The sequence below is a fragment of the Paracoccus sp. (in: a-proteobacteria) genome (assembly GCF_047973135.1).
In the GTDB taxonomy this organism is placed as follows: Bacteria; Pseudomonadota; Alphaproteobacteria; order Rhodobacterales; family Rhodobacteraceae; genus Paracoccus.
This window is the reverse complement of the sequence record NZ_JBKEBL010000092.1, coordinates 1-46,614: the sequence shown is the minus strand read 5'-3', so window position 1 is coordinate 46,614 and position 46,614 is coordinate 1. Positions and strand designations below refer to the sequence as shown.

The following is a 46,614-nucleotide window of genomic DNA, read 5'->3' as shown; positions in this document are numbered from 1 at the left end:
GAAACATCCATGGTGAGGCTCGGCATCCTGAAGAACTGCGGCTTTGGGTGTAGGAACCATAAAACTACAGCTCTTCAAGTAGTTAAGCCAGTCTCACCAACTCCTCATGCATAATTCGGGTTAGCGTTTGCGCGAACCAGTCCAGCCCGACCCTCCAGTCGGTCAGCAGATGCTTGGTCAGATAGCTGGCGGCGATCATCCGCACACGGTTGTGCATCCGGCCCGTCACGAACAATTCGCGCAGCCCTGCATCGACGATGGGAATGCCGGTCCGGGCGCGCCTCCAGTTTTCAGCCTGATCGTTGCCGGGTTTCCACGGAAAGCCGTTCCATTCCCGCCGCCAGCAATCGCGGTCCATCCGGGGATCGTCATGGAACAGGTCACGGGCAAATTCGCGCCAGCCCAGTTCGCGCAGAAAATCCTCGGTGCCCTGACGGCCTTCGTGCCATGCCGCCTGGCACAGGTGCCAGATGCGGCGGGCGCTGATCTCGCCCACCGCCAGCGCATCCGACAGGCCCGACGTCCCCGCGCGCCAGGGCAGGTCGCGCTGCTCGCGATAGGTTCCGACCGGGCCATCCAGAAAGGCCCGCAGCCGGTCACGGGCCGCATCCTCGCCCGCCTCGACATGCCGGGCCACAACGTCCCATCCGTGGCGCATGGCCAGCCGCGCCTCGGGCCAGTCGGCGCCGTCGCTGGCGGGCCATGTCGCGGGCGGCGTCAGGCGCGGGGCGTCCAGCGGCGGGGCGACGGGATGGGCGCGCAGCGCCCGCCAGAAGGGCGTAAAGACCTTGTAGGCCCCGTCCTGCCCCGTCCGCACCGCGCCGCGCGGCACCAGATCGGCCTGATGATGCATCACCAGCCGCGCTCCGCCCCGTTCCGCCGCCTGCACCAGCCCAGCATCGCTGGCAAAGGGGAAGCCTGCGGTCGCGTCGATCCGCCTTGCACCGGTCTCGCGCACGATGGCCTCGATCACCGCCGCCGGATCACCCCTGCGCACAATCAGCCGGCTGCCCTGCCGTCGCAGGCTGGCATCCAGCAACGGCAGGGACATCGCCTGACGCTGCGCGCTGGCCGGGTGGGCACGCGCCTCGGCCGGATCGAGGATCACCAGCGGGATCACAGCCCCCACCCCTTCCGACGCGACCAGCGCCGGATGATCGTCCAGCCGCAGGACGCGCCGGAACCAGCAGATGACGGTCATCGGCGTCTCCTATCCGATGGAGGGCAGGGCATTGTCACCCCGCACGCGGGTGATATAGCTGGTTTTCGTCCCGTTGAAACGTCAAGGCCCGCCAAAATGTCCGATCCAGCCCGCCCTGCCGGTTTCGTCTCGCTGGTATCCGCCGGACCCGGCGATCCCGAATTGCTGACCCTGAAAGCCGCGAAGCGCCTGCAACAGGCGCAGGTGGTGCTGTATGACGATCTGGCCTCGGGGCCGGTTCTGGACCATGCCGGACCTGAAGCCGAACTGATCCCCGTGGGCAAACGCGCGGGCCGCCCTTCGGCCCGGCAGGAACATGTGAACGAATTGCTGGTCAGCCACGCACAGGCAGGCCGCCGCGTCGTGCGGCTGAAATCCGGCGATGCGGGCATCTTCGGCCGCCTGGAAGAGGAACTGACCGCCCTGACCGCCGCAGGCATCCCGTTCGAGATCGTGCCCGGCGTCACCTCGGCCAGCGCGGCGGCGGCGGCGGCGGGCATTCCGCTGACGCGTCGCCTGACCTCGCGCCGGGTACAGTTCATCACCGGGGCCGATGTGACCGGCCGCCTGCCCGAAGATCTGAACTGGTCGGCTATCGCCGATCCGGCGGTCACGACGGTGGTGTTCATGGGCCAGCGCAGCTTTCCCGCGCTGGCGGAACGGTTGCAGGAACATGGGCTTCCCGGCTCCACCCCCGCCCTTTTCGCCGAGGCCGTGGGCCATCCGCATCAGCGCCTGCTGCACAGCACCGTGGCACAACTGGCGCGTGTTCTGCGGCAGGCCAAGGTCATGCAGCCGGGGCTGATCCTTTACGGTCCGCTGGCCTTCCACGACCGGCAGGGCACCTGAAATTCTGGTTAACAAAGTGTATTTACATAAAATACTGCCGACATAAAGGCTGAAATCCGGCCCTGTTGAACACATCCTAACCTTCGTCGCCAATATAGGGCGGCAGTGGCGATTCCCGCCTTCCGGGTGAAAAATGCTGACCTGCCGGCACGTGGCCACCTATGGGGCCACGGATCAGACATGGCTGTCTGGTTTGTCAGATTTGACAAGCGCGCAGATCCGCGGGCAGAACCTGCTGATCGCGACGACGCAATTGCGCGGCGGCGGGGTCAGCTCCTACAGCTTCAGCGACCCCGATACGCCGCTGAAGCGGATCGACACGCAGCCCTTTCGCGGCGGGCTTGTCTATCAGGGCGATCTGCATCTGACCCCGCTAAGCCTTGACGGTGGTAATTTCGTTCATCTGTCGGGTGCCGGAAAGGCAGATCATCTGGGCATCGGCCTTTCCCCGTCTGGCGCGCTGACGGGCTTTGCCACGTTGTTCGCCTCTGGCAGCCTGGGGACGGCGATCACCGCCATGGGACAGACGGGCAGCGGCGCGGGCAGCCTGATCCATGCCGCCGGAAAGGGCGATCAGGGTTTCACAGTCTACAGGATCGGGGCGAATGGCGTCCCGGTCAAGACCTCGGAAATCGCGATCACCGCCAGCGGCACGGCCAGCGGCGCCTCGGTCGATCAGATCGTCCAGACCGAGGCCGGGGGAAAACGCTTTCTGGTCGCGGTTTCAGGCCTTGGCGATTTCATCTCGACGCATCCGCTGTCCGATACCGGCCAGTTGGGCACCAGCATCGTGCATCTGGGCGCAATGGGGGCCGGTTATGGAACACCCACGGCGGTCGAGGCCGTCCAGACCGGCGGCCGCAGCTTTGTCATTGTCGCGGCGGCGGGCACATCCTCGCTGACAGTGTTCCGGCTGTCCACGGATGGCACGCTGACCCCGACCGACCACATCCTCGACGAGCTGACCACCCGCTTTCAGAACATCCGCGCGCTGGAAACCGTCCAGATCGGCAACCGCGTGCTTGTCTTTGCCGGGGGCACGGATGACGGCATCAGCATCTTTGCCCTGCAACCGGACGGGCGGCTGCTGCATCTGCAAACCATCGCCGACAACAACGCGATGACGCTGGCCGATGTGACCGATATCGAGGCGCAGGTCGTCGGCGGCAGGATCGCGCTGTTCGTGGCCTCGGGGCGCGAAACGGGGATCACCCAGCTTTCCCTTGATCCCGGCCATCCGGGCCTGACCGGAATGGCCGCAATCCGCACCGCCACGGGCAGCGGCGATGACGATCTGCTGCTGGCACAGGCGGGCACGTCGCGGCTGATCGGCGGCGCGGGCGACGACATCCTGATCGCCACCAACCGCGCCATCACCATGGAGGGCGGGCCGGGCGCGGACACATTTGTGCCTTCGAATTTCAACGGCAAGATCACCATCGCCGATTTCGAGCCCGGTTACGACCGGCTGGACCTGTCGCAACTGGGCATGATCCGCAGTACCTGGCAACTGAAATATTCGGTGCTCGCTGGCGGCATTCGCATCCGCTATCAGGATACGACCCTTGACATCCTGATCAGGGATGGCCGCAGCCTGAGCGCCGGTTACTTCTCGAACGAGATGTTCCCGATCGCGCATTACAAGGTCGCGGCGGTAGATCCGACCCGGATCAGCCCGATCCCCTCGACCATCGGGAAATACCTGTTCGGTTCCGCGAACGCCGACACGCTGCTTGGCGGCAGCGGCAGCGACTCGATCCATGCGGGGGGCGGGAACGATGTCGTCGCGGGGCAATATGGCGATGACACGATCCACGGCGAGGCCGGGCACGATACCCTGCGCGGCCAGACCGGCAACGATCTTATCTATGCCGGTGCGGGGAATGACAACCTGTTCGGCGACGCGGGCGCGGATCGCCTGTCAGGACAGGACGGGAACGATTCCCTGTGGGGGGATACGGGGCACGATCAGCTTGACGGGGGCGCGGGGAACGACCGCATCTGGGGCGGAAGCGACAATGACCGGCTGACGGGCGGGGCCGAAAACGACACGCTCAGCGGCGATGGCGGGCATGACCTGCTGACCGACGACCGCGGCGACAACCTGCTGATCGGCGGAACCGGAAATGACACGCTGATCTCGGGGATGGGGCAGGACCAGTTGCGCGGCGATGACGGGGCCGACCTGATGCGCGCGGGCGACGGGTCCGACAGCCTGTGGGGCCATGCCGGGAACGACCGCCTGTCCGGCGAGGGCGGCAACGATTTTTTGTTCGGCGGCGAAGGCAATGACTGGCTGTCCGGCGATAACGGCAACGACCTGCTTGACGACCGAAGCGGGCACAACACGCTAAGCGGCGGGGCTGGCGACGATGTCCTGACGACGGGCGCGGGCAATGACCTGCTGTATGGCGGCGAAGGCCATGACCGGCTGAATGCCGGGGATGGCAACGACCGGCTGTTCGGCGACAATGGTCATGACACGATGATCGGCGGGCGCGGGAACGATTATCTGGCGGACAGCGCGGGCTTTAACCGGTTCGAGGGGCAGGATGGCGACGACACTGTCACGGGCGGATCCGGCCGTGACAGCATCCGGGGCGGCGCAGGCCGCGATTTTCTGGCTGGCGGGGCCGACTACGACCGCCTGTCGGGCGATGCGGGCAATGACCGGATTCTGGCCGGGGCCGGGGCCGATACCGTCTATGGCGGCGACGGGCGCGACGCCATCCACGGCGACGGAGGCAATGACCGGCTGTTCGGAAACACGGGAAACGACTGGATTTTCGGCGATCAGGGCAATGACCTGATCCGCAGCGGCAAGGGTAATGACAACCTGCGCGGCCATGCCGGGCGGGACCGGATTTTCGGCGATCAGGGCAATGACCGGATCTGGGGAGGAATCGGGGCCGACCGGATCTGGGGAGGTGCGGGCAAGGATCGGCTGTTTGGCAACGGCCAGAACGACCGGCTGGACGGCGGGGCGGGAAATGACCGCCTGTCGGGCGGGGCGGGCACGGATGTGCTGTTCGGCGGGCACGGGGCCGACATTCTGACAGGGGGGCCGGGGCGCGACACATTCGTCTTTCGCCACAGATCCGACAGCCCGGATCACGGTGGCGACCTGATCACCGATTTCCGCCACGGCATCGACCGGATCAATCTGGCCGCGCTGGACCTGAGCCATATCGGCAATGTGGGGCTCAGCGGCGACGATCAGTTGCGATGGGATCATGCCGGCGGGCAGACCCATATCTATATCGACATCTCTCCGGGGCAAGGCCATGACATGCTGATCCGTGTTGCCGGATATGTCGATCTGGACCGGGACGATTTCCTGCTTTAGCCCGTCAGCCGCGCCACTGCCCAACGCGCCGCCTCGGCCACTACCGGATCAGGATCGCCGGTCAGCCTCTGCGCCACCCCTCGCAATCCCGGATCGCCCGAATTTCCGATGGCATACAGCACGTTGCGCACCAGCCGGTCGCGCCCGATCCGCTTGACCGGACTGCCTGCGAAACGCTGCCGAAAGCCTGCATCGTCCAACCCCGCCAGTTCCGCCAGCGCCGGGGCCGAGACAACCCCGCGATAGCGCATCTCGGTCCCCGCCTGCGCGAACTTGTTCCAGGGACAGACCGCAAGGCAATCGTCACAGCCATAAACCCGATTACCCAGCAACGGGCGCAGATCGGGATCGACAGGCCCCTTATGTTCAATCGTCAGATAGGAAATGCAACGCCGCGCGTCCAGCCGATATGGCGCTGGAAAGGCCCCGGTGGGGCAGATGTCCAGACAGGCGCGGCATGTCCCGCAATGCGAGACCTCTGGCGCGTCAGGGGGCAGCGCGATGGTGGTGAAGATCGCGCCCAGAAAGAACCAGCTTCCCAGATCGCGCGACAGAAGGTTGGTATGCTTGCCCTGCCAGCCCAGGCCAGCCGCCTGCGCCAGCGGCTTTTCCATCACCGGAGCGGTATCGACAAAGACCTTGATCGCCTCGCCCGGCACCTGTTCCAGCAACCAGCGGCCGACGCGCTTGAGCCGTTTCTTGACCAGGTCATGATAGTCGCGCCCCTGCGCATAGACGCTGATCGCCGCCCGGTCGCGTGCCTTCAGCACCGCCAGCGGGTCGTGATCGGGGGTGTACAGTTCGGCCAGCATGATCACCGATTTCGCCTCGGGCCACAGGGCCGCCGGATCGCCGCGCCATGCTGTCCGCTCGGCCATCCAGCCCATCTGGCCGTGATGCCCCGCCGCCAGAAACGCCTGCAAGCGCGCCGCGATCTCGGGCACCGCCTCGGGCCGGGTCACGCGCATCTGCGCAAAACCCGCCTCGGTCGCCATGGCCCCAAGCGCGGCTTTCAGTCCGGCCCCCGGCCTATCCGAAGTCAAGCTCGGCATAATGCGGGGCCGGATGGATGCCCGGCACCTGATCGGCCAGCACGCCGCGAAAGGCCGGACGCGACTTGATCGTCGCATACCAGTCGCGCAGCGCCTCGGACCGGTCCCAGTCCACGTCGGAAATATAGTCCAGGCAGGAAAAATGCGCCGCCGCCGTAAAATCGGCCAAAGACAGCGTGTTTCCGGCCAGCCAGCGGCGTTCCTCAAGCAGGGTCGTCAGATAGTCGATATGTTCCTTGATCGCGCGCAGCCCGTCCTTGACCGCCCGGCTGTCAGGATAGCCCGAGCGCATGATTTTTTTCCACACCCTCTCGCCCATGATCGGCTGCGTCACCTCGGCGTTGAACTTGTCGTCGAACCAGGCGCACAGCCGCCGGACCTCGTGCCGTTCCAGCGGGTTGTGCGGCATCAGGCGCGGATCGGGCGCGATCTCGTCCAGATATTCGACAATGGCCTGACTTTCTGCCAGCGTGTGACCATTCAGTCGAAGAACCGGCAGCTTGCCGGCCGGGTTGCGACGTCGCAGGTCAGGTGGGCTTTCCCAATAGCGCTCCTCGACCAGTTCGACCTCGATCTTCTTTTCGGCCAGCACCAGCCGCACCTTGCGGCAAAAGGGCGACAGCATCGAATGATACAGCCGCGTGGTCTGCGTGTTGGTATTCATGGACTGATCGAGACCCCGATATTGCGCAACGGCACCTTGATAAGACCGCCGCCCGCGCGATTCAACCGGTGCGGCGGTTCAGAAACAATCCGCCCGCCCATCCTGCGCAATGGTCGCCGCGCCATCGGCAATCGCCCGCGACCGGTCCGAGCCGCGCGCGGGGCTGCGCGACAGGGGCGCGGGCAGGACTGCGGCCAGCCGCGCCGCCTGCACCCCGGTCAGCCGGTCCGGCGTGGTGCCGAAATATTCGCGCGCGGCCGCGCCTACGCCGAAAATCCCCGGCCCGAATTCCGCCACGTTCAGATAAATCTCAAGGATCCGCCGCTTGGACCACAACGCCTCGATCATCGGGGTATAAAGGGTTTCCAGCACCTTGCGCGGCCAGCTTCGCCCCTGCCACAGGAACACGTTCTTCGCCGTCTGTTGCGAAATGGTCGAGGCCCCCCGACCCGACCCCGAACGGATCACCTTGCGGATTTCGGTCATGTCGAACCCCCAGTGCCGACAAAAATTCGCATCCTCGGCCGCCACGACCGAGCGGCGCAGCACCGGCGCGATCTTCTCAATTTCCACCCAGTCGCGCGGCTTTTGCGGATGTTCGCGTGCGGCGGCAAGCATGGTCAGCGTGGTGGGCGGATTGATCAGCCCGTAAATCCCGACCTGAACCGCCATCAGCAACAGCAACCGCAGCGCCAGCCACCGCCCCCAGATCACCACCCGCCGCAAAGGCCGCCAGCGCGCGCGCCCCGGCTGCGCGGCGTCGTCATGCACCGTTTCAGGCGAGGGAGAGCGGAAAAGAGCGCGCAGGAACATGGGCCGAACTCGCACGCAAGCCGGGTCGGCGTCAAGCCGGGTCAGAGCTTTTACAGGGCACAATGCGACCGGAAAGCCTGCCAGATCGAACTCGTATGACAACAGGTTCATGACACCCGGTAATATGATAAATTTCAACAAAAGCCTGTTTATTTGTATGATCTTTTTTTCCTCGAAATCTCCTTAGGAATGAATCTGCCCCCGATGCTTCTCGTATCCGGCGACCCGCCGTTCAGGCCTAAACCGGTCCCCGCTCATTGTTTCGAGCCTGTTTTTGAAGAATTGGCCGTTGTCGCGGCACAAACCTATTGTAATCCGCCCACCAATCTTTATAGTAGAAAGCGCCACTTTTTAAATTGATAAATTACATATCCCAATGTCTTAAGGAGTTGCGATTATGCATACAAGACTCGCCCTGGCCGCCACGGCCCTTGGTGCCTTTGCCTTGTCCGCTGCGCCCTCGCAGGCCGTCACCTATGGCGATACTATCACCTTCACCGCTGAGCTTGTGGAAAAGAATTTCACATGCTATCCACCTGATCCGGCTGCTGCCGCGCCTTGTGTCGACACCGATCCCCACTACAACGCCGTGACAAACTCGTTTCCGTCCTATGGCCTGAAGGTCGGCGACGTTGTTGACGGAGAAATTCGGCTCGACACCACGCAGATAGTCTGTACCTTGGGCGGAAAAAACTGCTTCTTTGGCGATGGCTTTCTGTTCATGTATGGCGGTCCATCGCTTTTGGATTTCGGCATAAACAGCGAAGTTTCGTCCTCATTTAATATTTCCACCGGACGTTATTTTCTCATGACAGATTATTTAATTCACCCAGTGAATGGTGAAAGATCTAATTATGGCCCGGTGAGCTTCGCCCTTTCGGACATCGTCATTAACGGCGTCCCCGTGCCTGCGGTCCCGCTTCCGGGTGGATTACCCCTGTTGCTTGGGGCGGTGTCGGTTCTTGGGCTTGGGCGTCGCTTTATGCGAAAAGCCTGACGCCATTTCGGTGATCATCGCAAAAACAAAATAGTCATGGGTCGATGGACAACGCGCCATCGGCCCCCCACGTTATTTCGTTGGCCCTTTACTTTTGCCTTGCGGCCCGCCCCATGCACCAAGCGCGTTGTTCGGGCGAATAAATTTCGTATCGCTTTAACGGGTTGGCGATTTTTCAGGCAGACCCTGTCGGAAAAAGTTGAATTGTTCCCCGATCCCCGGTATGATCTTATATACACTCATTATAAATTGATTAATATCAAATGCAAAATTAACTGTATTAAAAATAGGGAATTTGTGAGATGTCTATCAAATCAAGCATGGCCGTTCTGGCCCTTGGCTGGGCGGTGCTGCCCGCCACCCCCGTGCAGGCCGCCACCTATAGCGAAAGCTACACCTTCAACGCCGAACTTGTAACCAAAGAGTTCACTTGCCAGCCTGATATCGCCACTGGTGACTACGAACTTTGCAACGATGCCGATCCCCAGTACGCCGACGCGACACGTTCCCTCTTGCCCTTTGACATGGCTGTTGGCGCGGTCTTTACGGGCGCAATCAATATTGACATTGACGATGTGAATGACCGCATTGTCGGGATCACCTGTGATCTGGGCGGGAAAAACTGCCTGTTCAATACTGATTTGCTGAACAGTGCCCCTTTTGGCCCGCGCCCCGTGCTGGATTTCAGCGAGAACTCTGTGGTCAGCTCGGTTTTCAATTTCCAGACTGGAACCTATGGCTACGTTACCGACTATCTGTCCCTTCCCAGTGGCAATTCTGTCGGTCACTTCTATTACAGCAACGTACGTTTCAACCTGTCCGACGTCGCTTATAATGGTAAACCTTCGATCATCCCCCTGCCTGGCGGTTTGCCTTTGTTGCTTGGCGCGATGGGCGTTCTGGGGCTTGGGCGCAAGCTGAGGAAAAAGGCGTAAGCTCCGGCGCTAGAGAAAGCTCTGCGGATCTATGTCTACCGCAAGCCGCAGGTTCACCGGCGGTTTGTGCGGGGCCAGCCAGTCCGTGATGGCCACTTGCAGCGGGGCCTGACGGGGGGCATGGATCAGCATGCGCATGCGGTGACGCCCCCTTATGCGGGCAATCGGGGCGGGAGCCGGGCCCCAGAGTTCGGCCCCCGCCTCGCGCAGGGGCGCGGCATGTGCCGCAAGGTGGCGGGCGAAATCCGCGACCACGGCCAGATCGGGATGTGACAGGATGATGCCCGCCAGCCGTCCAAAGGGCGGCATCGCGGCGGCCTGCCGGGCCGCCGCCTCGGCGTTCCAGAACGCCTCGTCCTCGCCGGACAGGATGGCGCGGATCACCGCATGGTCGGGCTGATGGGTTTGCAGCAGCGCCACGCCCGGCGCATCCCCCGGCAGCCGCCCGGCCCGGCCCGCGACCTGCCGCATCAGTTGGAACGACCGCTCCGCCGCGCGCAGATCCGCCCCTTGCAGGCCCAGATCGGCGTCGATCACCCCCACCAGCGTCAGGCGCGGGAAATTGTGGCCCTTGGCGACAATCTGGGTGCCAATGATGATGTCGGTATCGCCCGAGGCGATTTCGGCGATGGTTTCCTTCAGCGCGCGGGCCGAATGGAACAGATCCGAGGACAGTACCGTCGCCTTCGCATCCGGGAATCGCGCCGCGACCTCTTCGGCGATCCGTTCGACACCGGGTCCGATGGGGGCCAGCTTGCCCTCGGCCCCGCAAGAGGGGCAGGCCGTGGGGATGGGGCGCGTCTCGCCGCATTGGTGACAGACGAGGCGGTTCTGGAACCGGTGTTCGACCATCCGCGCATCGCATTGGTGGCAGCCGATCTGTTCGCCGCAGGCGCGGCAGACCGTGACCGGCGCAAAGCCCCGGCGGTTCAGGAACAGCAGCGATTGCTGGCCCTGCGCCAATCTCGCCTCGACCGCGCGGGCCAGAGTGGGGGAAATCCAGCGCCCCGAGGGCATATCCTCGGCGCGCAGGTCAATGGCGGACATGTCGGGCAGTTCCGCCTCGCCATAGCGGGCGCGCAGATCCAGCCGCCTGTATTTGCCCCCCGCCGCGTTCACCCAGCTTTCCAGCGATGGCGTGGCCGAGGCCAGCACCACCTGCGCCCCACAGATCGAAGCGCGCAGCACCGCCATGTCGCGGGCGTTATAGTAAACCACGTCCTCTTGCTTGTAACTGCTGTCATGTTCCTCATCGACGACGATCAGGCCCAGATCGCTGAAGGGCAGGAACAGCGCTGATCGCGCGCCGACCACCAGCCCGACCTCGCCGCGGCCCGTCATGTGCCACAGGCGGCGGCGCTCGGTCCGGGTGATGCCGCTGTGCCATTCGCCGGGGCGCGCACCGAACCGTGCCTCGACCCGGTCCAGAAACTCTGCCGACAGGGCGATTTCGGGCAGCAGCACCAGCGCCTGCCGTCCCCGCGCCAGACATTCCGCAACCGCCTCAAGATAAACCTCGGTCTTGCCCGATCCGGTGACGCCGCGCAGCAGCGTGGTGCCATAGCCGCCTGCCCGGATCGCCGCGCGCAGGGTATCGGCAGCCGCCTGCTGATCCTGGGCCAGCGGCTTGCCGGGCAGCGCCGGGTCCAGCCGGGGATAGGGCAGATCGCGCGGTGCCTGAATCTCGGCCAACGAGCCCTGCGCGACCAGCCCCTTGACGACCGATGCCCCCACCCCCGCCAGATGCGCCAGCTCGGACGGCGCAAGGCTGGCCCCGCCATGATCGGCCATGACGTCCAGCACGCGCTGCCGCGCCTCGGTCATGCGGTCGGGGGGATTGCCTGCGGGCACGATCACCCGGCGCGCGGCGGGCGGCTTGTCCAGATCGGGGGCGCGGGTTGCCATGCGCAGCATCAATGGCAGAGACGTCAGGGTATAATCGGCAGCGCGGGTCAGAAAATCGATGAAACCGGGCGTGAAGGGCTGCGCCTCCAGCACCCGCGCGACAGGGCGCAGCTTGGCAAGGTCAAAGTCGCCGCACCCCGCGCCCTGGACCAGCCCCGGCACCCGGCGCGGTCCCAGAGGCACCAGCACAAGCTGTCCCTGCCGGACTCCGCCCTCGGGGGCCAGATAGTCCAGCACGCCCACAATCTCGGTCGTCAGAACCGCGATCCGGGAACGGGCGGGAAAGAAGGTTGGCAAGGTGTCACGCATCACCCGCGATAAAGCCGATCCTTGCGACGGGTTGCAAGCCCGGCGATGCGCCCTTTCCGCGCCCCCCCTTTTGCGCTATCACCGCCCGCAAAACCGTGCAGAGGAACCCGGCCATGAAATTCTTTGTCGATACCGCTGATGTCGATGCCATCCGCGAACTGAACGATCTGGGCATGGTGGACGGCGTGACCACCAATCCCTCGCTGATCCTGAAATCGGGCCGCGACATCACCGAAGTCACGCGCGAGATCTGCGGCATCGTCGCAGGCCCGGTCAGCGCCGAGGTGGTGGCCGAAAAGGCCGATGACATGGTCCGCGAGGGCAAGATTCTGGCACGGATCGCCGATAACATTGCCGTCAAGGTGCCGCTGACATGGGACGGGCTGAAAGCCTGCCGCGCGCTGTCGGATGACGGGCACATGGTCAATGTGACCCTGTGCTTTTCGCCGGCGCAGGCCATTCTGGCGGCCAAGGCCGGAGCGACCTTCATCAGCCCCTTTATCGGGCGTCTGGACGATATTCATCTGGACGGCTGCGACCTGATTGCCGACATTCGCGAAATCTATGACAATTACGGGTATGAGACGCAGATCCTCGCGGCCTCGATCCGTTCGGTCAACCATATCATCGAGGTGGGCAAAATCGGCACCGATGTGATCACCGCACCGCCCTCGGTCATCAAATCCATGGCGAACCACGTCCTGACCGACAAGGGTCTGGCGCAGTTCAATACCGACTGGGCAAAGACCGGTCAGAAAATCGGCTGAAAAGGGGGCGGGCATGACCTCGGCACTGGATCAGAAAACACGCGAGAAATTGCTGGCCGATCCCGGCGTCATTCTGGCTGACCGCGATCTGATGCGCGCGCTGGTCGAGGCGCGGGATGCGGAAATCGGCGATAATGTGATCGACATCCGCGGTCGTGCGATGGAGGTTCTGGAATACCGTCTGGACCGTCTTGAGGCACAGCATGAAAGCGTGATCGCCGCCGCCTTTGACAACCAGTCGGGCACGGCGGTGGTGCATCGCGCGGTAATCGGGCTGCTGGAATCGGCGGATCTGGCCGATTTCATCGACAGCCTTCAGGCCGAGATCGCGCCGCTGTTGCGGATCGAGACGATGCGCCTGCTGATCGAGGCCGATCCGGTCATTCCCAACCTGCCCGAGGATGTGGTGGTTGCCCCGGAAGGTGCCATTGCCCGCATCGTCAGCGCGGGTCGGCGCGCACCGCGCGGCGACGACATCGTGCTGCGCCCGGCCTCACCTGTCACCCGGCCGATCCATGGCCGCGCCGTCGGCTCCGAGGCGCTGCTGCCGCTGGATCTGGGCGCGAAACGGCCACGCGCGCTGTTGCTGATCGGCAGTGCCGATCCGCAGCGATTCGCCCCCGCGCATGGCACCGACCTGCTGCGCTTTTTCGGTCAGGTTTTCCGGCTGGTACTGCTGGCGCGGCTGCGCACATGACCGCCGCGCCCGGCCCGCTGGCCCTTGCACCCGCCACGGCGGATGCGCTGGCCCGCTGGCTGGAGGTAGAGGCCGCCACACGCGACCGGTCCCGCCACACGATCACCGCCTATCGCGCCGATCTGTTGGCCTTTCTGGGGTTTCTGGGGGGGCATCACGGCGCGCCCGCGACGCCTGCATCGCTGGCCCTGCTGAAACAATCCGACATGCGCGCCTTTGCGGCGGCGGAACGGGCGCGGGGTCTGGGCGCGCGTTCGCTGGCACGGCGGCAATCGGCGGTACGCAGCTTTCTGCGCTGGATGTCAGATCGCGACGGGTTCGACCTGTCGGCGGCCCTGTCCACGCGCAGCCCAAAATACGCCCGGTCCCTGCCCCGCCCGCTGTCACCCGATCAGGCGAGGGATGCGCTGGACATGGTGGCCATCGGCCATGACAAGCCATGGGTCGCGGCGCGCGATGTGGCGGTGATGACGCTGCTGTGGGGCTGCGGGTTACGCATCTCCGAGGCGATGGGGCTGAACGGCACGGACTGGCCCTTTCGCGACAGCCTGACCATTCGCGGCAAGGGCGGCAAGGAACGTCATGTCCCCGTCCTGCCCGTCGCGCGTGCGGCGGTGGCCGAATATCTGCGGCTTTGCCCCTGGCGGCTGGTGCCGGAGGAAGGGCTGTTCCGGGGGATGCGCGGCGGGCGGCTGGACGGAGGACAGATTGCTGCGGCGCTGCGCAAGGCCCGCGCCGCCCTCGGCCTGCCGCCCACGGCCACGCCTCACGCGCTGCGCCATTCCTTCGCCACGCATCTTCTGGCCGCCGGAGGCGATCTGCGCACCATTCAGAAACTTCTGGGCCATGCCAGCCTGTCCACCACGCAGGTCTATACCGGCGTGGACGACGCGCATCTGATCGACGTCTATCGCGCCGCCCATCCGCGCCGCTAAGCAGATACAGCCTGACAGAAGCAAATTTGATCATCAGATTGGCCCGGCGAGGTGCCATACTTCCGGGTCGGGTCAGAAACGGGCATCGGCAAGCGAGGATGATGGATGTTGCGGGTCGGGCGGGGGCGGGTTACAGCAGGCATTCCCAACCCGGATGCAGCCCGATGCCCACATTCACCGCCCTGACCCATCTTGTCGGACGCGCCCCCGCCGAGGCCCTGGCCGAAGCCTGCGAGGATCTGACCCCCGAACCCGTCGGCAGCGGCGTGTTCGAGATCGAGGACGGGTCCGACCGGTGGGAGGTGGGGATCTATTTTCTGGAGCAGCCCGATGAGGTCGCGCTGGCATTGCTGGCCGCCGCCTTCGGTGCCCAGCCTTTCGCGATTTCCGAACTGCCCGAGGTGGATTGGGTCGCTCATGTCCGCCGCGAACTGACCCCGGTTGTGGCCGGGCGGTTCTTTGTCCATGGCAGCCACGACGCCGACCGTATCCCCGAGGGGGCCGAGGCGCTGTGCATTGAGGCGGCGATGGCCTTTGGCACCGGGCATCACGGCACCACCAAGGGCTGTCTGGAGGCCGTAGACCGGCTGGCCAATGACGGCTTTCAGCCGCGCCGCATCGCCGATATCGGCTGCGGTACGGCGGTTCTGGCGATGGGGGCGGCACGGGTCTGGCCGGTGACGGTGCTGGCCAGCGACATCGACCCGGTCGCGGTGGACACGGCGGCGGCGAATGTCATCGCGAACGGTCTGGATGGCCGTGTCATCTGTATCGAGGCCATGGGGTTCGATCACCCGATGCTGGACGAAGCCGCGCCCTTCGATCTGGTGCTGGCCAATATCCTGAAGCAGCCGCTGATCGACCTGTCCCCGGACATGGCCCGCCATGTCGGCGCGGGCGGCAGGATCGTACTGTCAGGCATCCTGACCGATCAGGGCACCGAGGTGATCGCGGCCTATCAGCGCGCAGGCTTTACGCTGGACCGCCGCGACGATCTGGGTGAATGGGTCACGCTGACCATGACCCGGCAAGGCTAGTCGTCAGCTATATCGGCACCAACCCATCAAATCTCGGATCTTCAGGGACTCCGGGTATAAAATTTAAAAAATGTCTGAATAGACACCGTTAAGATTACCCTACGTCCTCAATCTGGCAAGCGGGGCGCGCATGTCCTGACGGGAACCGGCGGGAAATTGCATTTCTGCCGCGCCCGAATCGGCCTTGTTCCGCCGAGGGTCCGTTTACCTGACCGCGCCCATCGCCCCGACCCACGCATCAAGGGCGGCAAGGCTTTCGGTCTCGTCCAGCCAGGGGACATGGGCGCGTCCGGGGACGCTGGCGAAGATGGTATCAGGGCAGAGGCGGCGCATTTCGGTGGCGGTTTCCGCTGACAGCAGGTCGGAATTCGCGCCACGGATCAGGGCGACGGGCAGGCCCGCCGTCGCCTGCCACAGCGGCCAGAGGTCGGGCTGATCACCCTCGAACGCGGCAAGGAACGCGTCGCGCAGGGCGGGATCGTATCTGACGCTCAGCCCCTCGGGCGTCTGGTCATAGTGCTTTTGCGCGTCGGCCAGCCAGCGACCCTCGGGCACATCCGAAAAACCCGGATTGAAGGCGGGCATTTTCGCCGCGACCTCGGCCCAGGTTTTCGCATTCGGGTTGCGGCCGACGTAATCGAAGATGCGCTCCAGCCCGGCGCGCTCGATCACCGGGCCGACATCGTTCAGGCACAGGCCCAACAGCCGGTCACGGGCCATCGCCGCCAGCAGCATCGCGATCAGCCCCCCGCGCGAGGTGCCCAGAACCGCCGCCTTGTCGATGCCCAGATGGTTCAGCAGGGCCAGCGCGTCCTTACCTTCTTGCGGGACGGTATAGGTCGCGGCACCGGTATGCTGCGACTGACCACGGCCGCGGTAATCCATGCGGATCAGTCTGACACCGGACAGATGCGGCGCGACATAGTCGAAATCGGCCATGTTGCGGGTCAGCCCGGCAAGGCAAAGGACCGGCAGGCCGGTGCCGCTGTCGGAATAGGCAAGGCGCGCGCCGTCATCGGTGGTGAAAAATGCGGTGTCCATCTGCCCCTCCGGTCCTACAGGTTCTCGGATTGTGGCATGCCCAGAACGTGATAGCCACCGTCAACCATGACGATCTCGCCCGTGGTGCAGGCCCCCCAGTCCGACAAAAGCCAGACCGCCGTGCCGCCGATTGCCTCAAGCGTAGCATTGGCGCGCATCGGGGCGTTGGCTTCGGTGTGGCGAAAGGTCTTGCGCGCGCCGCCGATGGCCGCACCGGCCAGCGTTTTCATCGGGCCGGGCGAGATGGCGTTGACGCGGATGCCGTCGGGTCCAAGATCGTTGGCCAGATACCTGACCGAGGATTCCAGCGCCGCCTTGGCCACGCCCATGACGTTATAGAAAGGCGTCACCCGATTCGATCCACCATAGGTCAGCGTAATGATCGACCCGCCCGCCGACATCAGCGGATGGGCGCGACGGGCGGTCTCGATCAGGGAATAGCACGAAATTTCAAGGCTGTGCTTGAAATTCGCGCGACTTGTGTCAAGAAAGCGGCCGGTCAGCTCGTCCTTGTTGGAAAAGGCGATGGCGTGGATCAGGAAATCCAGCCTGCCCCACCGATCCGCCAACGTGCCAAAGGCCGCGTCAAGCGAGGCATCGTCGGTCACATCCACATCCAGCAGAAGGTCTGACCCGACCGAGGCGGCCAGCGGTTGAACCCGCCTGCCGAATGCTTCGCCCTGATAACTGAAGGCAAGTTCCGCACCCTCGGCCGCCGCTGCGCGCGCAATACCCCAGGCGATCGACCGGTCGTTCGCCACCCCCATCACAAGCCCGCGCTTGCCCTTAAGAAGCTCGCCCATGCGTTACCTCAGAATTCGTCTCTGTCAATCGTGAAAGCGGGACAGCATCAGTGTGGCATTGGTACCGCCAAAGCCGAAACTGTTCGACATCACCGAGTCCAGCCCCGCATGATCCACACGGTTTGTTGCAATCTCGCCCGGATTCAGCTCCGGGTCCAGAGTTGTAACATTTGCAGATGCTGCAATGAAGTCATTTTGCAACATCAGGATCGAATAGATCGCCTCGTGTACGCCGGTGGCGCCAAGGCTGTGGCCGGTCAGGGATTTGGTCGAGCTGACGGGCGGGGTGCTGCCCTCGCCAAAGATGCGGCGGATCGCCTTGATCTCGCCCAGATCGCCCACCGGGGTCGAGGTACCATGCGCGTTGATATAGCTGACCTTGCGGCCTTCGGGCAGGGTCGCCAGCGCCAGACGCATCGACCTTTCGCCGCCCTCGCCCGAGGGGGCCACCATGTCATAGCCGTCGCTGGTCGCGCCATAGCCGGTCACTTCGGCATAGATTTTCGCGCCGCGCGCACGGGCATGTTCCAGTTCTTCCAGCACAACCACGCCGCCGCCGCCCGCGATGACAAAGCCGTCACGGGTGGCGTCATAGGGGCGCGAGGCAGTTTCGGGCGTGTCGTTGTATTTCGACGACATGGCCCCCATCGCGTCGAACAGGCAGGACAGCGTCCAGTCCAGTTCCTCGCCCCCGCCGGCAAAGACGATGTCCTGCTTGCCAAGCTGGATCTGTTCCACGCCGTTGCCGATGCAATGCGCGGATGTCGAACAGGCCGAGGTGATCGAATAGTTGACGCCCTTGATCCTGAACGGCGTCGCCAGACAGGCCGAGTTGGTCGAGGACATGCAGCGCGTCACCATGAACGGGCACATCCGCTTGGGTGCGCCCTTTTCGATAACGGTCCGGTGCGCCTCGAAGAAATTAGAGGTGGACGGCCCGCCGGACCCCATGATCAGACCGGTGCGCGGGTTCGAGACATCGCCTTCCTCAAGCCCGCTGTCGGCGATGGCCTGTTCCATGGCAAGAAAGTTGTAGGCCGCGCCCGGACCCATGAAGCGCAGGTTGCGCTTGTCGATATGATCCTCAAGCACGATCTGCGGCATGCCGTGAACCTGGCTGCGGAACCCGTGTTCGGCATATTCGGGCGCAAAGACGATACCCGAACGCCCTGCGCGCAGGCTTTCCGTCACCTCGGCGGCATTGTTGCCGATGGGGGACACGATCCCAAGCCCGGTGATTACAACGCGGCGCATCACGCCCTCCTTCGAATCTGGTTCAGTTTGCCGACAGGGCGACCTTCATGTCCCTGACCTGATAGATCAGCTCTCCGTCGGCCTCGACGCGGCCATCGGCCACGCCCATGGTCAAGCGCCGGGTTTGCACGGCCTTTGTAAAATCCACGTGGTAACGCAACATCCTGCGGTCGGGGCGGACCATGCCGGTCAGCTTGACCTCGCCCACACCCAGAGCATAACCGCGACCTTGCCATCCGCGCCACCCCAGATTGAACCCTGTCAATTGCCACAACCCGTCAAGCCCCAGACAACCGGGCATGATCGGGTTGCCCGGAAAGTGGCAGGAAAAGAACCACAGATCGGGTTTGATGTCGAATTCGGCGATCACATGGCCCTTGCCATGCGCGCCACCATCGGCCGAGATTTCGCTGATCCGGTCCATCATCAGCATCGGCGGTTCGGGCAGTTGCGCATTGCCGGGGCCGAAAAGCTCGCCCCTTGCGCAGGCCAGAAGCTCGTCGCGGTCAAAGCTGGTTTGCGTCATTGCCATGCGGTCTTGCCTTCTGTCTTGCCGCGCTGCCGCGCAGTGCCGAAGTTGAAATTGACGTTCCGTCTAGCATCCACAGCAAAGCACACGCAAGCGCAAGCCGCGCGGCGGGATGTATTGGGACAGAAAGGGTTATCGCAGTCAGAACCACTGTCCGGGTTCCATTAACCCGTGGTCCATGAATTGCTGTGCCCTCCAGGTGAACGGGCAGGAGTTGTGCCAGATAAAGCCGTGAACGGAATCGCGCGAACCGGGGTTGGTCGCCAGCGCCTTCGCGACCCGGAACGAGGCGATCGCGGCGGTCAGATTATGGTGCCAAGGGCATGAATATGTGTTGTATTCCTGAATGTTGAACAGATGATCCCCGCCGATTTTCAGCCCCTGCGTCGCACGAAACAGCGCAATCCGGTCGATGCGAACACGGTCGGCGGGCAAATGTTCCTCGAAACGCCAGCGCAGCCCGCCATGAAAATTCAGTTGCCGTTCCTCAAACCCCCCTTTCGCGTCCTTCCGGGCCAGCGCATAATATCCGATCCGGTCGAACATCGCTTCGTCCAGGCTGACGGCATTCGGAAAGCGTTTCAGGTCAGCGGCATAGATGTCGATGACATAGCTCAGCATGGCATTGCGGCGTTCTTCCAGGTGAAAGGCCAGCATCTCGCCCACGCTGCGGCTTTCAGAAAACGGATAGAATAAAAACTCTGCATTGAAACAATAATATAACCAAGTTCCTTCAGGAACCGCCTGAATAACCGTATTGACCGCATCGACATGGGCGGCGGGCCGGCGGGTCTGCCAGATCAGGTTGCTGATCCGTCCGCCGTGATCCTCGGGCAGGGGAACGGGTTCGGGTGACAGGGCCAGAATGTGCCGGAACCCCAGCCGCAAATGGTGGCGCAGTGTCTCGGGGATGGCGGCACCATCCTCGATCAGGATGATGGCGATGGGGCCTTTGGCAAGCGCGCGGGGGCGCGTCTGGATGAACTGACCCAAAGTCGGAACGACGCCGTTCATTCCATCACCGATTCGGCATGGGCCAGCGCCGCGCGCAGCAGATCGGGATTGTCGCCCGCCGTTTCGACCAGCCGCCGCAGCACCGCCTTTTGCAGGTCCGGGATCGTGGCGGCGTCGATCAGGGCATTGGCACGATTCCGGTCCAGACCGTTCGGTGTCAGTTCGTCCGAGATTGCCCCGGCCAGCACCGCCGCTGTCTGCGGGGCGGGCGCAGCCCTGCCTTGCCCGACCGAAAACGTGGTTCCGCCGCGCCGCATCGCCGCCAGCGCAGATTCGGCCGCCGCCTCGGCCTCGGTCGCGGCATCACCCGCCAGCATCGTCCGGGCGGCATCCGACAGCCGGTCAGACCACTGCCATCCCACCGCCGCGACGGCGAGAATCACGATCAGGGGCAACAGTCTGCGCATCTTGGGCCCTTGGGCTTTGGCTTCGGCAGTTTCTCTATGCCACATGGCTTGCCGCGCGAAAAGCCGCTGGTAGCGCGGCAAGTCTGTTGCAACTGCGGAAAAACCGGCCCAAAGCAGCCGGTGGGGCGGCAAATCCGGTTGAACAGACACGCGTGCGGCCTTATTTCTGTCTCACGTTCCGTCGTGGCCATATAAGGAGTAACGCCATAGCCCGTCGACCGCATAACGCACCGCCCACCCGCGACACCGGCCCCCGCGTCAATGAACGCATTCGCGTGTCCGAAATCCGCCTGATCGGCCCTGAAGGAGAAAATGTCGGCGTCGTGCCGCCTTCGGTTGGCCTTGACATGGCAAGGGATGCCGGGCTGGATCTGGTCGAGATTTCGCCGAACGCGACCCCTCCGGTCTGCAAGGTCATGGACCTCGGCAAATACAAGTACGAACAGCAGAAACGCGAGGCCGAGGCCCGCAAGAAGCAGAAGGTCATCGACATCAAGGAAGTCAAGTTCCGTCCGGGAACCGACACCCATGATTACGATGTCAAGATGCGCAACGTGATGAAATTTCTTGAATCGGGCGACAAGGTCAAGATCACCCTGCGCTTTCGCGGTCGCGAAATGGCGCATCAGGAACTGGGTCTGGACCTGCTGAACCGCGTCAGGGACGATGTCGGCGAGATGGGCAAGATCGAGGCCATGCCCAAGCTGGAAGGCCGGCAGATGGTGATGATGATCTCGCCCCGCTGACCGGGCGCGCGATCACGGATGACAGGCCGCGCAGGCATCGCCGCGCGGCCTTTGCTTTGGGGGACGCGATGGCACAGGCACCGATGGCACAGGCACCACAGATCGGAATCAAGCGGACCGGGACGGCGGATCCGGCGCTGCCCCTGCCCTCTTACGAGACGGCGGGCGCGGCGGGTGCCGACCTGCGAGCGAATTTCCCCGAGAATGAGCGCAGTGGAATCGAGCTGCTGCCCGGTCAGCGCGCACTGGTGCCGACCGGGCTGATCCTCGATATTCCCGCCGGGTGGGAGGTACAGATCCGCCCGCGTTCCGGTCTGGCCCTGAAATACGGGCTGACACTGGCCAACGCACCGGGCACCATCGACAGCGACTATCGCGGCCCGCTTGGGGTGATCCTGGTCAATCTGGGGCAGGAACCGCATCGCATCGCCCATGGCGACCGCATCGCCCAGATGGTCGTTGCCCCGGCCCCGCAGGCCCGGTTCGTTTCCGTCGATTCCGTCACCGATACCGCCCGCGGAACCGGAGGCTTTGGGTCCACGGGGGCGGGCTGATGTGGTGGCGCGCGGCGCAAGCGGCCTGTGCGGGCCTGTGGCTTGCCGTGGTGCTGCTGAAGGCGCTGGTTCCCGACAGCGGCCCTGCCCGCGCCCTTGGCGGCACGGTGCATCACTGGCTGCTGGGCGGCGGCATCGTTGCGCTGATCCTTGGCTATGCAGCGCTGCTGTCACGGCTGCGCGCTCGCGCGATCCGGCCCCCCGCCGCCCCTGACGATGGCGCTATCACAGATGCCGAACTGGACCGCTATGCCCGCCATCTGGTCCTGCGCGAGATCGGCGGCCCGGGCCAGATGCGCCTGCGCGAGGCGCGGGTGCTGGTGATCGGTGCAGGGGGGCTGGGGGCACCGCTGTGCCTGTATCTGGCGGCGGCCGGAGTCGGGCGTATCACGGTTGCCGATGACGACACGGTCAACCTGTCGAACCTGCAACGGCAGGTGATCTTTCGCAGCGATCAGCGGGGCGAGGCCAAGACGCACGCCGCCGCCGCCGCCATGACCGCGCTGAACCCGCATGTCACGGTGACGCCCCTTCCCCGCCGAATCTCTGATGCCGATACCGGGCTGATCGCGGGCTTTGATCTGGTGCTGGACGGGACCGACAGTTTTCCGGGCCGCGAGGCGATCAATCGCGCCTGTGTGGCCGCCGGGGTGCCGCTGATCGCCGGGGCGATCGGCCAGTGGGAGGGGCAGGTGACGCTTTACGACCCCTCCCGCGGCGGCCCCTGCCTTGCCTGCCTGTTCCCGACGGCCCCCAAGCCGGGCCTTGCCCCGTCCTGCGCCGAGGCAGGCGTGGTCGGCGCGCTGCCAGGCGTGATTGGCAGCCTGATGGCGCTGGAGGCGATCAAGCTGCTGACCGGCGCGGGACAAGGGCTGCGGGGCCGGATGCTGATCTTTGACGGGCTTTATGGTGAAACCCGGATGATCACCACCTCACGCCGTCCGGATTGTGCCGTATGCTGCCTGTCGGCAGGGACGGCATCGTAACGACCGAAAATCGCAGGCCTTGGCCGGGATGGCAACAAGGCCGGACTGGTTCTTCCCGACAATCGGACAACCGCCCCGGAATCACGACGCATCACGCCGCCGCATGGACCGGCGAAACACGGACTGGCGAAATTCGGACTGGCGAAATTCGGCCACCCCATCTGCCGCCGGGTCGCGGACTTCCGCTAGGGCAGAATCCGCCCGCTTGCCAGACGCAGGATTTGCCGTCATCGTAAACCTATTGAAGTTAAGTTTTTCAATTGAAGTTAAGTTTTTCAAAAGTTTTTTTAACGAGGTTTTATTATGGCTTCCGTTAATGCCACAAATAATGCTGCCAAGAAATCAGCAGCAGAATCCGCAGCAAAGTTGATTTCCAAGACCGCCGCGCAGGCGCTGGCGGCCAAACCCAAACCCAAACCCAAGCCTGTCGCAACCCAATCGGCGCAATCTACAGCAACCCAGGCGCCAGCGGCCAAGGCTTCTGCTGCAAAGGCTTCCACCGCGCAAGCCTCCGCAGCCAAGGCATCGCAAAGCAAGCCAGCCAAGAACACCGCGACCGAAGCCCTCAACAAAAGTCAAGAGGCGTTGCGCAATTTCGGTCAGGCGGCCAGAGACCGTGTGGTCAATCAGGTGTCAACCGCGAAGGCATCGGGTGTCGGTGCTGCGGTCGGCAACAAGGTCCAGGAAGGTGCCAACAAGGCCAAAGATGCCGTTCGCGACACGGCCGGCAAGGCCAAAGACATTGCCGGAAAGGCCGGGGACGTTGCCGGAAAGGCCAAAGACGTTGCCGGCAAGGCCAAAGACATTGCCGGAAAGGCCGGGGACGTTGCTGACAAGGTCCAGGACGGTGCCAAGTCTCTTGTTGATCGTCAGGTAAAACGCAACACCGAGATGTTGGAGAACGCCAAGGACACCGCTGGAGGGCTTTTCAAGACTGGCGCCAAGCTGTTTGGCAAGGCGAAGGAAGGCGCAGAAGCCTTGGCACGCGATCCCGGCGGCACCTTGAAGAAAGCCGGAAGCGCAGTTGCCGACGGCGCGGGTGATTTGGCCAAGGCAGCCGTGGAAACCGGGAACGTGATCAAGGACGATCCCGTCTCTGCTTTGAAGGGCCTTGGAAAGGGCATGGTCAACGGGACAACCGATATGATTGATATGGCCGCAGAATTCGCGGTCAAATCCAGCCCTATCGGCATGGTGGCTACTGGTCTGGGCCTTGCTCCGGAGAACATGATCCCGGACATACCAAAGTTCGAGGTCGATAAGAATAATCGTGCCGAAGCCATTGGTTCGGCCGTCGGCGAGGTCGTGGGTATCCCCGTCCCCGGCGCGGGCGCGGTCTTGGGTGTCGCCAAAGGGGTCGCCAAGGGGGGCAAAGCGCTGGCGGGCACTGCAAAGGGCGCTGGGAAGGCCGATGACGTTGCCGATCTGGGGAAAGCTGGCGGTCGGGCACTGGGCACAGCAGGTGATGCCAAGTCAGCCGGTGCCGGAAACGGCACGGGTCAGGTGGCCGGCGCGGCAGGCGATGGCAAGCGGCCTGGCAGCGGAAACGGCGCGGGCCAGGCGGCCGGGGCGGCAGGCGATGGCAAGTCAGCCGGTGCCGGAAACGGCACGGGTCAGGTGGCCGGCGCGGCAGGCGATGGCAAGCGGCCTGGCAGCGGAAACGGCGCGGGCCAGGCGGCCGGGGCGGCAGGTGATGGCAAGTCAGCCGGTGCCGGAAGCGGCACGGGTCAGGTGGCCGGGGCGGCAGGTGATCCCAAGCGGCCTGGCAGCGGAAACGGCACGGGTCAGGCGGCCGGGGCGGCAGGTGATCCCAAGCGGCCTGGCAGCGGAAACGGCGCGGGCCAGGCGACCGGGGCGGCAGGCGATGGCAAGCGCCCTGGCAGCGGAAACGGCGCGGGCCAGGCGGCAGGTGATGGCAAGTCAGCCGATGCCGCGAGAAACAACGGTGTTGCCAATGACGCAGGCGAGCCAAATAACTTTGTTGTCCCCGATGATATATCGAGTATTACAGACTTGGATAAAATTGTTGTCCCCGATGATATATCGAGCATTGATCAGTGGGCACTTTCTGGAACCGGCAGCAATGCGGCTGATCAGCGCGAATTGGTGATGAGCAATGCTGGCGGGGTGAGTAATGCTGGCGGGGTGAGTAATAATGCTAATGCCTTTGGCGCGAACGGCGGTGGCAGCGCGTCATCTGGTTCCGGAAGCAACAGTATCCCGGGTTCCGGCGGAAACGGCGGTGTCGGCGGGTCATCTGGTTCCGGCGGAAACGGTATCCCGGGTTCCGGCGGAAACGGCGGTGTCGGCGGGTCACCTGGTTCCGGCGGAAACGGTACCCCGAAAAACTTCGGTGATTCGGTAAGGCTGGCGAATGGCCAGATCGGGCACGTGGGCGACCCGCCTACTGTCAAGACCGGGCCAAATGGTAAGCCTGTAGTGGTGAGGCCGGATGGCTCGACAGTGACAATCCCCAAAGTGAGAAATCATGATAATGAGGTTGTAAACCAGGATGGCACCGTGACCTATCAGAAGGGCAAGTATGAGGTCACTTATGATTCCAATGGCTTCCCGATCCTTGATTCCAAGGCAGATGTTTATCTGAATGCCAAGCACATCGGTTCAGGAAAAGATTCGGAGCACTTTAGAGCCGCCAACGAGGCTGTTCGCGAGCAGCTTAAGAACAACCCTGGCCTCAAAGATAAAATGGGGCTGACGGATAAGCAATTTAATTTCCTGATGAAAGAGCCGTCGTCACCTGTTTCCCCGCCGGACCTTACTTGGCACCATCATCAGGACTTGGGTAGGATGCAGCTTGTCGATCAAATCGGCGCTCATGAACTTACTCACCTTGGAGGAATGTCGATCTGGGGCGGCGGTTATCCTACTAGCAAGAAGTCACCTCAGATCCCCGATGTTTTTGGGCAACCGCTGGATAATAATCGGGACCGTGCCTACGACATATTATTTGGTCTAGAGTAAGGTGAAGCCAAGAGATGACATTTGAATGGGAAAAATATCAAACCGATTTGCCATCTGTTTCAGATGCTGATCTGGATTTCGTTGAAGCGAAGCGCAGGGTAAATCTACCAAAGGGTTATCGCGAAACCGTCAAGCAGCATTGTGGCGACATACCTGTGCTTGGAGTTGCAAGGGTCGGCATAGGCAGTACGCCAGTCTCTGCCCTGTTTTTTGTGAGATATGATTATCAGGGTCCGCGACCCATTTTGAACATGTGGTACTGGATCAAAGAAATAGAGGGGTATAAAGAAACAGAGGGGTATAAAGAAACAGAGGGGTATTATGACAGCGATACGGCAGGAAAGTTTGTGCCCTTTGCCTCGAATAGTTCTCATGGAATATACGCCTTCGACTATCGAAAAGGCTCGAACCCCGCAGTCGCGTTCCTTGATCTCGAAACTGCACTCTATGACGTAGAAAATTCAATCTTTCCCGTTGCCGAAAGCTGGGAGGATTTTCTGGCCTCATTGACGGACGGCGACGACGACTGAACGGGGCGGCATCTGCGTTGGTGAATCAGTACCGCGTCCAGCGGCGATCAACCGCCTGAGCACGAGGTTCATGCCAGTCTGACGCAGATGGTGCCAGACTGGCGAAGGCGGCTCTGGCCCGGTAATGTATCCCGTGCCATTGGTCCTGTTCGCCGAGGGCGAAGGCCAATTGCCTGCGCTTACCCTGGTCTTCTGCGCCCCGCAGCCGGTTGTTCTGCTGATCCGGTCCGGGCGGCGAAGTGGCAAATCCTGCCACAATTCGACATGCCGCCCGCTCAACCATGGCCAGCAACCATACGGATCGCCGCCGCAGGCTCTTGCAGGGGTCCGGGGCGACTGTGGACGGATGCAGAGAGGGTCCGCATCGTCGAAGAGAGCTATCGGGGGCTGCCGACGGTTCTGAGGCGCGTATTGAAGCTGATCAGGTTGTGCCGGTGGACATGCGCCCCTGGCGGAATCGCCATGATCGCCCGACCGATGGGCATGCCGTATTTCCGCACGGTGTCACCGACGGCCAGCCGGCGCAGCGAAACCTTGTGGCCAAAAGGCACATCGGTTGCCAGATCCAGCATGACGGTACCTCCATCCGCCCTTTCGATCCGGCAATCCGTGCCCGAGATCCCCGGCGCGACCATCACGGCCACATCGTCGTCATCATGCAGGATGACGGCTGCGCAGCCCCTGTCGCGTGCTGACATCAGAAAACTTCCCCACTTATTCACCCCAGTTCCAACGGCAGCGCCGCCAGTCTGTCACACATTCGTTACATCACCGGAACCAAAATTAATAGTGAACTTATCAGTTTTTTCAAAAGCCCCGTCTCTGGCTATTCGCCGGCTCTTGAGAAAAAGGTGTCAAAGCGTTCTGATAGCTGCGATTCTTGCGCAAATCCAGACCGGCGCAAAAAAGGAGACAGTGATGGACAACATCCGGCGCGTGCCCCATTGCAGCCATTGGGGGGCCTATACCTTGCTGGTGCAAGGCGACCGAATCGTTGGCGTCGAACCCTTCGCCGACGACCCCGCGCCCTCGCCGATCATTCACTCGGTCCGGGAATGGGCCAATCCCGAACGCCGCGTCCTGCAACCGCTGGTCCGCGAAGGCTGGCTGCGGGCGCGCGAAGGCAGCGACAGGACGGCGCGCGGGTCCGATAAATTCGTGGCAATCGGCTGGGACGAGGTTAACGCGCTGGTCGCGGGCGAAATCACCCGCGTGGCGCGGGATCACGGCAATGCCTCGATCTTCGCGGGTTCCTATGGCTGGACAAGCTGCGGCCGCTTTCATCACGCGCCCTCGCAACTGAAGCGGCTGCTGAATCTGATCGGCGGCTATACCGGGCATGTCGATACCTATTCCACGGCGGCCGGGCCGGTGATTCTGCGCCACACGCTTGGCGATGACGGCGCCTGTGGCGGCGATGTAAACTCGTTGGACACGATCGCCGGGCACACGGAAACGCTGGTCGTGTTCGGTGCCATGTCGCCGCGCACCGAACAGAACGAGGCGGGCGGCATCGCCCGTCACCGGCTGGCGCAGCACCTGCGCAGGCTGGCGGATCGCGGGGTGCGGGTGGTGCTGGTTTCGCCCCTGCGCGACGATCTGCCCGACTGGCTGGGGGCAGAATGGTGGCCGATCCGGCCCAATACCGACACCGCGCTGATGCTGGGCCTTGCAGGCGAGATCGCGAAAGCAGGGCGTCAGGCACGCGATTTCCTGACGCGCTGCACCAGCGGCGCGGATGGCTTTCTGGCCTATCTGGGCGGCGCGACGGACGGCGTGACCAAGGACGCGGCCTGGGCTGCCGGAATCACCGGGCTGGATGCCGGGCAGATTGCGGCGCTGGCGCGGCGGATGGTCGAAACGCGGTCGATGATGACGGTAAGCTGGTCGCTGCAACGCGCCCATCACGGCGAACAGCCCTATTGGGCAGCGCTGGCGCTGGCCTGCGTGATCGGCCAGATCGGCCTGCCGGGGGGCGGGGTCGGTTTCGGCTATGCCTCTCTGGGGGGCGTGGGCGCGCCGCTGAACCGGGGGCGCAGCGTGGGGCTTTCGCAATTCGCAAGGCAGACGCGGCCGATCCGCAGCTTTATCCCCGTGGCCCGCATCTCGGATCTGCTGCTGAACCCTGGCGGCAGCTTCACCTATGAAGGGCACGAACACCGCTATCCCGACACGCGGCTGGTGTATTGGGCAGGCGGGAATCCGTTCCACCACCATCAGGATCTGAACCGACTGGCGCGGGCCTGGACCCGGCCCGAAACGATCATCGTTCAGGATCCGGTCTTTACCGCCACCGCTCAGCGCGCCGACATCATCCTGCCCGCGAATACCTCGATCGAGCGGAACGACATCGCCGGAAACAAGCGCAGCGATGCGATCCTGGCCATGCACCGGGCGATTGCACCGCTGGGGCAGTCGCGGTCGGATTTCGACATCATGAATGATCTGGCCGCGCATCTGGGCGTGGCCGAAGCATTCAACGAGGGCCGGAACGAGATGGGCTGGCTACGCCATCTGTACAACATCAGCCGCATGGACGCGGAAACGCGGCTTGGCCACCGGATGCCGGAATTTGACCAGTTCTGGGCACGTGGCCATGCCGACATGCCGGTTCAGGAAAATTACGTTCATCTGCGCAAGTTCCGCAATGACCCGGAGGGACATCGCCTGGCCACCGAAAGCGGCCGGATCGTGCTGTACAGCCAGAAGCTTGCCCTGCTTGATTATGGCGACTGCAAGGCCCATCCTGCCTGGATCGAACCGGCCGAATGGCTGGGCAAGGCGGGGGGCGACGGGCGGTTCCACCTGATCTCGCATCAGCCGCAGGGGCGCCTGCACAGCCAGCTTGAAACCGGCAAGGCCAGCGTGGCGGAACGTCGCAATGGCCGTGAACAGGCCCGGATGCATCCCGAGGATGCAAGGGCCCATGGCATCGCCGATGGCCAGACCATCCGCCTGTCGAACAGCCGCGGGCAGTGCCGGGCGACGGCGACCCTGTGCGACGGGGTCAGGCGCGGCGTGATCGTGCTGCCGACGGGCGGGCGCTTTCTGCCTGACGACATGGGCTGCGACATATCCGGAAATCCGAACGTATTGACCCCCGATATCGGCAGTTCCGCCTTCGGTCAGGGCTGCTCGGCCCATACCTGCCTCGTCTCGGTCACATCCGACAACCGCCCGCCCGAGGACGCGCTGAAGGCCGGTCTGAGGCTGACGCGGGAATTGCTGCCCGATTTTTCCGGCTGAACAGGGCACCCGGACATAAGCGCCATATAGCCATTTGATTTTGCGCTGATGCTGCGCCAATTTGATGATCAAATTGGCTTCCGTCAGCCATACCAGCCGGCAGGCCGCCGCCAGTCCCGCAGGATTCGCTTCCCGGAGGCTTCGCTGCGTAACGGCATCGCCGCCAGATTTGCGTCCCGCGACAGCCGGGGGCGCTGCGCCCCCCGGACCCCCCGCTGCCCGCAAGCGAGGCCGCTTTGGCAAATTGCTGCTTGCCGTTGTTGGCGCATCCGCCGCCGGGTCAGGCCAGCCACGGCACGAATCATGCGGTTCCCGTTGCTGCGCCGCGTCCGGTCAGGCGGTTGCCGGTGTCAGGACGGCGCGACCGACAATGCCGCCTGCCTCCAGCCGGTCCATCACCGCATTTGCCTGCGTCAGCGGATGGCAGCTTGTCGGGATCGGCCGGATCGCCCCCTTGCGCGCAAGCTGCATGAGTTCCCCGAATTCGCTCAGCGAGCCGACATAGCTGCCCTGAATCCGCACCGATTTCATGGCAATCAGCGGCAATGACCATGGGGTCGCGCCGCCGAACAGGCCAACAGTGACCAATGTGCCGCCCTTGCCCACCGCGTCGAAACCAAGTGCGGCGGTGGTCTCGGCCCCGACGAAATCCAGGACCGCAAGGGGCGCGCCCCCGCAGGCGCTGGCGATAGACCCATGCGCGTCCGGGGCCTGTGGGTCGATGGCGGCACAGGCCCCGGCCTGCAAGGCTGCGGCCCGCTTGGCCGGGTCGATATCGGCGACAACGGGCGGCTGCATGTCAAGGGCCTGCATCAACCCGATACACATCAGCCCCAGTCCGCCCGCGCCAATCAGCAGGGCCGGGCGCTGCCGGGGCAGATCGCCCAACTTGCGCAGCGCCGACCAGGTGGTCAGCCCCGAGCATGCCAGCGGTGCCGCGACCTCGGGGGCAAGCGTGCCGATATCGAACAGATAGCGCGGATGGGCGACACGCAGCCGGGTGGCATAGCCACCATCGGCATAAACCCCCAGATAGCGCGGCGCGGCGCATTGATGTTCGTTCCCGGCCAGACAAGCCGGGCAGGTGCCGCAGCCGCACCAGGGATAGACGACATGCAGCAGGTCACGATCCACCGGGCCCGCGTCAGGGCCCGCCGCGATCACGCGGCCGACGACCTCGTGGCCGGGCGTCAGCGGCAACCCGATCCCCCGCGCGGCATATTCCAGCCGCTGCCCCCGGCCCAGATCAACACCACCTTCGCGCAGGTGCAGGTCGGTGTGGCAAACCCCGGCGGCGATAACCTCAAGGATCACTTCGCTGCCGGTGGGTGTCATGCCGGGACGTTCCTCGGCGCGAAGCGCCGTTCCGAATTTGCGGATACACTGACATTGCATGATCTGCCGTCCTTTCATTGTTGCGCCTCTGACGCGCTCAGGCATTCCGTTCTCTGCCCCGCGCTGCCATCATCCGCCACAGGCCCGCACCCACCGCCCAAAGCAGGATCGCGGCGGTGATCGACATGATCGCGCCGGCGATGGGGCGCTCGAAGAACGTCCCAAGCTCGCCCCCCGAGACCAGCAGAGAGCGGCGGAAATATTCCTCGATCATCGGCCCGAGGACAAAGCCCAGCAAAAGCGGCGCGACTTCGAAGTTCAGCGCCCTCATGCCAAGTCCCAGGAACCCGAAAACCAGCAGCACGACGATATCGGCGATCTGGTAATTGACGCTATAGATGCCGATACAGGTAAAGGCGACGATCACCGGAAACAGCAGATTATACGGTATTTGCAGCAGCTTGACCCACATGCCCACCAGTGGAAGGTTCAGCACCAGCAGCATGATATTGCCGATGACAAAGCTGACGATCAGCCCCCAGAACAGGTCGGGCGAGGATTCGATGACATTCGGGCCGGGCAGGATGCCATGTACCATCATCACGCCCAGCATGATCGCCATGACCGGATCGCCCGGAATGCCCAGGCTCAGCGTGGGGATGAAGGCCGATTGCACCGCAGCGTTATTCGCGGCCTCGGGCGCGGCGACGCCCTCGATCGCTCCCTTGCCGAACTGTTCGGGATGCCGGCTCAACTTGCGTTCAAGCGCATAGGACACAAAGGTCGCGACCAGTCCGCCCGTTCCCGGCAGCGCACCGAAGAACCCGCCGATCCCCGAACCTCGCAACATCGGCATGGCCGAGCGGCGCCAGTCCTTTCCCGTGGGCAGCATGTCGCGCAGGCGGATGCGGGCTGTATTGACCCTTGGCATGGTCGTGCGACCGGCATTGGCGATGATCTCGGGCAGGCCGAACAGGCCGATGGCGACCGCAACCAGCGGCAGCCCGTCATACAGCACCGTCTGCCCGAAGGTGAAACGCGCCACGCCACTGTTCAGATCCAGCCCGATCAGCCCAAGCGCCAGCCCCAGCGAGACCGAGGCAAGCGAGCGTGCCGCCCGCCCCGTCCCGATGACCGACGCGGCGATCAGCCCCAGCGCCATCAGCGCCACATATTCCTGCGGCCCGAATTGCAGCGCCACCCGCGCCAACGGCACCGAAAAGCCGACCAGCAGGACCACTCCGAACAGGCTGCCCACGAATGAGGCAATGGCAGTCATGAACAGCGCCTGCCCGCCCCGCCCCTGCCGAGCCATCGGGTATCCGTCCAGCCCCGTCACGGCGCTGGTCGCGGTTCCGGGCAGGTTCATCAGGATGGCGGCGGTCGAGCCTCCGTAGGATGCACCGTAATAGATACCGCCCAGCATGATCAGCGCGAAATTCGGGTCCAGATGATATGTGACCGGCAGCAGCATCGCCAGCGTGGCCATGATGCCGATGCCGGGCAGGACGCCAATGAATGTGCCCAGAAAGACCCCAAGGAAACAATACAGCAGCCCGCCCCAGGAGGCGGCGACGCTGAGACCCAAGGCAATATCGGAAATCAGGCCCGGCATCTCAGAACGCCTTCATTTGCAGGCCCAGCCCGACACGGAAGATCAGCGCCGAGATCGCGGCGGTAGCCAGCGCCAGCACCAGCGCGGCAAGCACGGGGGTCCGGCGGTTCGCCAGCGCCGACAGGAACACTGCCAGCGACACCGCAACGACGATCCCCCGGCTTTCGATGGTCAGGGCAAAGGCGCCGAAGGCTGCCGTCAGAAAGGCGATGCCGCGAAGCTGGCCCTTTTCGGGGGCAAGCCGCGCATCGCCCGGCTGCGCGGTCGCCAGCATGAACAGCGCCAGCACCAGCATGATCGTACCCAGCATGACCGGAAAATAGCCCGGTCCCATGCTGTGCAGGCTGCCCATGTCATAGCGGCGCGCCTCGACGATGATGAAAAGGCCAATGCCGCCGGTCACAAGACCTGCAACGATGTCCCCCAGCCTGTCCGTGATATATCGCATGTCATCCCCTCCCCAAGATGTGATGCGCCGGTCGTTCAGGACGGATGCCCCCGGTTTGACGGGCTGACCGTGACCGTCTGGCCGGTGACAAGGCCCGCCTCCGGGCCGGTCAGAAAATCGCAAAGCCCGCGCGGCAGGGCCGTATCGCCCGCGATCAGCGTATTGACGCGCATCCCCGCCCCGGCCCATTCCAGCGCAAGCGTGCGCGCAAACATTGCCAGGGCCGCGCTTGCGACGGCATCCCCGGCAGGTGCCACATAGAGCAGCGCGAAATCCCGGCAGCGCCGGGGATGCGAGACGATGGCCTGCGCGGTCAGGCGCGCCATGGCCAGGGTTCCGGCCGGGCTGCGGGGGGCCTGCCGGTACTGATCGGCGATCACGGCGGACAGCGCCGCGTCCGTGGGCAGCATTGCGGTCGGACCCACGGGCCCCAGCACGACACAGTGGCCCGTGGCGGCCTGCCCGGCGGAAGGCGGGGCCAGACCCTTGGGCAGAGGCCCGGCCAGGCCACCGCCATCAACCGTCAGCGTCTGCCCGTTCAGCGCCCCGCCATCCGGCCCGGCGCAGAACGCGACCGCCGCAGCGATATCACCGGGCAGGGCCAGCCGCCCCAACGGAATGCCGCGCGCCACCGCCTCAAGGTCGATACGACCCTGCCGCTGCAATTCCTCGACCAGCGGCGTCAACGTATAGCCCGGCGCGACGGCACTGACAGCGATACCGTGCGGCGCAAGCTGTTCCGCCAGCACCCCGGTCAGCGCCACGACCCCGGCCTTGGTCGCGCTATAGGGACCGCGCAGAACCAGGGGCCGAAAAGCCGCGCCCGAGGCAAGGTTCACGATCCGCCCACCATCGGGCAGCAAAGGGCTGGCCGCGGCGCAGATCCGCTGTACAGCGGTCAGGTTCAGCGCCACCAGCCGGTCGAACGAGTCCTGCGGCAGATCGGTCAGCGACCGGCCGGAACTGTCCGTGATACCTGCGTTGTTGATCACAGCGTCCAGCCCGCCAAGGGCCTTGGCGGCGCGGGCGGGCAAAGCGGATGCGGCCTGCGCATCGGTCAGATCGGCGGCCAGCGCCACATGACCGGGGCCAGGCATCGCAGCAAGGGCGGCAACCGCCGCCTGATCAATGTCAGCCAGCGCCACGCGCCAGCCGTCCCCGGCAAGCCGCCGACAGATGGCCCGGCCGATCCCTCCGGCGGCCCCGGTGACAAGCGCGCGGGATGTCGCCCCGCCCGCCATCAGGTGATCGCAATGCCGATGCCGCCATCGGCGGACAGTACCTGACCGGTAACAAAATCGCTTTCATCATCCAGCAGATAGCCGATGGCGCGGGCGATGTCCTCGACCGTGCCCAGCCGTCCCAGCGGCGTCGCCGCAATGCGCCTTGCGTCACGTTCGGCCGAACGGTGCCTTGCGGTGCCCTCGGTCGGAACGGCCGAGGGCGCGACGGCATTGACCCGGATTCCGCGCGGACCCAGCTCGACCGCGGCGGCGCGGGTCATGCCCATCACGCCTGCCTTGATGCCGCTATAGACCAGCGAATTCGGGGCCGAACGGAACCCAGCCGCCGAAGCCACATTGACAATGGTGCCGCCCCGGACCGGATCCATCGCGGCGGCTGCGGCCTGAATCGCCCAGACGATCCCGGTAAAGCCGATATCGACCATGCGCGCCACCGTTTCCGGCGCGATCTCGGGGATGGGCTGATAGCGGACCCAGGCGGCGTTGTTCACCATCGCATCCAGCCGCCCTGTCCGTTCGGTCACGGCGGCAACGGCGGACCCGACCCCCTCGCGGGTGGACACGTTCATCACCACCGGAAAGGCCTGCCCCCCCGCGTCGCGGATCAAACTGACGGTTTCGGCGGCGAATTCCTCTTTCAGGTCGTTGACCCCGACAGCCCATTCCCGCGATGCCATCAGCCGCGCCGTGGCGCGCCCGATGCCGTGGCCCGCACCGGTGATCAGGACGGATTTGCGGTCAGCCGACATGAGCAATCTCTTCGTACCAGTGATTTTGCGTTCCGCGCAGCAGCTCTGCCCCCAGCATGTCCAGCCTTTCGGCAGCCCCGCCCTGAGCCGCCATTGCCCGCATACGCCGCAAATGGCGGTGCAGCGGCACCTCCCATGTGAAGCCCATGCCCCCAAAAACCTGAATGGCGCTTTCGGCGACCAGCGGGCCGTGTTCGGCGGCATAGAGCCAGACCGCCTGACGCGCGAAGGCAGACCCCTCGGCGGGTTCGGCCAGCGCGCGGGCCAGCCCGGCGCGCATCGTCTCGATTGTCAGGGCATCGCGGGACAACCGGTGACGCAACACCTGATTGGCCGACAGGGGTTTGCCGAACTGCTCGCGGTCCTGCGCGTAGTTCGCTGCCATGGTCAGACATTCCCGCGCGGCGCCCAGCATAAATGCCGCCCGCAGCACCTGCGCCGTCTCGCGCAGCCCGGACACGCACGCCGCATCCAGAACGATCCCCCCGGCTTCCGGCGAGGGGCGGATCAGCGCCTCGGGCGTGTCCAGATCCAGCGTGGGCGCGGTCTCGGCATCGGGGTTGGCCAGCAGGACCGCAGCGCCATCCTGCCGAAAGACCAGCACATGCCCGGCATCGCCCGCCAGAGGCGCGCCGCCCGCAACCCCGGCCTCGGTCGTGCCCGTCCAGGCAATCGTGGCCAGTGCCCTGCCCGCACAGATCGCCCGCGCCATTTCCGGGGCGGGACCGGCCAGCGCATCGGCCAGCAGCAACGATTCGATCAGTGGAAAGGCCAGCAGACCCGCGCCCGCCGCCGTGGCGACGGGCACAGCAAAGCGCACCGGCAGGGCCAGCCCCCCGACCGCCTCGGGCGCAAGAACGCCGATCACCCCGGCCCCGGCCAAAAGCCGTGCCCTTTCGCCGGTATCTGCCGCCCCGGCACAGGTGGCGATCACCGCCGCAGCGGTATCCTCGAATTCCCCCGGATCGAGATCGTCGAACATGGATCAGGCCGCCTTTTTCAGGTTGAGAATACGCTTGGCGATGATATCAAGCTGGATTTCTGTCGTACCGGCATAGATCGTCTCGGCCCGGCTGCTCAGATAAACCTGTTCCATCCGCTGCCGCAGATCGCGCAGCGGACCATCCGCACCGGGCGGAAAGCGCGACACGATCTCCCACGCGATGGCGGCAAAGTACTGATGCGCCTCGGACCAGTAAAGCTTGGGGAAACTGCCGCGCGGACCGATTTCGGCACCCTGCACCAGTTCCGAAACCAGCGTCTCGACATGGGCCTTCAGCATTTCGATCCAGACCCGGATACGCGCCAGTTCGCGGGCATGGGGCACCAACAGCGCATGGGCGCGCGGATCGCTGCGACAGGCGGCGATCAGGTGATCCAGCTCGCTTTGAAAGCGCCAGGCGCGATACATGCGGTTGGTCGCGCGTTCGATGGACAGAACCCGCGTCGCGGCCTGCCAGCCCTGATCGGGCGCGCCCAGCATGTCGGACTCGTCCACGATCACATCCTTGAAGAACACCTCGCAAAAGGACCGATGCCCGTCGATGGACCGAATCTCGCGCGTCTCGATGCCGGGCAGATCCATCGGCACGGCGAACAGGACCAGCCCCTTGTTCCGGTCCTGCGGGCTGCCGGTGCGGGCCAGCAGCAGACAGAACTGCGATTTCGACGCGCCCGAGGTCCAGATTTTCTGGCCGTTCACGCGCCAGCCATCGGCGGTCCGCTCTGCCGTTGTGCGCAGCGCCGCCAGATCCGAGCCCGCGCCAGGTTCCGAAAACCCCTGACACCATATCGCCCGCATGGTCAGGATCGGGGGCAGATAGCGGATTTTTTGATCCTCGCGGCCCACCGTCAGGATGATCGGCCCGGCAAGCTCTTTTCCGATGGAATTGGCCGCGTTCGGGACCGGTGCCAAACCTATTTCTCTGTTGATTTCAAGATGCTCACGCAGGCTGAGGCCATGCCCCGCATAGGCAGTGGGCCAGGTGATCCCGGCCAGCCCGGCGCGGTGCATCGCCGCCTCGAAGGCGATCAGCTCGTCCAGGGTGGCGGGGCTGTCATGGCTGCGATCGGTGCGCAGCCTGTCGGTCAGGTTCTGTTCCAGCCAGAGACGCGCCCGCGTGCCATGGCTATGGTGGGAACTGGCCGCTTGGCCGGTTTGCGATGTCATTCAGCAGCCTCCTGCCGGTTTTTTCGCCGTGGCACGATCAGCGCATCCAGTGCCGTGACACCCTGTCCAGCGGCGCGGACGATCAGCGGGTTAATGTCGATTTCGGTCAGGTCGTCAGCGTGCCGCGCAGCAAAACGGGACAACGCCGCGATGGCCTTGCACAACGCGCCCAGATCGGCCGGAGGACGACCGCGCGCGCCGGTCAACAGGGGCCAGGCGCGAAGATCGCGCAGCATCCCTGCGGCCCCGGCTTCGGTGACGGGGGCAAGGCACAGCGCAGTATCCTGCAAAACCTCGGCAAAGATACCGCCAAGCCCGACCATGACTGCCGGTCCGAACATGTCGTCTGTGACGGCACCCAGAATCATCTCGGTTCCGCCCGTCACCATCGGGGCGACCAGTACCCCGTCGATCCGGGCTTCGGGCGCATGGCGCGCGGCGGCGGCGGTGATACGATCAAAGGCAGCGCGGGCAGCATCCGGATCGGGAACATCCAGCTCTACCCCGCCCATATCGCTTTTATGCGCGATGTCGGGCGACAGGATTTTCATGGCAACCGGCGCCCCGATTCGTCGCGTCGCCCCGGCGGCCTCAACCGCGCTGGTCACGACAATTTCAGGCGCGAAGGGCAGACCAGCAGCGGCCAGCGCGGCCCTTGCGGTGGCCTCGTTCCGCGCGGCTTTGGCGGGCAGCGGCTGGCGGACCACCGGCACTGGCAAAGCTACAGGCGCTTCGCGCTGCGCCTCCAGCCGGGCAAGGGCGGCAATGCCGGCCATGGTCGCGTCAATGGTCGGGAAACAGGCGATGCCAAGGGCATGCAGTTCGGCGATGGCGTCCGCAGGGCCGGGGACACAGACGACCAGCGCCTTGTCGGGATGCCCTCGGGCAGCGGCGGCCAGCGCCTGTGTAAAGACCTGGCGCAGGCGCGGAATCTCCATCCCCAAAGCCAGCATCAGGCAGGCGGTACCGTTCGCGTCATCGGACAGCACGGCGTCCAGCAACGTTTCCAGAAGCTTGGGACTGGACGAGATCTGTGCGGTCGCGTCAACCGGGTTCGCCGTCGCTGCCAGCGGCAGGGCCGCACGGATGCGCCGCTGCGCGGTCTCGCCCAGAGGGTTGACCGCAATCCCCTGCCGGGATGCCGCATCGGCCATCATCACCCCGAACCCGCCCGACGCCGCGATTATCGCCACCGAAGCGGGAAAACCAACGCGGCGCGGGCCAATTGCCTCGGCGGCGGCTCCGACCTGCACCAGTTCCTCAAGCGAATGCACCCGGATCGCCCCGTAGCGGCGAAACACCGCGTCGAACACCCGGTCGCTGCCCGCCAGCCCTCCGGTATGCGACTGTGCCGCCTTCCGCCCGGCTTCGGAGGTGCCGATCTTCAGCGCGATCACCGGCTTGCCCGCCGCGCGCGCACGGGCCAGCGCCGCCGTCAGCCGCGGCCCATCGCGGCAGGTTTCCAGACAGGTCAGGATAACGCGGGTTTCGGGATCGCCTGCCAGCCAGTCGATCAGATCGGCGGCCTGAATGTCAGCCTCGTTCCCGGTGGCAACGAACCGCGCCACCCCCGCACCGCAATCGCCCAGCATGCGCAGCGCCGCGCTGCCGATATTGCCGCTTTGCGATACGATGGACAGGCCGCCGTGGCGCGGCAGATTGCTTTCCAAAGCAACCGAGAATGTACCGATGGCGCGTTCGCGCAGGCTGACCGCGCCCAGACAGTTCGGCCCCAGAATACGCATGCCGCCCTGTCGCGCAGCCTGCACCAGTTCAGCCTGCATGACAGCGCCCTCTGGGCCGATTTCGGCGAAACCTGCGCTGAGGATGATCGCGGCAGGGCTGCCGCGCGCGGCAGCAGCCCTGACAGCGGCAAGGGCGGCGGCACCGGGCACCGCGATCAGGACCAGGTCCGGCACACCGGGCAGCGCCTCGACCGAGGGAAAGGCCCGCAGCCCCTGAATTTCGTCCGCTTTCAGATTGACCGGCCAGATTGCACCGCCAAAGCCGTGGCGCAGCAACAGATGCACGGGCCGCCCGCCGGTCTTGGCCGGATCCGACGAGGCCCCGACCACCGCAATCGAGCGCGGCATGAAGATCGCGTCAAACGGCCCGCACATCGCTCAGGTTCCCGTGAATACCGGGGCGCGCTTTTCCAGAAAGGCGCGCCGCGCCTCTTGCGCGTCATGGGTCCGGGCCAGCGCCATGGTGTAATTCTGTTCCAGTCGATAGGCATCCCGCTGGGGCATGTTCTCGACCATCGTTGCGGCCTGCTTGGCATAGGCGATGGCCAGCGGTGCCTTTTGCGCGATCTCTTGCGCGATCTCCATCGTGGTCGGGATCAGCGCTTCGGGCGTGGTCACGGCCTCGATCACATTACGCTCTTTCAATTCTGTCGCAGTCAGCCGCACCCCGGTAAAGAACATTCGCCGCGTCGTCGAACGACCGAACAGCGAATGCAGCATCGAGGCGCCGCCCGCCAGCCCGACATTGATTTCGGGCATGCCGAAGACGGCGTTATCCGAGGCATAGAAGATGTCGCAGGCTGCCATCAGCCCCAGCCCGGCACCCAAAGCCGCGCCATTCACCGCCGCGATCACCGGCTTGGCGCATTCCTTGATCGCATTGCCGGTTTCGCGGGTCGCGCGGTTATGTTCCAGAAAATCGCCGGCCCTGCCGGGATCGGGACGGTCCTTCAGATCGGCCCCCGCGCAAAAGACCTTGCCCGCGCCGGTCAGAACCGCCGCACGGACATCATCGCGCTGCGAAATCTCGTCAAAAACCTCGATCATCTCGTATCGTGTCCGGCGATCCAGCGCATTCACCGGAGGGCGGTCCAGCGTGACCAAAGCCACCATTCCGTGCATCTCTACCCGCAGATTCTGCTTGTCGAACATGGCGCGCTCCTCTCGCTCCGGCGACTGACCGGACGGTCAGTCACGATCCTGAATACCAAGCCTGCCACGGTTTCGCAACTGAATTTTGCCGGATTGCGGCCTTGACTGACCGTCCGGTCAGTGCTTAGCCTGAATCTGGGGAACGGGCGCAAGGCCCGCGCCTCGCCATTCTGGGGAGGAAAAATCATGACGACGTTCAATCGCCGGACCATCCTGGCGGCAGCCGCCATCGCCGCAGCCGCCACGCTGCCGTCACCGGGTGCAGATGCGAAATCCAGTGACCCGATCAGCCTGATCGTTCCATATGGCGGCGGGGGCCTGATCGACGGGCTGGTCCGCCAGATCGCCGACACGATGTCGCAGGAACTGGACCAGCCGGTAATCGTGGAAAACAAGCCCGGATCGAACGGCATCATCGGCGCGACCTATGCCGCCGCCGCCAAGCCCGATGGGCTGACCTATTTCGTCGGCGCGACCGGCCCCTTGTCGCTGAACGTGCTGCTGCGCGACAACCTGACTTATGATCTGGACAGCTTCGTTCCCGTCGGCACGATGATGAGCGGGCCGCTGACCATCACCGTGCCGGGCAAGATGGGCGTCAACAATCTGGACGAACTGAAGGCCCATGCCGAAAAGACCGGCAAGCCGCTGCGCTATGCGACGCTTGGGCCAGGCAGCGTGACGCATCTGTTCGGCATCGTATTGCAGGACCAGATCGGCGTGCCGATGGTGGACATCGCCTATCGCAACAACCCCTCGCAGATCGTCGATCTGATCGCGGGACAGAACGACCTTAACTTTGCCACGCCCATTTCTCTGGTCGAACACGCCAAAGCCGGAGATGTAAAGATGCTGGCGGTCTCGACCAGGGAACGGATGCCGCAGTTCCCCGACCTGCCAACGACTGCGGAACTTGGCTATCCCGAACTTGAATCCTCGTTCTGGTTTGGTCTGCTTGCGCCAAAAGGCACCGCGCCCGAAGAAATCGATCGGGTCAGCGCCGCGCTGCAAAAGGCAGTCAGCGACCCGGATCTTCAGAAAACCATGCTGAATGCCGGGATGCAGCCCGATGTCGGCGGCCCCGAAGCGATGCAGGCCCAGCTTGACTGGGACAAAGAGTTCTGGGGCGGCGTGATCGAACGGAACAATATCTCGCTGAAGTGATCCGCCGTCACGGGTGCCCGGGCGATGCGGTGTAGGGCACCTGATCCGCAGGCTGACCGCGCGCGAAGCGCGCCTCCGGCCGGGCGGCAGCGTCCGGGTCGGGCTTTGCCCGACCCGCGCCCCCTTTCCGCCATGTGCAACATCTGCCCGCACCCGACCATCGCGCGCCGACCCGGAATCTGCGTCACCTTCCGCTTGCCGCCTTCAGCGCCTGCCAGGGCTTGCCGGATGCCAGTTCCGCAGACAGGTGGTCGATCAGCAGGCGCAGTTTGGCGGGCAAGGGGCTGACGGGGGGCCAGACGACCATGATCGGCAGGTTGCGGGTTTCCACCTCGGGCATGACCTGCCGCAGGTCTCCGTCGGTCAGGGACTGCGCGACGATAAAGCCGGGCAACATCGCCAGCCCCAGCCCTGCAACGGCCATGTCGCGCATCGCCTCGCCATTGTTCAGCACCAGCCGACCACCGACACGGGGCGAAACAAACCGGCCGCCCAGCCGGAACTGCCACAGCCGCGAATCCGGCAGATGCGCATAGCCGATGGTCTGGTGATCGGCCAGATCGGCGGGTGACGTCGGCGTTCCGGCACGGGCAAGATAATCAGGGCTGGCGACCACATATTGCCGGTCGTCGCACAGCTTTTTCGCGATCAGGGCGCTGTCGCGGGCCTCACCGATGCGGATGCCCAGATCGAACCCCTCGCGCGCAAGATCATGGGCGTAATCGTCGAAATCCACGCGCAGGCTCAGCCCCGGATGCGCCGCAGCAAAGCGCGCAAGGATCGGGGCCAGATGCATGGTGCCAAAGCTCATCGGGGCGGCGATGGCCAGCGTTCCGGTCAGCGGCGCGCGACCATCCATGCCCCAGGCGGCGCTTTCGGCAGCGGCGACAAGCTCGGCCAGGGCGGGGCGCAGACGCTCGGCCAGGCGCAGGGCTGCCTCGGTCGGGATGATGCGCCCGGCATTGCGGCGAAACAAGGCCGCCCCGATACCCAGCTCGAAATCGGCGATCCGCTTGGAGATCACCGATTTCGACAGATTCTGCCGCGCGGCGGCAGCCGAGACGGTGCCAAGCTCCATCACGGTCAGAAATGTCTCGATCTCATCCAGCTTATAGCGCATGGTCTTGCCCCGCTCTGCCCGGCGTTCGGTATTTTCGAACGCGGGATTTGCTACAGGGGTACTGACATTGGACAGGTACGCAACCGATATTTGCCTGTGTTTTGAGCAAAGGACAGGAAAATGCAGCTTACCGGCATTCACCACCTGACGGCGATCACTGCCGACGCGCCCGGCAATAACCGCTTCTACACCGAGGTGATGGGGCTGCGGCGGGTGAAAAAGACCGTGAATCAGGATGATACGTCGGCCTATCACCTGTACTTCGCGGATGGTGCGGGAAGCGCGGGCAGCGATCTGACGTTTTTCGACTGGCCGGTCGCCCGCGAACAGCGCGGCACCCGTTCGATCAGCCGGACCGGCTTGCGTATCGCCGGGGACAGCGTGGATTTCTGGGCGGCACGGTTGCGCGATCACGGTCTGACGATGGGGGAAATCCGGGAAATCGCCGGGCGCGCCAGTCTGGATTTTCTGGACCCCGAGGGGCAGCGGTTCCGGCTGACGGTGGATCAGCAGCCCGACGAAAGCCATCCTTGGGACCACAGCCCCATTGAGGCCGCGCATCAGATTCGCGGGCTGGGGCCGATCACCATCTCGGTTCCCGATCTGGCCGCCACCGGGGCGCTGCTGACCGGCGTGCTGAACATGCGCCGCATCGGCGAATATGGATCGCCCGATGGTCAGGGGCGCGTGCATGTGTTCGAAATGGGGGCGGGCGGGCCAGCGGCAGAACTGCATGTTGCGATTCAGCCCGGCCTTCCGGTGGCCCGGCAGGGCGCGGGCGGGGTGCATCACGTCGCCTTCCGCACGCCCGGACCGGAAACGATCAGCGCATGGGCCGCGCGGCTTGGGGAACTGGGCATCCCCAATTCCGGCGAGGTCGAACGGTATTATTTCCGCTCGCTCTATTTCCGCGAACCGGGCGGCAATCTGTTCGAGATCGCGACCGACGGGCCGGGCTTTGCGGTGGACGAACCCTTCGATACCATGGGCCAGCGCCTGTCGCTGCCGCCCTTTCTTGAACCGCGTCGCGCACAAATCGAGGCCGGGCTGCTGCCGCTGGCCTGATGCGCCACTGCCTGCGGCGCGTCAGGGATCCTCGCCGGGGGCGATGGTGAACAGGTCTGCCCATTCGGGATGCCGGGCATATTGCTTGCGGATAAAGGGGCAGACCGGCACGATGCGAAAGCCGGTCTGACGCGCATCCTGTAGCATGAAATCCAGCAGCGCCTTCGCCACGCCCTTGCCCCCCATCGAATCCGGCACGCCGGTATGGTCGGCGCTGATCACATTGGGACCGCGCCGCGTATAGGTGATTTCACCCTCATCCGCGATGCCGTCGATCCGCGCGACATAGCGGCCCCGGCGCGTCCCGTCCTCTTTGGTGATGTGGATATTCTCGCTCATTTCGAAACACCCTCCTGATCACGTCACGATAGGGCGGGAACGCGACTTGCGCCACTCAGGACTGCGCGCGCGCGGCTTTGGTCGCGTTCGCCCACCAGACCAGTTCATCCAGCATGCCATTCAGCGAGGGCAACAGGGTCTGTTCGACCTCGGCCATGTCGCCATTCTGGCCAAGAGGCGAGACCTTGAAAAATTCGCCCCCGCCCAGATGGACGGCATTGCGCAGCGGCACCATCTGCAATTCGACTCCGATATTGCGCAGATGTTCGATCGCACGCGCCGCACCCACGCCGCCATAGCCCATGGCCGCCATCGGCTTGCGGTTCCATTCCTTATAGGCCTGATCCAGCGCGTTTTTCAGCGATCCGGTGACAGAGTGATTATATTCGCCGGTCACGAAGATATAGCCGTCAAACTCTCCGATCTTGTTCTGCCAGGCGGTCGCGCGGGAATCCTCGCTTGGCATCCATGCGTTCGAAGCCTTTTCGTCGAAAAGCGGCAGGTCGAAATCGCGCAGATCGACCAGTTCGAAATCCATGTCGTCGCGCCCGGCCAGCTTTTGCATCAGCCACGTCGCGGGCTTGTCGGCAAAGCGCGCCTTGCGGGTCGAGCCGATGATGACGGCGATTTTCGGTTTGCTCATGATCTTCCTCGCTTCCTGTGCGGCACGGCCGCAGTTGGGTCTGTACGAATTATGTGCACCTGCCGCTGCCGTCTCCAGATCGGACGGGACGAAAGCCAAGTTCGAAAATTTGGAACGCTGCTGTTCCTTTCGTCAGGCGAGGCCGGTCGTCGCGGCGAAAGATCGGGGGTCGCCAATTTCTGAAAATGGGGCTTTGGCAGCCAAATTCAAGGCACCCGCCGCCGGTTGACCCGCTGGCCGGCCTGTGTCACGGTTTGCCCATGCGACAGGGGCGTCCGGGCAACCGGGCTGAGAAGCACCCTTTGAACCTGACCCGGATCATGCCGGCGGAGGAAGGCGCGACCCCTGCCCGGTCACGGGCACCCGCCCTCTCTTCCGCCCGAAAAGGAGAGTGCGATGACAGCCCCCGGAACCCTGCTGGCCCAGATGCGACAGACCGCGCCGCTGGTGCAGAACATCACGAATTTCGTGGCGATGAACATCATGGCGAATGTCATGCTGGCGGCGGGGGCATCGCCCGCGATGGTGCATGGCCACGAGGAAGCCGCCGAATTCGCGGGCCTTGCCGATGCGCTGAGCGTGAATATCGGCACCGCATCGGGCGACTGGGTGGATGCCATGGAGGGCGCGGCGCGGGCGGCGCGCGGGCATGGCAAGCCCTGGGTTCTGGATCCGGTGGCGGCGGGGGCAACCGGCTTTCGCCGCCAGCTTTGTGCAAGACTGATGCAGCAATCGCCGACGATCCTGCGCGGCAATGCCTCGGAAATTCTGGCGGTTGCGGGTGAGGCGGCCAGCGGCAGGGGGGCCGACACCTCGGATCCCGTGGCTGCGGCCGAGGATGCGGCGCTGCGCATCGCCCGCGAACACGGCATGGTCGTCGCAGTCACCGGACCGGTCGATTACGTGACCGATGGCAGGCGGATCGCGAGAGTGGCCAATGGCGATGCGATGATGCCAAGGGTCACGGCATTGGGCTGTTCGCTGACCGGGCTGGTGGCGGCCTTCGCTGTCGGACAGGATCCCTTTGATGCGACTGTCGCCGCGCTGGTCTGTTTCGGCGTCGCGGGCGAGGTCGCGGCGGAAACCGCGCGGGGGCCGGGGTCGTTTCAGGTGGCCTTTCTGGATGCGCTGCACGCGTTGCAACCCGATCAACTGGCAGCACGCGCAAGGGTTCGGGCGTCATGATCCCGCCGCTGTGTTTCGTCACCGATGCCGACGCGCCGCGTTCGATCCTGGATCAGGCCACCGCTGCCGCGTCGGGCGGTGCCGAATGGGTCCAGTTGCGACACAAGACCCTGCCGGATCGCGATTTTGCCCTGCTGGCCCGGACGCTGCAACCGCTGCTGGCCGCACTGGGGGCGCGGCTGATCGTGAACGACCGGGTCGGGATCGCGGCCGCAATCGGGGCCTTTGGTGTGCATATCGGGCAGGACGATGGCGATCCGGCAGAGATCCGCGACCGAATCGGCCCGGACATGGTTCTTGGCCTTTCGGTCTCGACCGAAGATCAGGCCCGCGCGGTGCCCGATTGCATCGACTATCTTGGCGTGGGGCCGATCCGCGCCACTGCCTCGAAACCCGATCACGCGGCACCAATCGGACATACCGGCTTTGCCCGGATCGTCCGGCTGACCCCCCTGCCCTGCCTGGCCATCGGCGGACTTGGCCCGCGCGATGCCGATCCGGTCCGGGCAGCAGGCGGAGCGGGGCTTGCCGTCGTTTCGGCCATCTCGCGCGCAGCCGACCCGGCTGGCGCGGCACGGGCGCTGTTGCAGGCATGGAGGGTGGCATGATCCCGAACATCCTGTCCATCGCCGGATCCGACAGCAGCGGAGGAGCGGGGATTCAGGCCGATATCAAGGCGATCAGCGCCAATGGCGGCTATGCCATGACGGCCATCACCGCACTGACGGCGCAGAATACCCGCGGCGTGGCCCTTGTCGGGCTGACGCCGCTGCCCATGATCGCCGCGCAGATTCAGGCGATCCGCGACGATATCCGGATCGACGCGATCAAGATCGGCATGTTGGGCGACGCTGCAATCATCAAGACGGTGGCCCGGTCGCTGCAGGGGCTGGCCTGCCCCGTCGTTCTGGACCCTGTCATGGTCGCCAAGGGCGGCGACCGGCTGTTGCAGGTTCAGGCGGTCGCGGCGCTGCGCGATATTCTGCTGCCCCGTGCGGCAGTGATCACGCCAAACCTGCCCGAAGCCGCCGATCTGCTGGG

General features: G+C 64.5%; 43 protein-coding genes and 1 riboswitch. Of the genes, 19 read left to right on the top strand and 24 right to left on the bottom strand.

The features are described from left to right. Nucleotides 1–82 precede the first annotated feature (82 nt). Entirely contained in the window at nucleotides 83–1,201 is a 1,119-nt protein-coding gene (locus tag ACK5L9_RS07460) for a cryptochrome/photolyase family protein (RefSeq protein WP_416910838.1), read from the bottom strand. A 96-nt stretch (nucleotides 1,202–1,297) separates the two neighbouring features. Here ACK5L9_RS07460 and cobA point away from each other — a divergent pair, with 96 nt between their 5' ends. Next, entirely contained in the window at nucleotides 1,298–2,050 is a 753-nt protein-coding gene (gene cobA / locus ACK5L9_RS07455) for a uroporphyrinogen-III C-methyltransferase (RefSeq protein WP_416910837.1), read from the top strand. Nucleotides 2,051–2,243: 193 nt separating this feature from the next. Beyond that, the gene (locus ACK5L9_RS07450; RefSeq protein WP_416910836.1) at nucleotides 2,244–5,396 is read left to right on the top strand and encodes a calcium-binding protein; all 3,153 of its coding nucleotides are present in this window, start codon (nucleotides 2,244–2,246) and stop codon (nucleotides 5,394–5,396) included. Here ACK5L9_RS07450 and queG read toward each other — a convergent pair. From queG to mtgA, 3 genes are all read right to left on the bottom strand, one after another. Beyond that, complete coding sequence (queG, locus tag ACK5L9_RS07445; protein WP_416910835.1) at nucleotides 5,393–6,448, bottom strand: tRNA epoxyqueuosine(34) reductase QueG; 1,056 nt, start codon at nucleotides 6,446–6,448, stop codon at nucleotides 5,393–5,395. The two genes, ACK5L9_RS07450 and queG, sit on opposite strands and share 4 nt — an antisense overlap. Further along, nucleotides 6,426–7,112: a glutathione S-transferase family protein gene (locus ACK5L9_RS07440; protein WP_416910834.1), complete on the bottom strand. Its 687-nt coding sequence runs from the start codon at nucleotides 7,110–7,112 to the stop codon at nucleotides 6,426–6,428. Before ACK5L9_RS07440 ends, queG begins: the two co-directional genes overlap by 23 nt. Before the next feature lie 78 nt (nucleotides 7,113–7,190). Further along, entirely contained in the window at nucleotides 7,191–7,925 is a 735-nt protein-coding gene (gene mtgA / locus ACK5L9_RS07435; RefSeq protein WP_416910833.1) for a monofunctional biosynthetic peptidoglycan transglycosylase, read from the bottom strand. A 397-nt stretch (nucleotides 7,926–8,322) separates the two neighbouring features. Between mtgA and ACK5L9_RS07430 the strand changes: the two genes are divergently transcribed. Then, nucleotides 8,323–8,922, top strand: coding sequence for a hypothetical protein (locus tag ACK5L9_RS07430; RefSeq protein ID WP_416910832.1), 600 nt, complete (start codon nucleotides 8,323–8,325; stop codon nucleotides 8,920–8,922). 302 nt (nucleotides 8,923–9,224) lie between these two features. Continuing rightward, nucleotides 9,225–9,857, top strand: coding sequence for a hypothetical protein (locus ACK5L9_RS07425; protein ID WP_416910831.1), 633 nt, complete (start codon nucleotides 9,225–9,227; stop codon nucleotides 9,855–9,857). 9 nt (nucleotides 9,858–9,866) lie between these two features. On the opposite strand, the gene ACK5L9_RS07420 is transcribed toward ACK5L9_RS07425, so the two are convergent. Further along, nucleotides 9,867–12,071, bottom strand: a complete 2,205-nt coding sequence (locus tag ACK5L9_RS07420) for a primosomal protein N' (RefSeq protein ID WP_416910830.1) — start codon at nucleotides 12,069–12,071, stop codon at nucleotides 9,867–9,869. A 113-nt stretch (nucleotides 12,072–12,184) separates the two neighbouring features. On the opposite strand from ACK5L9_RS07420, the gene fsa reads away from it, so the two are divergent. The 4 genes from fsa to ACK5L9_RS07400 all read left to right on the top strand — a co-directional run bounded on the left by fsa (nucleotide 12,185) and on the right by ACK5L9_RS07400 (nucleotide 15,507). Beyond that, nucleotides 12,185–12,838, top strand: a complete 654-nt coding sequence (gene fsa / locus ACK5L9_RS07415; RefSeq protein ID WP_416910829.1) for a fructose-6-phosphate aldolase — start codon at nucleotides 12,185–12,187, stop codon at nucleotides 12,836–12,838. Between the two features lie 13 nt (nucleotides 12,839–12,851). Further along, nucleotides 12,852–13,535, top strand: coding sequence for a DUF484 family protein (locus ACK5L9_RS07410; RefSeq protein ID WP_416910828.1), 684 nt, complete (start codon nucleotides 12,852–12,854; stop codon nucleotides 13,533–13,535). Next, a complete protein-coding gene (locus ACK5L9_RS07405; RefSeq protein ID WP_416910827.1) occupies nucleotides 13,532–14,470 on the top strand; it encodes a tyrosine recombinase XerC in 939 nt (312 codons plus the stop codon). Before ACK5L9_RS07410 ends, ACK5L9_RS07405 begins: the two co-directional genes overlap by 4 nt. 164 nt (nucleotides 14,471–14,634) lie before the next feature. Further along, nucleotides 14,635–15,507, top strand: coding sequence for a 50S ribosomal protein L11 methyltransferase (locus tag ACK5L9_RS07400; RefSeq protein WP_416910826.1), 873 nt, complete (start codon nucleotides 14,635–14,637; stop codon nucleotides 15,505–15,507). Between the two features lie 204 nt (nucleotides 15,508–15,711). On the opposite strand, the gene ACK5L9_RS07395 is transcribed toward ACK5L9_RS07400, so the two are convergent. The 6 genes from ACK5L9_RS07395 to ACK5L9_RS07370 form a co-directional block, all read right to left on the bottom strand. Continuing rightward, complete coding sequence (locus ACK5L9_RS07395; RefSeq protein ID WP_416910825.1) at nucleotides 15,712–16,548, bottom strand: alpha/beta fold hydrolase; 837 nt, start codon at nucleotides 16,546–16,548, stop codon at nucleotides 15,712–15,714. 14 nt (nucleotides 16,549–16,562) lie between these two features. Then, a complete protein-coding gene (locus tag ACK5L9_RS07390; protein WP_416910824.1) occupies nucleotides 16,563–17,351 on the bottom strand; it encodes an enoyl-ACP reductase FabI in 789 nt (262 codons plus the stop codon). 24 nt (nucleotides 17,352–17,375) lie between these two features. After that, nucleotides 17,376–18,605 (bottom strand): beta-ketoacyl-ACP synthase I, encoded by a 1,230-nt coding sequence (fabB, locus tag ACK5L9_RS07385; RefSeq protein WP_416910823.1) that lies wholly within the window; start codon nucleotides 18,603–18,605, stop codon nucleotides 17,376–17,378. Between the two features lie 22 nt (nucleotides 18,606–18,627). Continuing rightward, nucleotides 18,628–19,137, bottom strand: coding sequence for a bifunctional 3-hydroxydecanoyl-ACP dehydratase/trans-2-decenoyl-ACP isomerase (fabA, locus tag ACK5L9_RS07380; protein WP_416910822.1), 510 nt, complete (start codon nucleotides 19,135–19,137; stop codon nucleotides 18,628–18,630). A 138-nt stretch (nucleotides 19,138–19,275) separates the two neighbouring features. Next, entirely contained in the window at nucleotides 19,276–20,148 is an 873-nt protein-coding gene (locus ACK5L9_RS07375) for a glycosyltransferase family 2 protein (RefSeq protein WP_416910821.1), read from the bottom strand. Beyond that, the gene (locus ACK5L9_RS07370) at nucleotides 20,145–20,555 is read right to left on the bottom strand and encodes a hypothetical protein (RefSeq protein ID WP_416910820.1); all 411 of its coding nucleotides are present in this window, start codon (nucleotides 20,553–20,555) and stop codon (nucleotides 20,145–20,147) included. Before ACK5L9_RS07370 ends, ACK5L9_RS07375 begins: the two co-directional genes overlap by 4 nt. 206 nt (nucleotides 20,556–20,761) lie before the next feature. On the opposite strand from ACK5L9_RS07370, the gene infC reads away from it, so the two are divergent. The 5 genes from infC to ACK5L9_RS07345 all read left to right on the top strand — a co-directional run bounded on the left by infC (nucleotide 20,762) and on the right by ACK5L9_RS07345 (nucleotide 26,353). Beyond that, on the top strand, nucleotides 20,762–21,301 hold the full coding sequence (gene infC / locus ACK5L9_RS07365) for a translation initiation factor IF-3 (RefSeq protein WP_416910840.1): 540 nt from the start codon (nucleotides 20,762–20,764) through the stop codon (nucleotides 21,299–21,301). 68 nt (nucleotides 21,302–21,369) lie between these two features. After that, entirely contained in the window at nucleotides 21,370–21,855 is a 486-nt protein-coding gene (gene dut, locus ACK5L9_RS07360) for a dUTP diphosphatase (protein WP_416910819.1), read from the top strand. Beyond that, a complete protein-coding gene (locus ACK5L9_RS07355) occupies nucleotides 21,855–22,841 on the top strand; it encodes a HesA/MoeB/ThiF family protein (RefSeq protein ID WP_416910818.1) in 987 nt (328 codons plus the stop codon). Before dut ends, ACK5L9_RS07355 begins: the two co-directional genes overlap by 1 nt. Before the next feature lie 303 nt (nucleotides 22,842–23,144). After that, nucleotides 23,145–25,823 (top strand): HNH endonuclease, encoded by a 2,679-nt coding sequence (locus ACK5L9_RS07350; RefSeq protein ID WP_416910817.1) that lies wholly within the window; start codon nucleotides 23,145–23,147, stop codon nucleotides 25,821–25,823. Between the two features lie 14 nt (nucleotides 25,824–25,837). Continuing rightward, nucleotides 25,838–26,353: an SMI1/KNR4 family protein gene (locus tag ACK5L9_RS07345; protein WP_416910816.1), complete on the top strand. Its 516-nt coding sequence runs from the start codon at nucleotides 25,838–25,840 to the stop codon at nucleotides 26,351–26,353. 377 nt (nucleotides 26,354–26,730) lie between these two features. Here the strand turns inward: ACK5L9_RS07345 and ACK5L9_RS07340 are convergent, their stop codons facing one another. Then, nucleotides 26,731–27,051 (bottom strand): UxaA family hydrolase, encoded by a 321-nt coding sequence (locus ACK5L9_RS07340; protein ID WP_416910815.1) that lies wholly within the window; start codon nucleotides 27,049–27,051, stop codon nucleotides 26,731–26,733. 220 nt (nucleotides 27,052–27,271) lie between these two features. On the opposite strand from ACK5L9_RS07340, the gene ACK5L9_RS07335 reads away from it, so the two are divergent. After that, complete coding sequence (locus tag ACK5L9_RS07335; protein ID WP_416910814.1) at nucleotides 27,272–29,599, top strand: molybdopterin-dependent oxidoreductase; 2,328 nt, start codon at nucleotides 27,272–27,274, stop codon at nucleotides 29,597–29,599. Between the two features lie 333 nt (nucleotides 29,600–29,932). On the opposite strand, the gene ACK5L9_RS07330 is transcribed toward ACK5L9_RS07335, so the two are convergent. Genes ACK5L9_RS07330 through ACK5L9_RS07290 form a run of 9 tightly spaced genes read right to left on the bottom strand, consistent with a single transcriptional unit; the run spans nucleotide 29,933 to nucleotide 40,057 of the window. Next, nucleotides 29,933–30,994, bottom strand: a complete 1,062-nt coding sequence (locus ACK5L9_RS07330; RefSeq protein ID WP_416910813.1) for an alcohol dehydrogenase — start codon at nucleotides 30,992–30,994, stop codon at nucleotides 29,933–29,935. Nucleotides 30,995–31,031: 37 nt separating this feature from the next. After that, nucleotides 31,032–32,549, bottom strand: a complete 1,518-nt coding sequence (locus ACK5L9_RS07325; RefSeq protein ID WP_416910812.1) for a tripartite tricarboxylate transporter permease — start codon at nucleotides 32,547–32,549, stop codon at nucleotides 31,032–31,034. Between the two features lies 1 nt (nucleotide 32,550). Continuing rightward, nucleotides 32,551–32,997: a tripartite tricarboxylate transporter TctB family protein gene (locus tag ACK5L9_RS07320; protein WP_416910811.1), complete on the bottom strand. Its 447-nt coding sequence runs from the start codon at nucleotides 32,995–32,997 to the stop codon at nucleotides 32,551–32,553. A 35-nt stretch (nucleotides 32,998–33,032) separates the two neighbouring features. Continuing rightward, nucleotides 33,033–34,238, bottom strand: coding sequence for an SDR family NAD(P)-dependent oxidoreductase (locus ACK5L9_RS07315; protein ID WP_416910810.1), 1,206 nt, complete (start codon nucleotides 34,236–34,238; stop codon nucleotides 33,033–33,035). After that, on the bottom strand, nucleotides 34,238–34,990 hold the full coding sequence (locus ACK5L9_RS07310) for an SDR family NAD(P)-dependent oxidoreductase (protein ID WP_416910809.1): 753 nt from the start codon (nucleotides 34,988–34,990) through the stop codon (nucleotides 34,238–34,240). The genes ACK5L9_RS07315 and ACK5L9_RS07310 overlap by 1 nt, the downstream gene beginning before the upstream one ends. Next, on the bottom strand, nucleotides 34,980–35,972 hold the full coding sequence (locus ACK5L9_RS07305) for an acyl-CoA dehydrogenase family protein (protein ID WP_416910808.1): 993 nt from the start codon (nucleotides 35,970–35,972) through the stop codon (nucleotides 34,980–34,982). The genes ACK5L9_RS07310 and ACK5L9_RS07305 overlap by 11 nt, the downstream gene beginning before the upstream one ends. A gap of 3 nt (nucleotides 35,973–35,975) precedes the next feature. Further along, nucleotides 35,976–37,160 (bottom strand): acyl-CoA dehydrogenase family protein, encoded by a 1,185-nt coding sequence (locus ACK5L9_RS07300; protein ID WP_416910807.1) that lies wholly within the window; start codon nucleotides 37,158–37,160, stop codon nucleotides 35,976–35,978. Continuing rightward, a complete protein-coding gene (locus ACK5L9_RS07295; protein WP_416910806.1) occupies nucleotides 37,157–39,280 on the bottom strand; it encodes an acetate--CoA ligase family protein in 2,124 nt (707 codons plus the stop codon). The genes ACK5L9_RS07300 and ACK5L9_RS07295 overlap by 4 nt, the downstream gene beginning before the upstream one ends. A 3-nt stretch (nucleotides 39,281–39,283) precedes the next feature. After that, nucleotides 39,284–40,057, bottom strand: coding sequence for an enoyl-CoA hydratase/isomerase family protein (locus ACK5L9_RS07290; RefSeq protein WP_416910805.1), 774 nt, complete (start codon nucleotides 40,055–40,057; stop codon nucleotides 39,284–39,286). Nucleotides 40,058–40,243: 186 nt separating this feature from the next. Between ACK5L9_RS07290 and ACK5L9_RS07285 the strand changes: the two genes are divergently transcribed. After that, nucleotides 40,244–41,221 carry a Bug family tripartite tricarboxylate transporter substrate binding protein gene (locus ACK5L9_RS07285; protein ID WP_416910804.1) on the top strand — a complete coding sequence of 326 codons (978 nt, stop codon included), beginning with the start codon at nucleotides 40,244–40,246 and terminating at the stop codon, nucleotides 41,219–41,221. Between the two features lie 184 nt (nucleotides 41,222–41,405). Here the strand turns inward: ACK5L9_RS07285 and ACK5L9_RS07280 are convergent, their stop codons facing one another. Further along, entirely contained in the window at nucleotides 41,406–42,341 is a 936-nt protein-coding gene (locus tag ACK5L9_RS07280) for a LysR family transcriptional regulator (protein WP_416910803.1), read from the bottom strand. Nucleotides 42,342–42,461: 120 nt separating this feature from the next. Between ACK5L9_RS07280 and ACK5L9_RS07275 the strand changes: the two genes are divergently transcribed. Next, the gene (locus tag ACK5L9_RS07275; protein ID WP_416910802.1) at nucleotides 42,462–43,406 is read left to right on the top strand and encodes a ring-cleaving dioxygenase; all 945 of its coding nucleotides are present in this window, start codon (nucleotides 42,462–42,464) and stop codon (nucleotides 43,404–43,406) included. A gap of 21 nt (nucleotides 43,407–43,427) precedes the next feature. Here the strand turns inward: ACK5L9_RS07275 and ACK5L9_RS07270 are convergent, their stop codons facing one another. Next, on the bottom strand, nucleotides 43,428–43,745 hold the full coding sequence (locus tag ACK5L9_RS07270; RefSeq protein WP_416910801.1) for a GNAT family N-acetyltransferase: 318 nt from the start codon (nucleotides 43,743–43,745) through the stop codon (nucleotides 43,428–43,430). A gap of 55 nt (nucleotides 43,746–43,800) precedes the next feature. Beyond that, the gene (locus ACK5L9_RS07265; protein ID WP_416910839.1) at nucleotides 43,801–44,391 is read right to left on the bottom strand and encodes an NADPH-dependent FMN reductase; all 591 of its coding nucleotides are present in this window, start codon (nucleotides 44,389–44,391) and stop codon (nucleotides 43,801–43,803) included. 254 nt (nucleotides 44,392–44,645) lie between these two features. Continuing rightward, a riboswitch (TPP riboswitch) is annotated at nucleotides 44,646–44,740 on the top strand. A 44-nt stretch (nucleotides 44,741–44,784) separates the two neighbouring features. On the opposite strand from ACK5L9_RS07265, the gene thiM reads away from it, so the two are divergent. The 3 genes from thiM to ACK5L9_RS07250 form a co-directional block, all read left to right on the top strand. Next, entirely contained in the window at nucleotides 44,785–45,573 is a 789-nt protein-coding gene (thiM, locus tag ACK5L9_RS07260) for a hydroxyethylthiazole kinase (RefSeq protein ID WP_416910800.1), read from the top strand. Further along, the gene (gene thiE, locus ACK5L9_RS07255; protein ID WP_416910799.1) at nucleotides 45,570–46,181 is read left to right on the top strand and encodes a thiamine phosphate synthase; all 612 of its coding nucleotides are present in this window, start codon (nucleotides 45,570–45,572) and stop codon (nucleotides 46,179–46,181) included. Before thiM ends, thiE begins: the two co-directional genes overlap by 4 nt. Beyond that, a partial coding sequence (locus tag ACK5L9_RS07250) for a bifunctional hydroxymethylpyrimidine kinase/phosphomethylpyrimidine kinase (protein ID WP_416910798.1) occupies nucleotides 46,178–46,614 on the top strand: 437 nt, incomplete at its 3' end. The genes thiE and ACK5L9_RS07250, both read left to right, overlap by 4 nt.

Bases quoted from the DNA above. Each gene is read 5' to 3' on its own strand.
- ACK5L9_RS07460 (WP_416910838.1), bottom strand. From the start codon at position 1,201: ATGACCGTCATCTGCTGGTTCCGGCGCGTCCTGCGGCTGGACGATCAT.
- cobA (WP_416910837.1), top strand. From the start codon at position 1,298: ATGTCCGATCCAGCCCGCCCTGCCGGTTTCGTCTCGCTGGTATCCGCC.
- queG (WP_416910835.1), bottom strand. From the start codon at position 6,448: ATGCCGAGCTTGACTTCGGATAGGCCGGGGGCCGGACTGAAAGCCGCG.
- ACK5L9_RS07440 (WP_416910834.1), bottom strand. From the start codon at position 7,112: ATGAATACCAACACGCAGACCACGCGGCTGTATCATTCGATGCTGTCG.
- mtgA (WP_416910833.1), bottom strand. From the start codon at position 7,925: ATGTTCCTGCGCGCTCTTTTCCGCTCTCCCTCGCCTGAAACGGTGCAT.
- ACK5L9_RS07430 (WP_416910832.1), top strand. From the start codon at position 8,323: ATGCATACAAGACTCGCCCTGGCCGCCACGGCCCTTGGTGCCTTTGCC.
- ACK5L9_RS07425 (WP_416910831.1), top strand. From the start codon at position 9,225: ATGTCTATCAAATCAAGCATGGCCGTTCTGGCCCTTGGCTGGGCGGTG.
- ACK5L9_RS07420 (WP_416910830.1), bottom strand. From the start codon at position 12,071: ATGCGTGACACCTTGCCAACCTTCTTTCCCGCCCGTTCCCGGATCGCG.
- fsa (WP_416910829.1), top strand. From the start codon at position 12,185: ATGAAATTCTTTGTCGATACCGCTGATGTCGATGCCATCCGCGAACTG.
- ACK5L9_RS07410 (WP_416910828.1), top strand. From the start codon at position 12,852: ATGACCTCGGCACTGGATCAGAAAACACGCGAGAAATTGCTGGCCGAT.
- ACK5L9_RS07405 (WP_416910827.1), top strand. From the start codon at position 13,532: ATGACCGCCGCGCCCGGCCCGCTGGCCCTTGCACCCGCCACGGCGGAT.
- ACK5L9_RS07400 (WP_416910826.1), top strand. From the start codon at position 14,635: ATGCCCACATTCACCGCCCTGACCCATCTTGTCGGACGCGCCCCCGCC.
- ACK5L9_RS07395 (WP_416910825.1), bottom strand. From the start codon at position 16,548: ATGGACACCGCATTTTTCACCACCGATGACGGCGCGCGCCTTGCCTAT.
- ACK5L9_RS07390 (WP_416910824.1), bottom strand. From the start codon at position 17,351: ATGGGCGAGCTTCTTAAGGGCAAGCGCGGGCTTGTGATGGGGGTGGCG.
- fabB (WP_416910823.1), bottom strand. From the start codon at position 18,605: ATGCGCCGCGTTGTAATCACCGGGCTTGGGATCGTGTCCCCCATCGGC.
- fabA (WP_416910822.1), bottom strand. From the start codon at position 19,137: ATGGCAATGACGCAAACCAGCTTTGACCGCGACGAGCTTCTGGCCTGC.
- ACK5L9_RS07375 (WP_416910821.1), bottom strand. From the start codon at position 20,148: ATGAACGGCGTCGTTCCGACTTTGGGTCAGTTCATCCAGACGCGCCCC.
- ACK5L9_RS07370 (WP_416910820.1), bottom strand. From the start codon at position 20,555: ATGCGCAGACTGTTGCCCCTGATCGTGATTCTCGCCGTCGCGGCGGTG.
- dut (WP_416910819.1), top strand. From the start codon at position 21,370: ATGGCACAGGCACCGATGGCACAGGCACCACAGATCGGAATCAAGCGG.
- ACK5L9_RS07355 (WP_416910818.1), top strand. From the start codon at position 21,855: ATGTGGTGGCGCGCGGCGCAAGCGGCCTGTGCGGGCCTGTGGCTTGCC.
- ACK5L9_RS07350 (WP_416910817.1), top strand. From the start codon at position 23,145: ATGGCTTCCGTTAATGCCACAAATAATGCTGCCAAGAAATCAGCAGCA.
- ACK5L9_RS07345 (WP_416910816.1), top strand. From the start codon at position 25,838: ATGACATTTGAATGGGAAAAATATCAAACCGATTTGCCATCTGTTTCA.
- ACK5L9_RS07340 (WP_416910815.1), bottom strand. From the start codon at position 27,051: ATGTCAGCACGCGACAGGGGCTGCGCAGCCGTCATCCTGCATGATGAC.
- ACK5L9_RS07335 (WP_416910814.1), top strand. From the start codon at position 27,272: ATGGACAACATCCGGCGCGTGCCCCATTGCAGCCATTGGGGGGCCTAT.
- ACK5L9_RS07330 (WP_416910813.1), bottom strand. From the start codon at position 30,994: ATGCAATGTCAGTGTATCCGCAAATTCGGAACGGCGCTTCGCGCCGAG.
- ACK5L9_RS07325 (WP_416910812.1), bottom strand. From the start codon at position 32,549: ATGCCGGGCCTGATTTCCGATATTGCCTTGGGTCTCAGCGTCGCCGCC.
- ACK5L9_RS07320 (WP_416910811.1), bottom strand. From the start codon at position 32,997: ATGCGATATATCACGGACAGGCTGGGGGACATCGTTGCAGGTCTTGTG.
- ACK5L9_RS07315 (WP_416910810.1), bottom strand. From the start codon at position 34,238: ATGGCGGGCGGGGCGACATCCCGCGCGCTTGTCACCGGGGCCGCCGGA.
- ACK5L9_RS07310 (WP_416910809.1), bottom strand. From the start codon at position 34,990: ATGTCGGCTGACCGCAAATCCGTCCTGATCACCGGTGCGGGCCACGGC.
- ACK5L9_RS07305 (WP_416910808.1), bottom strand. From the start codon at position 35,972: ATGTTCGACGATCTCGATCCGGGGGAATTCGAGGATACCGCTGCGGCG.
- ACK5L9_RS07300 (WP_416910807.1), bottom strand. From the start codon at position 37,160: ATGACATCGCAAACCGGCCAAGCGGCCAGTTCCCACCATAGCCATGGC.
- ACK5L9_RS07295 (WP_416910806.1), bottom strand. From the start codon at position 39,280: ATGTGCGGGCCGTTTGACGCGATCTTCATGCCGCGCTCGATTGCGGTG.
- ACK5L9_RS07290 (WP_416910805.1), bottom strand. From the start codon at position 40,057: ATGTTCGACAAGCAGAATCTGCGGGTAGAGATGCACGGAATGGTGGCT.
- ACK5L9_RS07285 (WP_416910804.1), top strand. From the start codon at position 40,244: ATGACGACGTTCAATCGCCGGACCATCCTGGCGGCAGCCGCCATCGCC.
- ACK5L9_RS07280 (WP_416910803.1), bottom strand. From the start codon at position 42,341: ATGCGCTATAAGCTGGATGAGATCGAGACATTTCTGACCGTGATGGAG.
- ACK5L9_RS07275 (WP_416910802.1), top strand. From the start codon at position 42,462: ATGCAGCTTACCGGCATTCACCACCTGACGGCGATCACTGCCGACGCG.
- ACK5L9_RS07270 (WP_416910801.1), bottom strand. From the start codon at position 43,745: ATGAGCGAGAATATCCACATCACCAAAGAGGACGGGACGCGCCGGGGC.
- thiM (WP_416910800.1), top strand. From the start codon at position 44,785: ATGACAGCCCCCGGAACCCTGCTGGCCCAGATGCGACAGACCGCGCCG.
- thiE (WP_416910799.1), top strand. From the start codon at position 45,570: ATGATCCCGCCGCTGTGTTTCGTCACCGATGCCGACGCGCCGCGTTCG.